The organism is Ruegeria sp. AM5 (genome assembly GCF_056540645.1).
This window is the reverse complement of sequence record NZ_JBQFXC010000012.1, coordinates 1-54,780: the sequence shown is the minus strand read 5'-3', so window position 1 is coordinate 54,780 and position 54,780 is coordinate 1. Positions and strand designations below refer to the sequence as shown.

General features: G+C 57.1%; 60 protein-coding genes and 1 tRNA gene (1 of these 61 only partly in view). 43 read left to right on the top strand and 18 right to left on the bottom strand.

Translation table 11 applies throughout. The features are described 5' to 3' along the window. The 14 genes from ACR0AH_RS18905 to rpmD form a co-directional block, all read left to right on the top strand. Nucleotides 1–45 carry the final stretch of an amino acid synthesis family protein gene (locus ACR0AH_RS18905; RefSeq protein ID WP_170733972.1) on the top strand. The gene continues 504 nt to the left of window position 1, outside the view, so the window shows 45 of its 549 coding nt (coding positions 505–549); its start codon lies beyond the left edge, outside the window; its stop codon occupies nt 43–45. A 40-nt stretch (nt 46–85) separates the two neighbouring features. Next, on the top strand, nt 86–706 hold the full coding sequence (locus ACR0AH_RS18900) for a 2OG-Fe(II) oxygenase family protein (protein ID WP_480593239.1): 621 nt from the start codon (nt 86–88) through the stop codon (nt 704–706). A 54-nt stretch (nt 707–760) separates the two neighbouring features. Next, a complete protein-coding gene (locus tag ACR0AH_RS18895; protein WP_480593237.1) occupies nt 761–1,543 on the top strand; it encodes an SDR family NAD(P)-dependent oxidoreductase in 783 nt (260 codons plus the stop codon). Between the two features lie 272 nt (nt 1,544–1,815). Next, the gene (gene rpmC, locus ACR0AH_RS18890) at nt 1,816–2,022 is read left to right on the top strand and encodes a 50S ribosomal protein L29 (RefSeq protein WP_039538276.1); all 207 of its coding nucleotides are present in this window, start codon (nt 1,816–1,818) and stop codon (nt 2,020–2,022) included. Nucleotides 2,023–2,026: 4 nt separating this feature from the next. Continuing rightward, nucleotides 2,027–2,257, top strand: a complete 231-nt coding sequence (gene rpsQ, locus ACR0AH_RS18885) for a 30S ribosomal protein S17 (RefSeq protein ID WP_008757253.1) — start codon at nt 2,027–2,029, stop codon at nt 2,255–2,257. A gap of 75 nt (nt 2,258–2,332) precedes the next feature. Beyond that, a complete protein-coding gene (rplN, locus tag ACR0AH_RS18880; protein ID WP_008757934.1) occupies nt 2,333–2,701 on the top strand; it encodes a 50S ribosomal protein L14 in 369 nt (122 codons plus the stop codon). A gap of 2 nt (nt 2,702–2,703) precedes the next feature. Continuing rightward, nucleotides 2,704–3,015 (top strand): 50S ribosomal protein L24, encoded by a 312-nt coding sequence (gene rplX, locus ACR0AH_RS18875; protein WP_010437096.1) that lies wholly within the window; start codon nt 2,704–2,706, stop codon nt 3,013–3,015. Beyond that, a complete protein-coding gene (gene rplE / locus ACR0AH_RS18870; RefSeq protein WP_170392897.1) occupies nt 3,008–3,568 on the top strand; it encodes a 50S ribosomal protein L5 in 561 nt (186 codons plus the stop codon). Before rplX ends, rplE begins: the two co-directional genes overlap by 8 nt. 19 nt (nt 3,569–3,587) lie before the next feature. Next, nucleotides 3,588–3,893, top strand: coding sequence for a 30S ribosomal protein S14 (gene rpsN / locus ACR0AH_RS18865; RefSeq protein ID WP_010437098.1), 306 nt, complete (start codon nt 3,588–3,590; stop codon nt 3,891–3,893). 13 nt (nt 3,894–3,906) lie between these two features. Beyond that, nucleotides 3,907–4,299: a 30S ribosomal protein S8 gene (rpsH, locus tag ACR0AH_RS18860; RefSeq protein WP_010437099.1), complete on the top strand. Its 393-nt coding sequence runs from the start codon at nt 3,907–3,909 to the stop codon at nt 4,297–4,299. 11 nt (nt 4,300–4,310) lie between these two features. Then, entirely contained in the window at nt 4,311–4,844 is a 534-nt protein-coding gene (rplF, locus tag ACR0AH_RS18855) for a 50S ribosomal protein L6 (protein WP_010437101.1), read from the top strand. Between the two features lie 11 nt (nt 4,845–4,855). Then, the gene (rplR, locus tag ACR0AH_RS18850) at nt 4,856–5,215 is read left to right on the top strand and encodes a 50S ribosomal protein L18 (RefSeq protein ID WP_170392895.1); all 360 of its coding nucleotides are present in this window, start codon (nt 4,856–4,858) and stop codon (nt 5,213–5,215) included. A 116-nt stretch (nt 5,216–5,331) separates the two neighbouring features. Next, the gene (gene rpsE / locus ACR0AH_RS18845) at nt 5,332–5,901 is read left to right on the top strand and encodes a 30S ribosomal protein S5 (RefSeq protein WP_155148691.1); all 570 of its coding nucleotides are present in this window, start codon (nt 5,332–5,334) and stop codon (nt 5,899–5,901) included. Between the two features lie 12 nt (nt 5,902–5,913). Then, nucleotides 5,914–6,102, top strand: a complete 189-nt coding sequence (rpmD, locus tag ACR0AH_RS18840; RefSeq protein WP_039538297.1) for a 50S ribosomal protein L30 — start codon at nt 5,914–5,916, stop codon at nt 6,100–6,102. 127 nt (nt 6,103–6,229) lie between these two features. Here rpmD and ACR0AH_RS18835 read toward each other — a convergent pair whose 3' ends face one another. Continuing rightward, nucleotides 6,230–8,131, bottom strand: a complete 1,902-nt coding sequence (locus tag ACR0AH_RS18835; RefSeq protein WP_480593235.1) for a DUF3604 domain-containing protein — start codon at nt 8,129–8,131, stop codon at nt 6,230–6,232. Between the two features lie 409 nt (nt 8,132–8,540). Between ACR0AH_RS18835 and ACR0AH_RS18830 the strand changes: the two genes are divergently transcribed. From ACR0AH_RS18830 to rplQ, 8 genes are all read left to right on the top strand, one after another. After that, nucleotides 8,541–8,756 carry a DUF1127 domain-containing protein gene (locus tag ACR0AH_RS18830; RefSeq protein WP_170567427.1) on the top strand — a complete coding sequence of 72 codons (216 nt, stop codon included), beginning with the start codon at nt 8,541–8,543 and terminating at the stop codon, nt 8,754–8,756. A 200-nt stretch (nt 8,757–8,956) separates the two neighbouring features. Further along, nucleotides 8,957–9,430: a 50S ribosomal protein L15 gene (gene rplO / locus ACR0AH_RS18825; RefSeq protein ID WP_170592313.1), complete on the top strand. Its 474-nt coding sequence runs from the start codon at nt 8,957–8,959 to the stop codon at nt 9,428–9,430. Nucleotides 9,431–9,539: 109 nt separating this feature from the next. Further along, complete coding sequence (gene secY / locus ACR0AH_RS18820) at nt 9,540–10,904, top strand: preprotein translocase subunit SecY (protein ID WP_480593233.1); 1,365 nt, start codon at nt 9,540–9,542, stop codon at nt 10,902–10,904. After that, nucleotides 10,901–11,545: an adenylate kinase gene (locus ACR0AH_RS18815; protein ID WP_480593231.1), complete on the top strand. Its 645-nt coding sequence runs from the start codon at nt 10,901–10,903 to the stop codon at nt 11,543–11,545. Before secY ends, ACR0AH_RS18815 begins: the two co-directional genes overlap by 4 nt. 200 nt (nt 11,546–11,745) lie before the next feature. Beyond that, nucleotides 11,746–12,114: a 30S ribosomal protein S13 gene (rpsM, locus tag ACR0AH_RS18810; protein WP_008757392.1), complete on the top strand. Its 369-nt coding sequence runs from the start codon at nt 11,746–11,748 to the stop codon at nt 12,112–12,114. Between the two features lie 15 nt (nt 12,115–12,129). Further along, a complete protein-coding gene (gene rpsK / locus ACR0AH_RS18805) occupies nt 12,130–12,519 on the top strand; it encodes a 30S ribosomal protein S11 (RefSeq protein WP_008757289.1) in 390 nt (129 codons plus the stop codon). A gap of 114 nt (nt 12,520–12,633) precedes the next feature. Beyond that, nucleotides 12,634–13,650, top strand: a complete 1,017-nt coding sequence (locus ACR0AH_RS18800) for a DNA-directed RNA polymerase subunit alpha (RefSeq protein ID WP_010437127.1) — start codon at nt 12,634–12,636, stop codon at nt 13,648–13,650. A 118-nt stretch (nt 13,651–13,768) separates the two neighbouring features. Next, nucleotides 13,769–14,191 carry a 50S ribosomal protein L17 gene (rplQ, locus tag ACR0AH_RS18795; protein WP_170819038.1) on the top strand — a complete coding sequence of 141 codons (423 nt, stop codon included), beginning with the start codon at nt 13,769–13,771 and terminating at the stop codon, nt 14,189–14,191. An 87-nt stretch (nt 14,192–14,278) separates the two neighbouring features. On the opposite strand, the gene budA is transcribed toward rplQ, so the two are convergent. Next, nucleotides 14,279–15,067 (bottom strand): acetolactate decarboxylase, encoded by a 789-nt coding sequence (gene budA, locus ACR0AH_RS18790; RefSeq protein ID WP_480593229.1) that lies wholly within the window; start codon nt 15,065–15,067, stop codon nt 14,279–14,281. A 228-nt stretch (nt 15,068–15,295) separates the two neighbouring features. On the opposite strand from budA, the gene ACR0AH_RS18785 reads away from it, so the two are divergent. The 9 genes from ACR0AH_RS18785 (at nt 15,296) to ACR0AH_RS18745 (ending at nt 25,306) form a co-directional block, all read left to right on the top strand. Next, nucleotides 15,296–16,681: a trypsin-like peptidase domain-containing protein gene (locus ACR0AH_RS18785; protein ID WP_480593227.1), complete on the top strand. Its 1,386-nt coding sequence runs from the start codon at nt 15,296–15,298 to the stop codon at nt 16,679–16,681. 3 nt (nt 16,682–16,684) lie between these two features. Continuing rightward, the gene (locus ACR0AH_RS18780; RefSeq protein WP_170392886.1) at nt 16,685–17,998 is read left to right on the top strand and encodes a replication-associated recombination protein A; all 1,314 of its coding nucleotides are present in this window, start codon (nt 16,685–16,687) and stop codon (nt 17,996–17,998) included. 104 nt (nt 17,999–18,102) lie between these two features. After that, nucleotides 18,103–19,146, top strand: a complete 1,044-nt coding sequence (locus tag ACR0AH_RS18775; protein WP_170515921.1) for an RluA family pseudouridine synthase — start codon at nt 18,103–18,105, stop codon at nt 19,144–19,146. Then, on the top strand, nt 19,143–19,814 hold the full coding sequence (locus ACR0AH_RS18770; protein WP_170392884.1) for an HAD-IA family hydrolase: 672 nt from the start codon (nt 19,143–19,145) through the stop codon (nt 19,812–19,814). The genes ACR0AH_RS18775 and ACR0AH_RS18770 overlap by 4 nt, the downstream gene beginning before the upstream one ends. Before the next feature lie 4 nt (nt 19,815–19,818). Further along, nucleotides 19,819–20,526 carry an ATP12 family protein gene (locus tag ACR0AH_RS18765; protein WP_170392883.1) on the top strand — a complete coding sequence of 236 codons (708 nt, stop codon included), beginning with the start codon at nt 19,819–19,821 and terminating at the stop codon, nt 20,524–20,526. A gap of 206 nt (nt 20,527–20,732) precedes the next feature. Then, a complete protein-coding gene (locus ACR0AH_RS18760; protein ID WP_170392882.1) occupies nt 20,733–21,752 on the top strand; it encodes an amino acid ABC transporter substrate-binding protein in 1,020 nt (339 codons plus the stop codon). A 124-nt stretch (nt 21,753–21,876) separates the two neighbouring features. Beyond that, on the top strand, nt 21,877–23,145 hold the full coding sequence (locus ACR0AH_RS18755) for an ABC transporter permease subunit (protein ID WP_170392881.1): 1,269 nt from the start codon (nt 21,877–21,879) through the stop codon (nt 23,143–23,145). Between the two features lies 1 nt (nt 23,146). After that, nucleotides 23,147–24,502 (top strand): amino acid ABC transporter permease, encoded by a 1,356-nt coding sequence (locus tag ACR0AH_RS18750; RefSeq protein ID WP_170392880.1) that lies wholly within the window; start codon nt 23,147–23,149, stop codon nt 24,500–24,502. 12 nt (nt 24,503–24,514) lie between these two features. Beyond that, nucleotides 24,515–25,306 carry an amino acid ABC transporter ATP-binding protein gene (locus ACR0AH_RS18745; RefSeq protein ID WP_304621965.1) on the top strand — a complete coding sequence of 264 codons (792 nt, stop codon included), beginning with the start codon at nt 24,515–24,517 and terminating at the stop codon, nt 25,304–25,306. 47 nt (nt 25,307–25,353) lie between these two features. On the opposite strand, the gene ACR0AH_RS18740 is transcribed toward ACR0AH_RS18745, so the two are convergent. The 12 genes from ACR0AH_RS18740 to rpmH all read right to left on the bottom strand — a co-directional run bounded on the left by ACR0AH_RS18740 (nt 25,354) and on the right by rpmH (nt 35,046). Beyond that, nucleotides 25,354–25,851: a SixA phosphatase family protein gene (locus tag ACR0AH_RS18740; protein WP_480593225.1), complete on the bottom strand. Its 498-nt coding sequence runs from the start codon at nt 25,849–25,851 to the stop codon at nt 25,354–25,356. Next, nucleotides 25,848–26,561: a ferredoxin gene (locus ACR0AH_RS18735; protein ID WP_480593223.1), complete on the bottom strand. Its 714-nt coding sequence runs from the start codon at nt 26,559–26,561 to the stop codon at nt 25,848–25,850. The genes ACR0AH_RS18740 and ACR0AH_RS18735 overlap by 4 nt, the downstream gene beginning before the upstream one ends. Continuing rightward, nucleotides 26,501–27,292 carry a sterol desaturase family protein gene (locus tag ACR0AH_RS18730; RefSeq protein ID WP_480593221.1) on the bottom strand — a complete coding sequence of 264 codons (792 nt, stop codon included), beginning with the start codon at nt 27,290–27,292 and terminating at the stop codon, nt 26,501–26,503. The genes ACR0AH_RS18735 and ACR0AH_RS18730 overlap by 61 nt, the downstream gene beginning before the upstream one ends. 57 nt (nt 27,293–27,349) lie before the next feature. Continuing rightward, on the bottom strand, nt 27,350–28,213 hold the full coding sequence (gene argB / locus ACR0AH_RS18725; RefSeq protein WP_170508738.1) for an acetylglutamate kinase: 864 nt from the start codon (nt 28,211–28,213) through the stop codon (nt 27,350–27,352). Between the two features lie 147 nt (nt 28,214–28,360). Continuing rightward, nucleotides 28,361–29,014, bottom strand: coding sequence for a ribosome biogenesis GTP-binding protein YihA/YsxC (yihA, locus tag ACR0AH_RS18720; protein ID WP_170392875.1), 654 nt, complete (start codon nt 29,012–29,014; stop codon nt 28,361–28,363). Further along, a complete protein-coding gene (locus ACR0AH_RS18715; RefSeq protein WP_170733981.1) occupies nt 29,011–29,748 on the bottom strand; it encodes an MOSC domain-containing protein in 738 nt (245 codons plus the stop codon). The genes yihA and ACR0AH_RS18715 overlap by 4 nt, the downstream gene beginning before the upstream one ends. Beyond that, nucleotides 29,745–31,568: a membrane protein insertase YidC gene (gene yidC / locus ACR0AH_RS18710; RefSeq protein WP_170737482.1), complete on the bottom strand. Its 1,824-nt coding sequence runs from the start codon at nt 31,566–31,568 to the stop codon at nt 29,745–29,747. The genes ACR0AH_RS18715 and yidC overlap by 4 nt, the downstream gene beginning before the upstream one ends. Nucleotides 31,569–31,694: 126 nt before the next feature. Next, nucleotides 31,695–33,236, bottom strand: coding sequence for a putative bifunctional diguanylate cyclase/phosphodiesterase (locus ACR0AH_RS18705; protein WP_480593219.1), 1,542 nt, complete (start codon nt 33,234–33,236; stop codon nt 31,695–31,697). A 70-nt stretch (nt 33,237–33,306) separates the two neighbouring features. Beyond that, on the bottom strand, nt 33,307–34,191 hold the full coding sequence (gene ttcA / locus ACR0AH_RS18700; protein ID WP_170508729.1) for a tRNA 2-thiocytidine(32) synthetase TtcA: 885 nt from the start codon (nt 34,189–34,191) through the stop codon (nt 33,307–33,309). Nucleotides 34,192–34,229: 38 nt separating this feature from the next. Next, nucleotides 34,230–34,463, bottom strand: a complete 234-nt coding sequence (gene yidD, locus ACR0AH_RS18695; RefSeq protein ID WP_170567405.1) for a membrane protein insertion efficiency factor YidD — start codon at nt 34,461–34,463, stop codon at nt 34,230–34,232. Continuing rightward, nucleotides 34,460–34,885, bottom strand: a complete 426-nt coding sequence (rnpA, locus tag ACR0AH_RS18690; RefSeq protein WP_170392869.1) for a ribonuclease P protein component — start codon at nt 34,883–34,885, stop codon at nt 34,460–34,462. The genes yidD and rnpA overlap by 4 nt, the downstream gene beginning before the upstream one ends. A gap of 26 nt (nt 34,886–34,911) precedes the next feature. Then, nucleotides 34,912–35,046, bottom strand: coding sequence for a 50S ribosomal protein L34 (gene rpmH, locus ACR0AH_RS18685; RefSeq protein ID WP_005980833.1), 135 nt, complete (start codon nt 35,044–35,046; stop codon nt 34,912–34,914). Between the two features lie 268 nt (nt 35,047–35,314). On the opposite strand from rpmH, the gene ACR0AH_RS18680 reads away from it, so the two are divergent. The 4 genes from ACR0AH_RS18680 to ACR0AH_RS18665 all read left to right on the top strand — a co-directional run bounded on the left by ACR0AH_RS18680 (nt 35,315) and on the right by ACR0AH_RS18665 (nt 39,037). After that, a complete protein-coding gene (locus tag ACR0AH_RS18680; protein WP_480459796.1) occupies nt 35,315–36,073 on the top strand; it encodes a TVP38/TMEM64 family protein in 759 nt (252 codons plus the stop codon). 3 nt (nt 36,074–36,076) lie between these two features. After that, on the top strand, nt 36,077–37,495 hold the full coding sequence (locus tag ACR0AH_RS18675) for a dihydrolipoyl dehydrogenase family protein (RefSeq protein WP_480593217.1): 1,419 nt from the start codon (nt 36,077–36,079) through the stop codon (nt 37,493–37,495). Nucleotides 37,496–37,513: 18 nt separating this feature from the next. Next, nucleotides 37,514–38,896, top strand: a complete 1,383-nt coding sequence (locus ACR0AH_RS18670; protein WP_480439421.1) for a sensor histidine kinase — start codon at nt 37,514–37,516, stop codon at nt 38,894–38,896. 64 nt (nt 38,897–38,960) lie between these two features. Beyond that, nucleotides 38,961–39,037: transfer RNA gene (locus ACR0AH_RS18665), tRNA-Arg, on the top strand. A gap of 585 nt (nt 39,038–39,622) precedes the next feature. Here ACR0AH_RS18665 and ACR0AH_RS18660 read toward each other — a convergent pair. After that, complete coding sequence (locus ACR0AH_RS18660; RefSeq protein ID WP_170624488.1) at nt 39,623–40,852, bottom strand: L-rhamnose isomerase; 1,230 nt, start codon at nt 40,850–40,852, stop codon at nt 39,623–39,625. Between the two features lie 11 nt (nt 40,853–40,863). After that, nucleotides 40,864–43,005, bottom strand: coding sequence for a bifunctional rhamnulose-1-phosphate aldolase/short-chain dehydrogenase (locus ACR0AH_RS18655; protein ID WP_170624486.1), 2,142 nt, complete (start codon nt 43,003–43,005; stop codon nt 40,864–40,866). A gap of 146 nt (nt 43,006–43,151) precedes the next feature. Between ACR0AH_RS18655 and ACR0AH_RS18650 the strand changes: the two genes are divergently transcribed. The 7 genes from ACR0AH_RS18650 (at nt 43,152) to ACR0AH_RS18620 (ending at nt 50,286) form a co-directional block, all read left to right on the top strand. Continuing rightward, nucleotides 43,152–43,955 (top strand): DeoR/GlpR family DNA-binding transcription regulator, encoded by an 804-nt coding sequence (locus tag ACR0AH_RS18650; protein WP_170624484.1) that lies wholly within the window; start codon nt 43,152–43,154, stop codon nt 43,953–43,955. Nucleotides 43,956–44,004: 49 nt separating this feature from the next. Then, complete coding sequence (gene rhaS / locus ACR0AH_RS18645; protein WP_058272419.1) at nt 44,005–45,003, top strand: rhamnose ABC transporter substrate-binding protein; 999 nt, start codon at nt 44,005–44,007, stop codon at nt 45,001–45,003. A 77-nt stretch (nt 45,004–45,080) separates the two neighbouring features. Beyond that, nucleotides 45,081–46,622 carry a sugar ABC transporter ATP-binding protein gene (locus ACR0AH_RS18640; protein ID WP_170624482.1) on the top strand — a complete coding sequence of 514 codons (1,542 nt, stop codon included), beginning with the start codon at nt 45,081–45,083 and terminating at the stop codon, nt 46,620–46,622. Next, nucleotides 46,619–47,599, top strand: a complete 981-nt coding sequence (locus ACR0AH_RS18635; RefSeq protein ID WP_170624480.1) for an ABC transporter permease — start codon at nt 46,619–46,621, stop codon at nt 47,597–47,599. The genes ACR0AH_RS18640 and ACR0AH_RS18635 overlap by 4 nt, the downstream gene beginning before the upstream one ends. Further along, nucleotides 47,596–48,579, top strand: a complete 984-nt coding sequence (locus ACR0AH_RS18630) for an ABC transporter permease (RefSeq protein ID WP_480593215.1) — start codon at nt 47,596–47,598, stop codon at nt 48,577–48,579. The genes ACR0AH_RS18635 and ACR0AH_RS18630 overlap by 4 nt, the downstream gene beginning before the upstream one ends. Nucleotide 48,580: 1 nt before the next feature. Next, nucleotides 48,581–48,895, top strand: a complete 315-nt coding sequence (rhaM, locus tag ACR0AH_RS18625; RefSeq protein WP_058272415.1) for an L-rhamnose mutarotase — start codon at nt 48,581–48,583, stop codon at nt 48,893–48,895. Further along, nucleotides 48,892–50,286: an FGGY-family carbohydrate kinase gene (locus ACR0AH_RS18620; protein WP_170624476.1), complete on the top strand. Its 1,395-nt coding sequence runs from the start codon at nt 48,892–48,894 to the stop codon at nt 50,284–50,286. Before rhaM ends, ACR0AH_RS18620 begins: the two co-directional genes overlap by 4 nt. A 120-nt stretch (nt 50,287–50,406) precedes the next feature. On the opposite strand, the gene ACR0AH_RS18615 is transcribed toward ACR0AH_RS18620, so the two are convergent. Then, nucleotides 50,407–51,267, bottom strand: a complete 861-nt coding sequence (locus ACR0AH_RS18615) for a DMT family transporter (RefSeq protein WP_480593213.1) — start codon at nt 51,265–51,267, stop codon at nt 50,407–50,409. Between the two features lie 116 nt (nt 51,268–51,383). Between ACR0AH_RS18615 and ACR0AH_RS18610 the strand changes: the two genes are divergently transcribed. Continuing rightward, nucleotides 51,384–52,778, top strand: a complete 1,395-nt coding sequence (locus ACR0AH_RS18610; protein WP_480593212.1) for an aminotransferase-like domain-containing protein — start codon at nt 51,384–51,386, stop codon at nt 52,776–52,778. A gap of 900 nt (nt 52,779–53,678) precedes the next feature. Here ACR0AH_RS18610 and ACR0AH_RS18605 read toward each other — a convergent pair. After that, nucleotides 53,679–54,314, bottom strand: a complete 636-nt coding sequence (locus ACR0AH_RS18605; RefSeq protein ID WP_480593210.1) for an MFS transporter — start codon at nt 54,312–54,314, stop codon at nt 53,679–53,681. Between the last annotated feature and the right edge of the window lie 466 nt (nt 54,315–54,780).

The window sequence follows — 54,780 nt, the reverse complement described above, 5'->3', positions numbered from 1 at the left end:
GGTCGCCCGATACCACGCTGTGGCAAAGGACCCATCAAGACCTAAGCGGCTGGTCTTGCCGAGAGGGCTGGGGTATGCCCAGCCCATGGCACAGATTGAATCACTCTTCGTCACCCGTCTCTATCGCGCAAACTTGTCCGAATTCGATCCCAGGATCGACGCGGAGGAATTGGAAAGTTCATGCCTTGTTATTGCTGAAGATGATGAGGCCGGGCAGGACTGGTGTGAAGCGAACGCATATCCCGGCTACACCAGTTATGCTTCGCTGACCGATTTGCCTTGGCGATTTCCGATATTTGCCGATCTTGTCAAAGTGCTGGATCAGCACGTCGCGGCTTTCGCCAAGGATTTGGAGTTTGATCTGGACGACCGCGCGTTGAAGCTTGAGGATCTGTGGATCAATATCCTGCACGAGGGCGGAATGCATGCCAGTCACCTGCACCCTCACAGTGTCATTTCGGGCACGACCTATGTGTCCATGCCGGAAGGGGCCAGTGCACTGAAACTGGAAGACCCGCGTTCGGGCCGTATGATGGCCGCCCCGACGAGGCTGAAAGGCGGGCGTCGGGAATTACAGCCTTTCATCTACATGAAGCCACAGGTGGGCGACGTCCTGCTGTGGGAAAGCTGGCTGCGCCACGAGGTGCCGATGAATATGGCCGAGGACGAGCGGATTTCTGTTAGCTTCAACTATAAATGGGAGTGAAGCGTCTTAAAGCGTCAAGGTGAAAGCGCTCCAGTTACTTCGTCGGAGGATACTATGACCAAAACAGCTCTCGTCACAGGCGCATCATCCGGAATTGGTCGGGAATTGGCACGTTATCATGCGTCGCGAGGCGGCAATCTGATCATCAGTGCGCGACGCGGAGATGCGTTAGATGCCCTCAGATCAGAGCTTGAGGCAGCCCACGATGTTACTGTCACAGCCATTCCGCTTGATCTGGGTGCTGTTGGAGGCGCGGAAAAACTTTATGAGGCCGTCAAGTGCAAAGACCTGACGGTCGACTACCTGATCAACAATGCTGGATTCGGAGGGCATGGGGCTTTTTTGGATCGCCGCCTTTCGGACGATCTGGATATGATCCGGCTGAACGTCGAAGCCCTTGTCTCTCTGTGTCATCTGTTCGGCACGGATATGATCAGTGGCGGTGGCGGAAAGATACTGAATGTCAGTTCGACTGCGGCGCATATGCCGGGTCCATTGCAGGCGACCTATTTTGCCACCAAGGCCTATGTTTCGAGTTTCAGTCAGGCGCTCGCGGAGGAGCTGAAAGGTAAGGGCGTCACTGTGACGGCGCTGGAGCCGGGCTATGTCGTGACCGAATTTGCTGCTGCGGCAAATATTGAGGGCACGAAGCTTGTTGCCCAAAAAGGGGCGACCGCTGAGGCCGTGGCCAAAGTCGGCTATGACGCCATGATCGATGGGAAGCTCACGGTGATCAACGATAAGTCGCTCGCGTTTGTGCTGGGTTGGGTCATGCCGTTGCTGCCGCGACGCGCGCGCCTGAAAATGGTTCGGAAAATGCAGGAGAAAGGTGCCTGAGCACTTGGCCGCGTTTGTCGGGATCCAGAAAGGTCGCAGTAGTGATCTGCTGCCCGGTTTCAGAGGGCGGCGGTAATTTGGAAACAGGTAGTTTCATCTGCCCGAACACGGTTTGAAACTTTCCCTTGCCACCCACCCCCCAAACCCTTATACGGCGGCATCCTACGGTCTCCCGGCGTTGTCGGGCGATTCGTATGTCTATCATTCATCCACCAGGTCAAAGGTGACCCTGTAAGGGGGCCTTCTGGTGTTTTGAGCAAAGGAAAAAGGCGATGAACGCCCAAGAACTGCGTGACAAGACCCCGGACCAGCTCCGCGAGGAACTGGCCAACCTGAAGAAAGAAAGCTTTAACCTGCGCTTTCAACAGGCAACCGGTCAGCTGGAAAACACAGCCGGTATCAAAGCGGCCCGCCGCAATGCTGCCCGCGTCAAAACCATTCTGAACCAAAAGGCCGCTGCTGCGGCATCCGAGGAGTAATCAGATGCCCAAGCGTATCCTGTCCGGCACCGTAACCAGCGATGCCAACGAACAGACCGTAACCGTATCCGTTGAGCGCCGCTTTACGCACCCGGTTCTGAAGAAAACCATCCGTAAGTCCAAGAAATACCGGGCTCACGATGAAAAGAACGCCTTCAAGGTCGGCGACACCGTACGCATCATCGAATGCGCGCCGAAATCGAAGACGAAACGTTGGGAGGTTCTGGAGGCGTAAGCCCCCAGGACTTTTCATTTGTCGAAACCCTGGGGGATTTAACGAGACCAGCCCCCACAGGTCGGGAGAAACCACATGATCCAGATGCAGACCAATCTGGATGTCGCTGACAACTCCGGCGCACGCCGAGTTCAGTGCATCAAGGTCCTGGGTGGTTCCAAGCGTAAATACGCCTCCGTAGGCGACATCATTGTCGTCTCGGTGAAGGAAGCCATCCCGCGCGGCCGCGTGAAGAAAGGGGACGTCCGCAAGGCCGTCGTCGTACGCACCGCCAAGGAAGTCCGTCGCGAAGACGGCACCGCGATCCGTTTTGATCGCAACGCCGCCGTCATCCTGAACAACAACAACGAGCCCGTAGGTACCCGTATCTTTGGCCCCGTTGTTCGCGAACTGCGTGGCAAGAACTTCATGAAAATCATCTCGCTGGCTCCGGAGGTGCTGTAATCATGGCTGCTAAACTCCGCAAAGGCGACAAGGTCGTCGTGCTGGCCGGCAAGGACAAGGGCAAAGAGGGAACTATCACCTCGGTTGACCCTAAAGCCGGTAAAGCTGTTGTCGATGGCATCAACATCGCCATCCGCCACACCCGTCAGTCGCAAACCTCGCAAGGTGGTCGCCTGCCTCAGGCAAACCCGATCGAGCTGTCGAACCTGGCACTGCTGGACAAAAACGGCAAAGCAACCCGCGTTGGCTTCCGCATGGAAGGCGACAAGAAGGTGCGCTTCGCCAAGACCACAGGGGACGTGATCGATGCTTGATAACGCAACCTACACCCCGCGTCTGAAAGCTCAGTACGCCGAAACCATCCGTGCCGCTCTGAAAGAAGAGTTCGGCTATAAGAACGACATGCAGCTGCCCAAGCTGGAAAAAATCGTTCTGAACATCGGTTGTGGTGCTGAGGCCGTCAAAGACTCGAAAAAAGCGAAAGCTGCTGTCGAGGATCTGACTGCGATTGCTGGCCAGAAGGCCGTTGCAACCAAGGCGAAGAAGTCGATCGCGGGTTTCCGCGTCCGTGAAGACATGCCGCTGGGTGCGAAAGTGACCCTGCGCGGTGACCGGATGTACGAATTCCTGGATCGTCTGATCACTATCGCGATGCCTCGCGTTCGTGACTTCCGCGGTGTGAAGCCGTCTTTCGATGGTCGTGGCAACTTTGCCATGGGCATGAAAGAGCACATCGTGTTCCCGGAAATCGACTTCGACAAGGTCGACGAGGTCTGGGGCCTGGATATCGTAATTGCCACCACAGCGAAAACCGACGCTGAAGCAAAGGCATTGTTGAAAGCATTCAACATGCCGTTCAACGCGTAAGCGCCGGGAGGATTGAGACATGGCTAAAAAAGCAATGATCGAACGCGAGAAGAAGCGCGAACGCCTGGTGGCCAAATATGCCGCGAAGCGTGCCGAGCTGAAAGAAATCGCGAATGACGAGAGCAAGCCGATGGAAGAGCGCTTCAAAGCGCGTCTGAAACTGGCGAAACTGCCGCGCAACAGCTCGGCTACCCGTCTGCACAACCGTTGTCAGCTGACCGGTCGTCCCCACGCTTACTACCGTAAGCTGAAGGTCAGCCGTATCGCGCTGCGCGAGCTGGGTTCTGCTGGTCAGATCCCCGGCATGGTGAAATCGAGCTGGTAAGGGAGACATAGATATGAACGATCCTATCGGCGATATGCTCACCCGTATCCGCAACGCGCAAATGCGCGGCAAGTCCACCGTTTCCACCCCGGCTTCCAAGCTGCGCGGTTGGGTTCTGGACGTGCTGGCGGACGAAGGTTACATCCGTGGCTACGAAGCGACGACCGGTGAAAACGGTCATCCGGCCATCGAAATCAGCCTGAAATACTACGAAGGCACCCCTGTTATTCGCGAACTGAAGCGGGTCTCGAAGCCCGGTCGTCGCGTATACATGGGCGTCAATGACATCCCGCAGGTCCGTCAGGGTCTGGGCGTGTCGATTGTCAGCACTCCGAAAGGTGTGATGTCGGACGCAAACGCTCGCTCCAACAATGTTGGCGGCGAAGTGCTCTGCACCGTCTTCTAAGGAGGTCTGCAATGTCTCGTATTGGTAAAAAACCGGTCGAGCTGCCCAGCGGCGTTTCCGCCTCTGTGTCGGGTCAGACCATCGAAGTGAAGGGTCCGAAAGGCACCCGTAGCTTCACCGCAACCGATGACGTAACGCTGTCGGTCGAAGACAACGTTGTGCAGATCAACCCTCGTGGGATGTCCAAGCGCGCGCGCCAGCAGTGGGGCATGAGCCGCACTATGGTTGCCAATCTTGTTGAAGGCGTGACCAACGGCTTCAAAAAAGAGCTGGAGATCCAGGGTGTTGGTTACCGGGCACAGATGCAGGGCAACACCCTGAAGCTGAACCTGGGTTACAGCCACGATGTTGATTTCACTGCTCCGGAAGGTGTCACCATCACCGCGCCGAAGCAGACCGAGATCGTTGTGGAAGGTATCGACCAGCAGCAGGTGGGCGAAGTCGCGGCCAAAATCCGCGAATGGCGCCGTCCCGAGCCGTACAAAGGCAAGGGCATCCGCTACAAGGGCGAGTTCATCTTCCGCAAAGAAGGCAAGAAGAAGTAAGGACGCAAACAATGGCAAACAGCAAAAGAACCCTGTTTCTGAAGCGCCGCCTGCGCGTTCGGAACAAACTTCGCAAGGTCAACGCGGGTCGTCCGCGTCTGTCCGTACACCGTTCGAACAAGAACATCTCTGTTCAGCTGATCGACGACGTACGTGGCGTGACCCTGGCCGCAGCCTCGACCCTGGAAAAGGATCTGGGCGTTGTGGGCAAGAACAACGTCGAAGCGGCCACGAAAGTGGGCGCGGCCATCGCCGAGCGTGCCAAGAAGGCAGGCGTCGAAGAGGCCTATTTCGATCGTGGCGGCTTCCTGTTCCACGGCAAAGTGAAGGCTCTGGCCGACGCTGCGCGTGAAGGTGGTCTGAAGATCTAAGACTTGCGGGCAGCTTCGCGGCTGCCCCGATGATCCGGGGGCCTCGGCAGCAGTCGGGGCTCACTTGGATTGAACAAACGGCGCCGAGAAGCGCCACATGAGAAAAGGGATGCCAAATGGCAGAACGTGAAAACCGTCGGGGCCGTGGCCGCGATCGTGAAGAAGCGCCGGAATTTGCAGATCGTTTGGTCGCAATCAACCGCGTGTCGAAAACCGTAAAAGGTGGTAAGCGCTTTGGCTTCGCCGCTCTGGTGGTTGTCGGCGATCAGAAAGGCCGCGTCGGCTTTGGCAAAGGTAAAGCGAAAGAAGTACCTGAGGCCATCCGTAAGGCAACTGAGCAAGCCAAGCGTCAGATGATCCGCGTGCAACTGCGTGAAGGTCGTACTCTGCACCACGACATCGAGGGCCGTCACGGCGCCGGTAAAGTGGTTATGCGCACCGCACCTGAAGGTACTGGTATCATCGCCGGTGGTCCGATGCGTGCTGTGTTCGAAATGCTGGGCGTTAAGGACGTTGTTTCCAAGTCGCTGGGCTCGCAGAACCCGTACAACATGATCCGTGCCACCATCAACGGCCTGCAAAAAGAGCAGAGCCCGCGTTCGGTTGCCGCACGTCGCGGTAAAAAGGTCGCCGACATCCTGCCCAAGCGGGACGAAGCACCGGCTGCTGCCGAAGCAGAAGCGTAAGGAGAGCGAACAATGGCAAAAACCATCGTCGTCAAGCAGATCGGTTCCCCGATCCGCCGCCCCGCCGAACAGCGCGCAACCCTGATCGGCCTGGGCCTGAACAAGATGAACCGCACCCGCGAGCTGGAGGACACTCCTTCGGTCCGCGGCATGGTCAACAAGATCCCGCATCTGGTTGAGATCATCGAAGAGCGCGGCTAAGCGCAGTCTTTTTTTGAGAATTGAAAGGCCCTCGAAAACTCGGGGGCCTTTTTTCGTGTTTGCGATTATGTTTGTCTGCTGCGAGCCCAACGCAGCTATAAAACATGAGCGCGTTTGCGGTGAAGTGTTACCCCTCCGGAGTGTACCAAATGGGCGAAGTATAAGCCCGTTCTTGTGTGGATGTAGGTACTTCTTCAGGTAGTTCGTCGCCGAACCGAATAGCTTCGTAAACCGTCCATCGCGGCGTGGGGATTTCCAGCACGCGCGCGTAGTAAAAGGCTTTTTGTCCCGGATCAAACTCGGGATCAGACCAGACGGTTATCAATTCCGGCGATCCGATTGAATTCGTGAACGTGCCGGTTTCGACGTCCACGGTATTGCCGACAGGCGGTAGCTTGCCATCGGCACCGATATCCCGATCGCCGGACCAGACGACATCAAAAACCTTTTCTTGTGTCTCACCGGCTTCTGTTAGCCAGCCCTTGACTATCTGAATACGATCCAGATTACCCGAGTACGGATCCTTGAGTGCAGCGACGAGAAAATTCGGCGCAAAGGCATCACCGGGCGCTTCCGGTAGATCTGCCCCCATCGGTACGCCTTTGCCATACCCAATCTCCGCAGGAAGCCGCGATTGAGCATCGTGTTCTTCGAAATCCCATCCCCCGAAGAAACGTACCGTGATCCGACTACCCGTTGTGCCATATACTTCCTTGCGTTCCATTGCGTCGAAAATAGATGCTCGCGTATTTTCCTTGGCCCAAACCGCCGCATAACCAGAGGCAGCCATCTGCCAGCCCAGAATTCTGGTCGCTTCAAACTCGCCGACAACATGCTGCCAGCGCCCAGGCTCAGGTTCCACGCCTGAGTGCTTACCAAAAAAGTTATCTTCCTGGGCTGTCGCCAAGGCCGTGTGACTGTCTGTGGATCCCACGACACCGAACTTGTAAGGGTTGGTCCCAAGCTGCGTCTCAAGCTTCAATCCATTTTTTAAAGCCTCGCGAGCATACTCGTACTGCAACATCCAGTCTTCTTTGGGGACAGGGCCAAGGTTTGCGACGTCCCATGTTTCGTAATCTGCAAACTCGTCATTTGGGCTCAGGAACGGGTGGGCCTCGCCGTCGCCTTTGATCTGAGTAATCTCATACAGTGGCTCCCATTTGGCGCGTCTTTCCGCGTAATCTCCTGTGAGCGGTTCGCCGGTATCGGGGTTTGTCTCGACAGGAAACATCAAACCATTGGAAACATTTCCGTTGTGCGCCAATGCAAGGACGCGCCCGCCTGTCGTTTCTTCGTATCTTTCCATCCAATCCCACAGATCTTCAGGATTGAAAGTCTCGGCAGTCGTAAACGGCAACATTTGCCGCGCCCGAATTTTGTCGTCCCTATAGATGACATTACGGTGCAAGTTGTTACCACCCTCTGTCGACGTCCATTCGTAGCCGATAAACGCTGTGAACGATCCCGGTTGATCATAGGCATCTGCAGTTTCCGTAAAGTCATCCCAAACCGACTGTACAAAACGACGGTCCGCAATAGCCTCTGGCAAAGCTTCACCGGTAATTCCGGCGAAAGTTTCGATAACCTCCATTGTCGCTCCAAGGGCCACATTGCCTCCTTGGTTCAACCTGTCGTTCCAATCGCGTAAAGTTGGGTCGCCCATCAAAGTTGCGTTCCCCGCGACGATCTCGTTCATCGCCCCCATCGCGTCTGAATGGTCTGAAACAACGAGCCAATCGAGCGGGCGAGACAACTTCGCCCGTAGGCCGTGAGAAGTAGTTACTTCTTCTCCACGTGCAAACCGAAACGCGTCTGAAGGCGAAAGAAGTACACCAAACGCACGCGCGTCAAGTGAGAGCGATGTATGCAAGTGGGTGTCGCCCCAAAGAGGTCTAGTTGGAAAGTCACGTCCCGCATAAGGCGAAAACGCATCTGATGCAGGGGCATGCATGTCGGCCTCCGAGATGGTCATTTCACCAACTTGCCCACCCTCGGCGGTTTCTTGTGCCCACGCAGAGGTAGATGACATACAAAGCCAAATAAATAAGGTCGCACTGAAAGGAATTTTCATGGCTATATTCCCTGCTAATCAGACTATAACTTATGCGACCATTCTCATATGCTTGCTGTCAATCTCGTTTTTGTTTCCGCGAGGAGCATCTGTGCTTGATTGAATTTGTGTGTAACTACCCGAATCCGTCGCCGCAGCTTAGTCTCGTATACCGCGAAATCAAACAGCGGCTTTGCCTGCTGAGCGGACACTCGGTGCATTCAGAGTAGCAGGTGGACCCTGTATTGCCATTCACAAAACGCATACCGGCTAGACCGAAACACGCGTTGTTAGCGTTATCGTCTGCGCCTATCTCACGCCTGTCCAATGAAGGAACAAATCAAGTGACATCGGGGAATGCGCCCCGACATTCGAAAGGATTATAGATATGGCACATACAGCTACACTGACACATGGCGGTTTCAACCTGAGCGCGCGTATTGCGAACTTTGTTGAGAGCGTGAAAGAAAACCGCGCACGCGCTGCACAATACAGCCGCACCTATCGCGAATTGCAAAGTCTGACCAATCGCGAGCTGGACGATATCGGCGTTCGCCGCTGCGACATCGCGGATATCGCACGCGATCACGCTTATTGCTCGTAACACCCCAACCACTCACCGTTGAAGAGGCGCCAATCCGGCGCCTCTTTTGGTTTTGCAGTTGTGATGTAACAAACCTTGCAACCGCAGCCGCAACGCTGTAGAGCGCTCCGGTGGATTTCCGTCCACGAGAATCAAAACCAAGAAATGCCGTGTTTGGCCCATCACGCTTCGGGGGTCACATCCGGCTTAGGAGAAGCGAAATGAAACTGAACGAATTGCGCGACAATCCTGGCGCCGCACCGAAACGCACTCGCGTTGGCCGTGGCCCCGGTTCCGGCAAAGGTAAAATGGGTGGCCGTGGTATCAAAGGCCAGAAATCCCGTTCGGGTGTGGCCATCAATGGCTACGAAGGCGGCCAGATGCCGCTGTATCAGCGTCTGCCTAAGCGTGGCTTCAACAAGCCGAACCGCAAGGAATTCGCCGTTATCAATCTGGGCCTGATCCAGAAATTCGTCGACGCCGGCAAGCTGGATGCCAAAGCTGCGATCACCGAGGACGCGCTGGTTGCATCCGGTCTGGTCCGTCGCAAGCTGGACGGTGTCCGCGTTCTGGCGAAAGGCGAGATCAGCGCCAAAGTGAACCTGGAAGTCACCGGTGCTTCGAAAGCTGCTGTTGAAGCGGTTGAGAAAGCGGGCGGCTCACTTACGGTCACAAAAGCTGCTGCGGCAGAGTAAGCGCTTGTGAGCGGGCGCAGACCCGCTTACATAGACCTCAGAGTTTTCCAAGACGCCGCCCGAGCCGGAAAACGGTTCCGGGCGGTGTTTGCATAAGAGAGACCGATTTATGGTATCAGCAGCAGAACAAATGGCAGCCAACACAAGCTGGGCTGCTTTGGGCAAGGCCACCGATCTGCGCAACCGCATCCTGTTCACGCTGGGTTTGTTGATCGTCTATCGTCTGGGCACCTTCATTCCGGTCCCAGGTATCGACGGGCAGGCCCTGCGCGAGTTCATGGAGCAAGCGGGGCAGGGCATCGGCGGCATGGTTTCGATGTTCACCGGCGGGGCGCTGGGGCGGATGGGTATCTTTGCCCTCGGCATCATGCCCTACATCTCGGCCTCGATCATCGTGCAGCTGCTGACATCGATGGTTCCCGCGCTTGAGCAACTCAAGAAAGAGGGCGAGCAAGGGCGCAAGAAGATCAACCAATACACCCGTTTCGGTACCGTGGCTCTGGCCACCGTTCAGGCTTATGGTCTGGCGGTTTCGTTGGAATCGGGCGATCTTGCGACCGATCCGGGCATGTTCTTCCGTATGTCGACCATGATCACTTTGGTCGGCGGCACCATGTTCCTGATGTGGCTGGGCGAGCAGATCACCGCACGCGGCATCGGTAACGGTATCTCTCTGATCATCTTCGTTGGCATTATTGCCGAGGTTCCCGCCGCTCTGGCGCAGTTCTTCGCTTCGGGCCGCAGCGGTGCAATCAGCCCCGCCGTGATCGTGGGTGTGATCATCATGGTCATCGCCGTGATCACCTTTGTGGTGTTCATGGAGCGGGCCCTGCGCAAGATCCATATCCAGTACCCGCGCCGTCAGGCGGGTATGAAAGTCTATGAAGGCGGCTCCAGCCACCTGCCGGTCAAAGTGAACCCGGCGGGCGTCATCCCTGCGATCTTTGCAAGCTCGCTGCTGCTGCTGCCGGTGACGATCTCGACCTTCTCGTCGGGCGCCACTAATGGCCCGGTCATGTCGTGGCTGCTGGCCAACTTTGGCCCCGGACAGCCGCTGTACCTGCTATTCTTCGCGTCGATGATCGTATTCTTCGCCTATTTCTATACGTTTAACGTGTCGTTCAAACCGGACGATGTGGCGGACAACCTGAAAAAGCAGAATGGTTTTGTGCCGGGTATCCGTCCAGGCAAGAAAACTTCCGAGTATCTGGAATACGTGGTCAACCGCGTGCTCGTTCTGGGCTCGGCTTATCTGGCGGCCGTCTGTCTGCTGCCTGAAATCCTGCGGGGCCAGTTTGCTATTCCGTTCTATTTCGGCGGCACCTCGGTTCTGATTATCGTCTCTGTGACCATGGACACGATTCAGCAGGTTCAGAGCCATCTGTTGGCGCATCAATACGAAGGGCTGATTGAAAAGTCCCAACTGCGCGGCAAAAGCAAGAAACGCGGCAGAAAGGGAGCTGCTCGTCGATGAACATCATACTTCTCGGTCCCCCGGGGGCAGGCAAGGGCACGCAGGCGCGTCACCTGGTTGAAACCCGCGGTATGGTGCAATTGAGCACCGGAGACATGCTGCGCGAGGCCAAAACCTCGGGCACGGAGATGGGCCAGAAGGTTGCTGCGATCATGGACGCGGGCAAGCTGGTCACAGACGAGATCGTGATCGGCTTGATCGAAGAGAAACTGACCACCGAAAAAGGTGCGGGTTTCATCTTTGACGGCTTCCCCCGCACGCTGGCACAGGCCGATGCCCTATCGGCTTTGCTGACCAAGCTGGGCCAGTCGCTGCATACAGTGATCGAGATGCGTGTGGACGATGACGCGCTGGTGGGCCGGATCACGGCGCGGTCAACCTGCGGCGGATGTGGTGAGGTCTATAACGACAATACCAAGCCGATCCCGGCAGATGGCAAATGCACCAATTGCGGCAAGGAAAATGACTTCGTTCGTCGCGCCGACGACAACGAAGACAGCCTGCGCACGCGGTTGATGGAATACTACAAGAAGACCTCACCGCTGATCGGCTATTACTACGCCAAAGGCGATCTGCGCCCGGTGAATGGGCTGGCGGATATCAAGGAAGTCACCGCGTCGATTGAGGCTGTTCTTGGCTGATATGAATATGGGCTTGACGGCGCTGCCAAAAGCCCATATCGACCCCCATCCCTAAAGGGAATCAAGACCGCATGCGGGATTCGTCCCGATTGCCCCGACCACCTCGAATAATACTGGACCCTCTGGCGTCACTGCCACGGTCAAGTGTTGTGAAAAAAGGTTCCGGAGCTACGGAACCGCAACAAAAAGGAAAGTGACACGTGGCACGTATTGCCGGCGTAAACATCCCGACTGCAAAGCGGGTACCAATCGCCCTCACATATATCACCGGTATCGGAAACACCTCGGCCAAAGCAATCTGCGAAGCCGTGGGCATTGAAGCGCACCGTCGCGTCAACGAACTGTCCGACGCCGAAGTTCTGGCCATCCGCGAGCACATCGATGCAAACTTCACCGTCGAAGGTGACCTGCGTCGTGAAGTTCAGATGAACGTCAAGCGTCTGATGGACCTGGGCTGCTATCGCGGTCTGCGTCACCGCCGCAACCTGCCGGTTCGCGGTCAGCGTACCCACACCAATGCTCGTACCCGCAAAGGCCCCGCAAAGGCCATTGCCGGTAAGAAGAAATAAGGGAGGGTCTGACCGATGGCACGTGACAAGACTCGCGTAAAGCGCAAAGAGCGCAAGAACATCGCATCGGGCGTTGCCCATGTGAACTCGACCTTCAACAACACCAAGATCCTGATCTCGGACGTACAGGGCAACGCCATCTCGTGGTCGTCTGCCGGTACCATGGGCTTCAAAGGGTCGCGGAAATCGACTCCTTATGCGGCTCAGATGGCTGCAGAAGACGCAGGCAAGAAGGCGCAGGAACATGGCGTCAAGACGCTCGAAGTCGAAGTTCAGGGCCCCGGTTCGGGTCGTGAATCGGCTCTGCGTGCGCTGGCTGCCGTGGGCTTCAACATCACGTCGATCCGCGACGTGACACCGATTGCTCACAACGGCTGCCGTCCGCCGAAGCGTCGTCGCGTCTAAGCGATTTTGAATTAGGCTGGGGCTGTGTTTTAGCACGGCCCCAGCACGTCATTTTGAACCTCGGGCGTCTGCACCTTGTTGGTCATGGGGCGCGGACAGGAATGGAGGGATTACATGATCCATAAGAATTGGGCAGAATTGATCAAGCCGACCCAGCTTGACGGCAAGCCGGGCAACGACCCTGCACGTCAGGCAACACTGGTTGCCGAGCCGCTGGAACGCGGCTTTGGCCTGACCCTGGGCAACGCGCTACGCCGCGTTCTGATGAGCAGCCTGCAAGGTGCGGCCATCACCAGTGTTCAGATCGACAACGTCCTGCACGAGTTCAGCTCGGTTGCCGGTGTGCGTGAAGACGTCACCGACATCATCCTGAACCTCAAAGGCGTTTCGTTGCGCATGGAAGTCGAAGGACCCAAGCGCCTGTCGATCAATGCCAAAGGCCCCGCAGTTGTCACCGCAGGCGACATCAGCGAAAGCGCCGGTATCGAGGTTCTGAACCGTGATCACGTCATCTGCCACCTGGACGATGGCGCTGACCTGTTCATGGAACTGACCGTCAACACCGGCAAAGGTTACGTCTCGGCTGAGAAGAACAAGCCCGAAGACGCACCCATCGGCCTGATCCCGATCGACGCGATCTATTCGCCGGTTAAAAAGGTTGCCTATGACGTTCAGCCGACCCGTGAAGGTCAGGTTCTGGACTATGACAAGCTGACCCTGAAGATCGACACCGACGGTTCGATCACGCCGGAAGACGCGCTGGCATTTGCTGCACGCATCCTGCAGGATCAGCTGTCAATCTTCGTCAACTTCGACGAGCCGGAATCGGCTGGCCGCCAGGACGAAGACGATGGTCTGGAGTTCAACCCGCTGCTGCTGAAGAAAGTGGACGAGCTGGAACTGTCGGTCCGTTCGGCAAACTGCCTGAAGAACGACAACATCGTTTACATCGGCGATCTGATTCAGAAGACCGAAGCCGAGATGCTGCGCACTCCGAACTTCGGCCGCAAGTCGCTGAACGAGATCAAGGAAGTGCTGTCCGGTATGGGTCTGCACCTCGGCATGGATGTCGAGGACTGGCCGCCCGACAACATCGAAGATCTGGCCAAGAAATTCGAAGACGCGTTCTAAGCGCGTCTTCACAAATGCCCGGGCTGCCGGGGACCATATGGGCACTTCCGCCCCAAGGAGAGCCGGTGACACGCATCGCCGGCCAGACAAAGCAAAACGCGAAATAAGGAATTGAAAAATGCGTCACGCACGTGGTTACCGCCGCCTGAACCGTACTCATGAGCACCGCAAGGCTCTGTTTGCAAACATGGCTGGTTCGCTCATCGAGCATGAGCAAATCAAAACAACTCTGCCGAAGGCAAAAGAACTACGCCCGATCATCGAAAAACTGATCACTCTGGGCAAGCGCGGCGACCTGCACGCCCGTCGTCAGGCGGCAGCACAGCTGAAAGAAGACAAAGACGTCGCAAAGCTGTTCGAGGTTCTGGGCCCCCGCTATGCAGAGCGTCAGGGTGGATACGTCCGCATCCTGAAAGCTGGCTTCCGCTATGGCGACATGGCACCGATGGCGATCATCGAATTCGTTGATCGTGACGTCGACGCCAAAGGCGCGGCCGACAAAGCCCGCGTTGCCGCCGAAGAGGCCGCAGCCGACGAATAAGCCTCGTCTATATCTGAGTTTCAGCCCCCGCGTCACAGTCGCGGGGGTTTTCTTTTGTACCTTTCGGACGTCCAAATTGGGCGCAACCTAATTGCTTTCGGCTTTCAGAATGCCATCTGCCGACGCTCCTGCGGATAGATTGGCGTCAGAGAAATCCTCTGTCTCTGGCAGTTCCAGATGCAATGAAGAGGTGTGATCAATTTCGATCTTTCCCCGGGTCAATGTGTAATCAAGAACGTGCCCACCGGTAGTCCGGTCGTCAGAGATGAAATGCAAGTGGTAACCCGGAACGCCGATCCCGACCGCGTAGTCAGGGCAGCGGAACCCAAGAATGGTTCCATCAACATCATCCAATTCGAATTCGGCCTGCGTTTTGACCACTTCCAGCAAAGGTTTGTATGGCCGTTCCTGTTTCAACACGTTTCGATACCTAATGTGTTTGATCAATCCGGTGAAACGAACCGCATAAAACAGGTTCTTTGCATCGGCCATGTCATCCAAACCCTCCTCGAAACCGGATTTGTTAATCGGAGAATCCAACGCGAGCGAAATCGTTGGTTCAAAGTCAATGACGGCTGCGTATGGTGTCAGCGCGCCGTTATCCGCAATTGTCGCTTTGCCTTCCCCATCCAGGCGATAAGCGACACCATCCAGCACCACCATTTCTCCGTCCAGGGCGTTGAAGGTACCGAGACCGAAATCTCCGTGTTCCAGCAGCTGACTGATGGAAACAGTCCCGTCATAGACTCCCTGCATGACGGCACTCAGTAGTGAGGCCTGGTAATACTCGTGGGCGTGCTCTTCCCGCACAAAGCTCTTATTTTGATGATGAGAGGCAAGGGCCGTTGCAAAGGTCAATTCCCGGTCTTTGTGCATGGTCGTTCCCTCTGATTGGATTCAGCGCCAAGTCCAACACATAGCACAATTCCCTGTGAAACTTTTGCAACGCTTTGCGAAGCCATAATGCTCAAGCAGGATATTTGTGCGAATAGCTCAAAAGAAAGCGGTAGGTCCTCAGCATTGTCGAAGGCAGCGGGTTATGTCGCTTGCAATCTTTGCATCGGCCCCGCATATCCGGTTGGCGATATTGCCGGAGGGCCGATGATGCTAAGACTATTGTGTTCCCTAGTATTGCTGATGGGCGCAATACCGGCAGCCGCGGAGACGCAGGTACCAAAAAGCCAGACCGAAATCAGCCTCGGGTTCGCCCCTGTCGTAAAGCAGGCTGCCCCGGCGGTTGTGAACATCTACGCCAAGATTGTGCGCGAAGGGCGGGCAAATCCACTGTTTTCTGACCCGTTCTTTCAGGACTTCTTTGGCCGTGGATTTGGGACGCCACGCCCCCGTGTGCAGAATTCGCTCGGCTCTGGCGTGATCCTCACTGGTGATGGGTATGTGGTGTCAAACTACCACGTTGTGGGGATGGCATCGGAAATTCAGGTCGTGACTACCGACCGTCGTGAATTCACTGCCGAAGTCGTTCTGGGTGACAAAGAAAGCGACATTGCAATCTTGCGGCTGAATGAGGCAAGCGATCTGCCGTTCCTGCAGATGCGCGATTCCGATCAGGTTGAAGTAGGAGAGCTGACGCTGGCGATTGGCAACCCCTTCGGCGTTGGCCAAACTGTTTCGTCAGGTATTATTTCAGGGCTGGCGCGCACAGGAACCGCAACCGGAAACGCAAGAGGGTACTTCATTCAAACCGATGCGGCGATCAACCCGGGCAATTCCGGTGGCGCGCTGATCGATGTGAATGGCGATCTAATTGGTATCAATACTTCAATCCTGACCCGCTCGGGCGGGTCGAACGGTATCGGCTTTGCCATTCCGGCCAATTTGGTAGCCGAATTCCTGCGGCAGGCGCAGTCTGGCAACGAAAGCTTCGTAAGTCCTTGGGCAGGAATGGCCGGTCAACACATGAGCGCGGATATAGCCGAGTCTCTGGGTATGGCCATCCCACTCGGTGTGGTGATTTCTGACTTACATGAACTGAGTCCGCTGGTAGAAGCGGGTCTGCGGGTCGGCGATGTGGTCACCCATGTCGACGGGGACGAGGTGAATTCTCCGGCCGAGATGAAATTTCGCATGGCTGTTGCCGGGGTGGGTGGAAAGTCGGTCCTGACTCGGCTGCGGGGCGAAGACCGCTCGGATATTGAAGTGGCGCTGATCAAACCGCCTGAAACGCCTGCGGCGGATGAGACTACGCTGGACGAGGATACGGTCATGCCAGGTCTGATCGTTTCGGGCGTAAATCCGGCGGTGATCGTAAAGCTTGGCTTGTCGCTGTCTCAGACCGGCGTCGTGGTGGTTGATCCGAGCCGCTATAGCGGCCGCGCAGGATTGCGTGTGGGCGATGTCGTAAAAGGTATCAACGGAACCAGAACCGAGACACCGGAGGATATCGTTCAGGCCCTGACCGATCCAGGTCGCCGGGTACAGATGGAGATTGAGCGGGGAAGCCGGTTAATCTCATTGCGGTTTCGGTTGTGATCCGTGAGTGACTTGTTCGATACCGGTTCTGCGGAACCAACCGCTTCGCCGCACAGGCCGCTTGCGGATCGCTTGCGCCCACAATCCCTGTCTGAGGTGATCGGGCAAGAGCAGGTTTTGGGACCAGATGCGCCATTGGGGGTGATGCTCGCGTCAGGTAGCCTGTCCAGCCTGATCTTCTGGGGCCCGCCGGGTGTAGGAAAGACAACCATCGCCCGGTTGCTGGCGCAGGAGACCGATCTGCATTTCGTACAGATCAGCGCGATTTTTACCGGTGTGCCGGATCTGAAGAAGGTATTTGAGGCTGCTAAAATCCGTCGTCAGAACGGGCAGGGCACCTTACTATTTGTTGACGAAATCCACCGTTTCAATAAAGCGCAACAGGACGGGTTTCTGCCGCATATGGAGGACGGCACGATCCTCCTGGTTGGCGCGACGACCGAAAACCCTTCCTTCGAGCTAAACGCGGCGGTACTCAGCCGGTCTCAGGTGTTGGTTCTGGAACGCCTTAGCCTTGCTGATCTTGAGCGTTTGACACAACGCGCCGAGAAAGAGCTTGACCGCGCCTTGCCACTAACGTCTGCCGCCCGCGAGGCGCTGCAGGAGATGGCGGATGGCGACGGTCGCGCACTACTGAACCTGATTGAACAGGTAGCTGCTTGGAAAGTGGACGCCGATCTGGACCCGGATGCATTGTCGACGCGCCTGATGCGGCGGGCCGCAAAATACGACAAATCGGGGGATGAGCATTATAATCTGATCTCAGCCCTGCACAAATCGGTGCGTGGATCGGACCCTGACGCGGCGCTGTATTGGTTTGCGCGGATGCTGACCGGCGGCGAAGACCCGCGCTATCTGGCGCGGAGGATCACGCGGATGGCGGTTGAAGATATCGGTTTGGCCGATCCTCAGGCGCAATCGATCTGCCTGCACAGTTGGGAAACCTATGAACGGCTGGGCTCGCCCGAGGGCGAGTTGGCACTGGCGCAGGCGTTGGTGTATCTGGCTCTCGCTCCGAAATCGAACGGGGCCTATGTGGGGTATAAGGCGGCGATGCGGCTGGCCAAGCAATCGGGCAGTGAACCGCCACCCAAACATATCCTGAACGCTCCGACATCGCTGATGAAGGATCAGGGATATGGTGCAGGGTATGCCTATGACCACGATGCCGAAGATGGGTTCTCGGGTCAGAACTATTTCCCGGATGATATGAAGCGCCCGGTTCTCTATCAGCCGGTAGAGCGTGGTTTTGAGCGCGAGCTGAAAAAACGGCTGGAATACTTCGCCAAGCTGAGAACGCAACGCAATCAGGGCTAGACTTGACTCTGCACCCGATGCGCGCGACAGACGCGCATGATTTCTAAGGCACTGAAACAAGCACAATCCGGGCGGATCAGCCGTGCGGAACAAGGGGCAATGGCATGAGCGGCGTACAGGTGATCACCGTAGCAGAGGGCGATGGCGACCAGAGGCTGGATCGTTGGCTGCGCCGCCTGTTTCCTCATGTCAGCCAGGGCCGGATCGAGAAGATGTGCCGCAAGGGTGAACTGCGCGTAGATGGCAGTCGGGTCAAAGCTTCGACGCGGCTAGAGGCCGGGCAGTCTGTGCGCGTGCCGCCGCTGCCAGACGCCGACCATAAGCCCGCTGTCGTAAAGCATCGTGTTTCGGACGCTGACGCAAAGATGATCCAGTCTTGCGTGATTTATAAAGACGATCACGTGCTGGCGCTGAACAAGCCGCATGGCTTGCCAGTTCAGGGTGGCAGCGGTCAAACCCGCCATGTGGACAGCCTGTCCGAAGCGTTGCGTTTTGGGTATGACGAGAACCCGCGCCTTGTGCATCGTTTGGATAAGGACACATCTGGCGTTCTGCTGATGGCCCGTACGCGCGAGGCCGCCAAAGGGCTGACAGCAGCCTTCCGGCACCGAAACACCCAAAAGATCTATTGGGCGCTGGTAGCTGGTGTTCCAACTCCGTACCTGGGCGAAATCAAGACCGGGCTGGTCAAGGCACCGGGGCATGGCAAGCATGGCGAAGGCGAGAAGATGATCGCTGTTCATCCGAGCGAAGTGAACGATACGCCCGGCGCGAAACGTGCGCATACGCTCTATGCAACGCTGTATCGCGTTGCAGGGCGGGCAGCCTGGGTCGCGATGGAGCCGGTGACGGGGCGAACTCATCAGTTGCGTGCGCATATGGCTGCGATCGGCCATCCGATAATAGGCGATGGGAAATATGGCGGTTCGGGGCAGGAAAACCTCGGCGATGGCTGGGGCGCGCAGTTGGGAGGTATCATCAGCAAAAAGCTGCATCTCCACGCCCGCAGCCTGTCCTTTGAACACCCGATGACCCGCAAACACATCTCGCTTACGGCGCCTTTACCGGATCATATGAAACACAGCTGGGATACGCTAGGCTGGACCGAAGACCTCGCTGCAGATGATCCGTTTGAGGAGTTGCGATGAACGCCCCATTGCGGCTGGTCCTGTTTGATGTGGATGGCACTCTGGTCGATAGTCAGGGTGCCATTGTTTCGGCAATGACCGCCTGTTTTCAGGCGCAGTCACTGCCGGTCCCGGATCGTGACGCCATCCTGTCCATCGTCGGTTTATCTCTGCCCCATGCAATGGCGCGTCTGGCAGCAGATCAGTCCGAACGGATACAAAGCGCATTGGTTGACGGATATAAGCAGGCCTATCACGCGCAAAGGTTGGAGCAGGGCGCCGCAAGCTCGCCGCTTTATCCCGGTGCGCGCCAAGTGATTGAGGCACTTCACGCTCAGCCCGAGGTACTATTGGGAGTGGCCACAGGCAAGTCTCAGCGCGGGCTTGATGCGCTGCTTGAAGGGCATGGGTTGCAGCAGCATTTTATTACTCGTCAGGTAGCAGATCACCATCCGTCCAAGCCGCACCCGTCGATGATAGAAACAGCTTTGGCTGAAACGGGCGTGCCGGCTGCGCAAGCCGTCATGGTGGGCGACACCAGCTTTGACATGGATATGGCCGCAGCCGCGCAAGTTGCCGGGATCGGTGTCAGCTGGGGTTATCACGATCGTCGGGTACTGACGGCTGCGACACATGTGATCGAAACATTCGAAGAATTGCCAGGCGCACTGGCCAAGATCTGGGGCTAAAGAGATGAGCGACTGGAAACCCAAACGCTTCTGGACGACAAGCACGGTCGTTGAGACCGACGTGGGCTATACGGTTGAATTGGATGGTCGACGCGTCAAAACGCCCGCCAAGGCTGCGCTGGACCTGCCCACGCGTGCCATGGCCGAGGCCGTTGCACGGGAATGGGATGCACAGGAAAAGGAAATCGATCCGACCACGATGCCATTCACCCGTTCGGCCAATGCGGCGATCGACAAGGTGCGGCACCAGCATGGTGAGGTTGCCGATATGCTGGCCGATTACGGCGACTCGGATCTGCTGTGTTATCGGGCGACCCATCCCGAAACGTTGCAGCAGCGGCAGTCCGAGGCCTGGGATCCTGCATTGGATTGGGCTGCGGACGCGCTGGGCGCGCGGTTGATCCCGCGTGCAGGGGTGGTGCATCAACCGCAAGCTGCCGAGGTGCTGCAAGGCCTGCGTGACCGGGTGCATGGACTGAATGCGTTCCAGCTGGCGGCGTTTCATGACCTCGTCAGCCTGTCGGGGTCATTGATTCTTGGTTTTGCCGCTGCGCAGAATTGGCGCAAACCGGACGAGATATGGCGCATTTCTCGGCTGGACGAGCTTTGGCAGATCGAACAATGGGGCCACGACGATGAGGCACATGCTGCCGCCGAAGTGAAACGGGCCGCCTTTCTGCACGCAAAGCAGTTCTTTGACCTCTCGTTCTGAGACGGATTCTCGTCAAATCGTGAATTTGTGTCCGATTCTGGCAGAAAAGACCTATCGTTTTCCCTGATCCAGCCCTTGACGTTTGTTGATGAATACGCCCAAACTCGGGCCACTAAAGGGGAGACACCTTTTGGGTAACCTTTCTGGCGCCTATGCGCCGGATCGAACCGTTCCATTCAGGGATGGAAAATCAGGAAGAGGTAAAAATGAAAAAATCCGTAATTTTGGGCGTGGCAACCATTGCCGGCCTGGCTGCTGGCGCAGCTGCAGCGGGTACCGTTGACGACGTGAAAGCCCGCGGCAAGCTGAACTGCGGCGTCGCAACCGGCGTACCCGGCTTTGCCAGCCCCGATGCCAATGGTGAGTGGCAGGGTTTTGACGTGGCCGTATGCCGCGCGGTAGCCGCTGCCGTTCTGGACGACCCAAGCGCCGTTGAGTTCATCCCGACCACCGGTAAAACACGTTTCACCGCGCTGGCTTCGGGCGAGATTGACATGCTGGCCCGTAACACCACGTGGACCTTCAGCCGCGACGTCGACCTGAAGTTCGAATTCGTCGGCATCAACTACTACGATGGTCAGGGCTTCATGGTTCCCAAGGCACTGGGCGTCAGCTCGGCCAAGGAACTGGACGGTGCAACCGTTTGCATCCAGACCGGCACCACAACTGAGCTTAACCTGGCGGATTTCTTCCGCATCAACAACATGAGCTACGAGCCGGTTCCGATCGAAACTAACGCCGAAGCGCAGCAGCAGTATCTGGCTGGTGCCTGTGACGTTTACACCACCGACGCATCGGGTCTGGCTGCTACGCGCGCCACCTTTGAAAACGCAGGCGACCACGTGATCCTGCCCGAAATCATCTCGAAAGAGCCGCTGGGCCCGCTGGTCCGTCATGGCGATCACGAGTGGGGCGATGTGGTCCGCTGGACCCTGAACGCACTGATCGCAGCGGAAGAACTGGGTGTAACCTCGGCGAACATCGACGAGATGTCCAGCGGTGCCACCGACAACCCAGAGGTAAACCGCCTGTTGGGTACCGAAGGTACGCTGGGTGAGATGCTGGGTCTGGACGCGAACTGGGCACAGCGCGCGATCAAAGTCGGCGGTAACTACGGCGAAGTGTTTGCCAAGAACATCGGCGAGGAAACCCCGATCGGTCTGGCACGCGGCCTGAACGCACAGTGGACCGATGGTGGCCTGCTGTACGCACCGCCTTTCCGCTAAGATCCACGGAAAAGGGCGCGGGGGAACCCGCGCCCTTTTTCCTTCCATAAGAAACACGCCCGGAACGATCTGAGCAGAGGCAAACTCTGCCAACATCCGGGATGCACGGGGATATACATAGGTCATGACGACACTCACTGACCCGCCGAAGGAGCACTTCCGGCTGTCCATGCTCCTTTATGATACGCGGTACCGATCTGCGACCATTCAGGTCATAGCGATGATCGGTTTCATGCTTCTGGCAGCCTGGATTATCAACAACACCATTCAGAACCTTGAAACGCTGGGCAGAACAGTCGGGTTCGACTTTTTTGCCGAACCGGCCAGCTATGACATCAACCAACGCCTGCTGGAATACGACTCGCGCGATACACATCTGCGCGCGGCGTTTATAGGCCTGCTAAACACTCTGGTTGTTGCAGTTCTGGGCTGTATCACAGCAACGATCATCGGTGTCATGGTCGGTGTTTTGCGCCTGTCGAATAACTGGCTGATCGCGCGGATCATGACGGTCTATGTCGAGATGTTCCGTAACGTTCCAGTGCTGCTTTGGATCGTGTTCGCCATGGCGATCCTGATTGAAAGCCTGCCAGCACCGCGCGCCTTCCGAGGTGAAAACCCAGAAGCCACGATGGATCTTTTTGGCACGGTCGCGGTCACAAATCGCGGGGTCTATATCCCCGAGTTTCTGTTCTCGCGCGGATTGGGCGATATCCACCTTTTCGGTACATCAAGCCTGCGCTTTGATGTTTCGCTTGACCTGATCGCCTTCCTGATCGTGTTTGGCGGCAGCATCTTTGCGATGCGCAAGGTTTCGGCTTGGGCCAATTCAACGCAAGAAAAGACCGGCGATCGCCCGACCATCTGGCACATCCAACTGGGCCTTTTGTTCGTGCCGTCAGCCATCCTGCTGGGCGTTCTGGGTTTTCACCTGGGCTACCCTGAGCTGAAAGGCTTCAACTTCAGCGGCGGTACCCACCTTCGTAACTCGCTGATTGCCTTGTGGCTGGCCCTGTCGCTGTACACTGCGGCATTCATCGCCGAGATCGTGCGCGCTGGTATTCTGGCTATTTCCAAAGGTCAGACCGAGGCTGCATCCGCACTGGGCCTGCGCCCGGGGCGGACCATGCGTCTGGTGATCTTGCCGCAGGCGTTGCGGGTGATCATCCCGCCAATGATCTCGAACTATCTGAACCTGACCAAGAACTCGTCGCTGGCGATCGCGGTCGGATATATGGACATCACGGGTACGCTGGGTGGCATCACCATGAACCAGACCGGTCGCGAGCTGGAATGCGTTCTGCTGCTGATGCTGGTCTACCTGTCCATCTCGCTGAGCATTTCGGCGGTGATGAACTGGTACAACAACCGTGTCAAACTGGTGGAGCGGTAATATGAGTGATGTTTCATTTGTCCGCACGGAAATGTTGCCGGAACAGGCACCACCCGCCTCCGAGGTCGGTGTACTGGGCTGGATCAAGCATAACCTGTTTTCAAGCTGGCTGAACGCCATCCTGACAATCGTCTCGCTGGTCTTCATCTACTATGTGCTCTCCAACATCCTGTCCTGGACGTTCGAATCCGTTTGGAACGCCAATTCCCTGTCGGAATGTCGTGAGATCATGATGGCTACGTGGGGCGATACGCATGGTCATGCCTGCTGGGGTGTGATCAAGGATCGTTGGCTACAGCTGCTATATGGGTTCTATCCGCCGTATCCGGCGCATCCGGATGCCACATGGTCGAACCCGCCTGAAACAGGGGCATGGCCGGCCTATTTCCGTCCGAACCTGACCTTCATCCTGTTGTTGGTTGCTATTGCGCCGGTGTTGTTCACCAAGGTGCCGCGTAAGCTGTTGATTGTAACGGCGGCTTATCCGTTCCTGCTGCCTTGGCTGATGTGGGGTGGGTCGATCTGGGGGCCGCTCATGGTCGCCGCCGGATTTGCCATCGGGTATTTCGCGTACAAGTTTGCGCTTCCGGTTGCCGGGTCTCTTGCCGCGATTATCCTTGCGATTGCGCTGCCCATACTATGGTGGCTGTTTGCTGCCGGTTCCGTGGCTGACGCAATCAATGCAATCATTCCGATCGGTATCGCGCCGGTGGAAAGCCGCGACTTTGGTGGCTTTATGCTAGCGATCCTGTTGGGTGTCGTGGCCATTGGTGTTTCGCTGCCTATCGGTATCGTGCTGGCGCTGGGTCGTCAGTCCGATCTGATGATCGTCAAATACCTGTGCGTGGGCTTTATCGAGTTCATTCGGGGCGTGCCGCTGATTACCCTGCTGTTTGTGGCATCGCTGTTGCTGAACCTGTTCCTGCCGCCGGGCACTAATTTTGACATCATCCTGCGGGTGATGATCATGATGACCCTGTTCTCGGCTGCCTATATGGCCGAGGTGATCCGGGGTGGTCTGGCTGCCCTGCCGCGTGGTCAGTACGAAGGCGCAGACAGTCTGGGCCTGAACTACTGGCAGGCGCAACGGCTGATCATCATGCCACAGGCGCTGAAAATCTCGATCCCGGGCATCGTGAGCACGTTCATCGGTATTTTCAAGGATACGACTTTGGTCTCGATCATCGGTCTGTTCGACGTGATTGGCCTGACCAACGGCATCCGCGCCGATACCGCCTGGAACGGCGTCTACTGGGAACTGTTTGCCTTTATCGGCGTTCTGTTCTTCGTGGTTTGCTTCTCCATGTCCCGTTATTCCATGTACCTGGAGCGCAAGCTTCAGACTGGCCACCGTTAAGGAGTTCAACACATGTCTGAACTTGCAATTGAACGCGAAATCGACCGCTCCAAAATGCAGGTGAGCGACGAAATCGCCATCGAAATCACCAATATGAACAAGTGGTACGGGGCCTTCCACGTGCTGCGCGATATCAATCTGACCGTCAATCAGGGCGAGCGGATCGTGATCGCGGGGCCGTCGGGGTCGGGCAAGTCCACCCTGATCCGCTGCCTGAACGCGCTGGAGGAACACCAGCAGGGCACGATCATTGTGGATGGGACCGAGCTGTCGAATGACCTGAAAAACATCGACAAGATCCGGTCCGAGGTTGGCATGGTGTTCCAGCACTTCAACCTGTTCCCGCACCTGACCATTCTGGAAAACTGCACGCTGGCCCCGATCTGGGTGCGCAAGACGCCCAAGAAAGAGGCCGAAGAGCGCGCGATGCATTTCCTGGAAAAGGTGAAGATCCCTGAGCAGGCCGACAAGTATCCCGGACAGCTATCGGGTGGCCAGCAGCAGCGTGTGGCGATAGCCCGCTCGCTGTGCATGATGCCGCGGATCATGTTGTTCGATGAGCCAACCTCGGCGCTGGACCCTGAGATGATCAAAGAGGTGCTCGACACCATGATCGAGCTGGCCGAGGAAGGCATGACCATGCTGTGTGTGACCCACGAGATGGGCTTTGCCCGCCAGGTCGCCAACCGCGTGATCTTTATGGATGCCGGTCAGATTGTGGAGCAGAACGAACCGGAAGAGTTCTTCAACAACCCGCAGAGCGAACGGACCAAGTTGTTCCTCAGCCAGATTCTGGGACACTAAATTCGGATCAGAAAACCAAGAAGGCGGGGTGTCGACCTCGCCTTTTTCTATTCCAGCAGCTCGCGTGGGATCGTGAAGCCCAGAACCTCACCCTGATGCCATTCGAGCGCATTCCAGTCGGGGATATCGAACCGGATTACAGTCGTTGCACAAGTCGGATAGTCGTAGAATCTCGAATGATCGGGCTGGTTGCGTACCAGCCGATTTGCAAATGCAGCGATGCCGGGATTATGCCCCAGCATGAGTACGGTATTGCCGGTGGCTGTGGCCAATTCGGCGAACATCTCATCGGAGCCTGTCAGATACAAGGCGGGGGTAAAGCGGATTTCCGGGGTGCTCAGCCCCAGCCTGTCCCACGTTTCCCGGGTGCGCTTGGCGCTTGAGCAGATAACGTCATCCGGCAGCCAGCCATTGCTTTGCAGCCACGCCCCAATCGCGGGGGCCGATTTGCGTCCTCGATTGTTCAACGGGCGGTCGTGATCTTCGGCAAAGGGATCGCCCCAACTGGACTTGGCATGGCGCATTAGGATCAGTGTGCGGGTCATGATCGGTGAAATGCTTTCATGTGATGCGCAGATTGCTCTGGCTGGCGCTCTGCGCCGGCGCTGAGAGGGCAGGCGAGCCGGGCAAGGCAGCCTTTATTCATGCAGCTGTGTCCCGTCTTGGTATCGAGATGATCATGACAGGCTGCCACGTCATAGAAGCTGTGGGTGTTCAATGCCCCAACCGGACAGGTTGTTGCACAAGGCGCGGGGCATTCTGTGCAAGGTGACGATTGAGACACGGATGGAATTGAAAGCTCATCCGCAAAATGCAACGCACCACGGAATGATATCATCATCCCTACCGTATCGTGCACCAGAGCCCCGACCGGACTGCTGAAGGTGCGACCGGACTTAAGTGCCCAGTCAATGAAGGGTGCGTATGGTGGGCCGCCGAACGGATAGTAGGCGGTGCCCCTCATGTCCTGCGCAAGCTGGCCGATCACCCGTCTGGACCAGCGATCAACCGGGTCGGGTTGGCCATCCTGCCACTCAGCCGAGGCCTTCAGAGCAGGCCAGAATGCCCCCGCAGCCCCCAGAAGGATCAGGGTTCCGTCATTAAGTTGCTTTGCTTCACTGGGCCTTGGATGAAGTGCACCCATAACTATCAGCCCAACCTGAGCGGCTGCTCGTTCGACATTGGCGTAGGTCGTCAACGGCGGAAGGGCAGAGCCAGGCTCCAGCCCAGTTTTGTTGGTCGATCGTCCTGCCATTCCAATCCCACGCTCATTTGTTCGTGCCCGTCCCGAGGTTGTGCGATGTAAGTCCCCAGCATTCGGTCCCAGATAGACAGTGCAAAGCCATAATTGCTGTCATGCTCTGTTCGGAATACCGAATGATGTACGCGATGCATATCGGGTGTCACAAGAATCCTACGTACCACAGCGTCAAGGGCAAGGGGGAGCTTCAAGTTTGAATGATTGAACAACGCTGTGCCATTGAGAAGGATCTCGAACAGGATCACAGCCAGGGCGCTGGCGCCGAGCAGATAGATTAGCCCGATTTTCAGGATCATGGACAACGCGATTTCAACAGTGTGAAAGCGGACTGCAGTAGTGACGTCCATGTCTCGGTCGGCGTGATGCACACGATGTAGCCGCCAAAGGATTGGCACCTTGTGGGTAATCAGATGCTGTAGCCAGATTGCAAAGTCCAGAATCAGCACACACAGAATAAGCTCAACCCACCCTGGCCAGGCGAGCCAATTAAAAACGCCCAATCCATTTTTCCCGGCATCAATGGCAGCGCCAACTGCCAATAAGGGCAACCCAATCGCCATAGTCCTGAGCATCAGTGTGTTCAAAACAGTGATTGATAGATTGGTTAGCCACCGATTTTTTCGCGGACAGGTTCGTAAGCGTTTTGGCGCAATTGTCTCTGCCGCCGCAAACAAAACAAACAGGATCAAAAACACGCTTAGGCGAAATAGGGGCTCGTTCTCCATACATTCACAATCGGGCATGTTAATGCCCGGTGCAAGATGTTGAAGATCACTATGGCGTTAATCAGGACGGATCAAGGATCCAGCACCGTGTTCCGTAAACAGTTCGAGCAACACCGCATTTGGCGCGCGCCCGTCCAGAATAACGACCGCCCGAACGCCATTATGCAGCGCGTCCAGCGCAGTTTCGGTTTTTGGAATCATCCCACCCGCAATAGTGCCTTCACGCGTCATCTCACGAATTTGGCCAGCCTTGAGCTCGGTCACGACATCGCCTGCTGCGTTCTTGACGCCCGCTACATCGGTCAGCAGCAGCAGGCGGTCTGCCTTAAGAGCTGAGGCGATCGCCCCGGCTGCAGTGTCGCCATTCACATTGAAGGTTTCGCCATTCCGACCTGCGCCCAGCGGCGCGATCACAGGGATAACATCATGCGCAAACAGGTCATGCAGGACTTTGGGGTTCATCTCGGACGGTGTGCCGACAAACCCGAGCGAGGCGTCGGTCTGTTCGCACATCATCAAATGGGCATCCTTGCCCGACAGACCCACAGCCATGCCACCCTGCGCATTGATCGCCTGCACGATCCGCTTGTTCACAAGGCCCGACAGGACCATTTCGACCACTTCGACTGTGGCTTTGTCCGTCACGCGTTTACCACCCACAAACTCGGACTGGATGTCCAGTTTGTCGAGCATCGCATTGATCATTGGGCCACCGCCGTGCACGACGACCGGGTTTACGCCAACCTGACGCATAAGCACCACATCGCGCGCAAAGCTTTCCATGGCTTCGTCGCTGCCCATGGCGTGGCCACCTAGCTTGATGACGACAATCGCACCGTCGTATCGCTGCAGATAGGGCAGGGCGCTGTTCAATGTGGCGGCGGTGGCGATCCAATCCCGGTTCATATCTCGTGTCTTCATGGCTGATTGTCCCTCTGGGACCCTGTGTTAGGGCGTTTGGAGGATGGTGCCAAGACCGGATCGCGGAAACAGCCAATCTGAACGGGCCGTACCCGATGGGCGCGACCCGGCTTCCTTAGCTCATGACTTGTATATTGCTGAACAGCGTCACTCCAGATGCGCAATGATCGAACGCAGGGTCGGAATGCCGTCGCCCTTCTCGGATGAGGTCAACACGATCTCCGGGAATGCCGCAGGATGTTTTGAAAGCGCGGCGCGTACCTGGTCCAGCACCTTTTCCCGGTCTTTTGCTTTGACCTTGTCGGCCTTTGTCAGAACGCATTGAAAGGTCACTGCGCTGGTATCCAGCAGCTTCATGATCTCGGCGTCCACAGGTTTCACCCCGTGGCGCGAGTCGATCAGGACGAAGGCACGGCGCAGGGTCTGACGTCCACTCAGATACTGTTTCAGCAGACGTTGCCATTTTTCCACGACCTTCACCGGCGCGTTCGCATAGCCGTACCCTGGCAGGTCGACCAAATAGAGTTCAGGCCCTTGCGTGAAAAAGTTGATCTCTTGTGTACGCCCCGGCGTGTTCGAGGCACGTGCTAACCCCTTGGTGCCCGTTAGCGCGTTGATCAAGCTGGATTTACCGACATTCGAACGCCCGGCGAAACATACCTCCAGCCGATCGGGGGCAGGCAGGCCATCCATGGCAACGACGCCTTTGACGAATTCGGATGGCCCGGCAAACAGCTTTCGACCGGTTTCCGTTGCGAATTCATCTGGAGTTTCAGCTAGTGGAAAGGGAAGTGTGGTCATAGAACCTGAACCTCGTCACCGGTGTGAATGGTGGCGCCTTCCAGAACTTCGGCATAAACGCCAAAATCCTGATGATCCCAGCTGCTCAGCGCACCCAGTGTGTCGGCATCCCGCTCACCCGTTTCAGGGTTGGCGGTTGTCGCCAAACACCGCGTGATGCGTTCGCGCACATGAAAAACGGCCTCGCCGATCCGGATGTCGCGGCCAATCCAGTCGAACTCATTCCACAGCGGCAGGCCATCGAACCAGATATTTCCGCGCCAGCGAGCGATAGAAAGATCCCTGCCTAGCTTCTGTTCGACCGCCCGATGCGACGACATGTTGCACAAACTGATCGAAGGAAAATCGCTGTCCGTCATGCCGCGATTAGCGGCGCGGACAATGCGGGCAGACGCAGCGCGATCTGCAGGCATCAGCGGTTTGACCCAGTCCAGAAAGGTATCCTGTTGCACGTCGGGCTCAAAGCTTAGATCGGGGCGATTGGGATGGCTCAGCGTGACCGAGTCGCCTTGCAGCTGCGCCGAGATTGCCATCAACTGAGGGGCCTTCGCGCCTCGGCTGAAATTGGCGCAGGGTGCCCATTCCGATCCATCCGCTTTCGACGCCTCATGTGCAACCGCCCAAACACGATCCCCGGGCATGGTATGCCCGGGGATCATGGTAATGCGATCAAGGCGTTCACGCCCGTGACTTTTGATCGGGTGCCGCCAAATGCTGGTGACCGAACCGCTCATTTGTCGTCCGTCTTTGGCGTTCGTTTGAAGCCTGATTTGATGTTGCCGAATACATCGGGCGTATAGCCCTGACTCCGCATGATCAGGTATTGCTGGGTAAATGTGATCGTGTTGTTCGCGATCCAGTAGACCACCAAACCGCTGGCAAATCCGCCCAGCATGAACATGAACACCCATGGCATCCAGGCAAAGATCATCGCCTGTGTTGCATCGGTCGGTGCCGGGTTCAGTTTCTGCTGCAGCCACATCGAGATACCCAGCAGCAGTGGCAGGATACCGATAAAGATCAGCGCCATGAAGCTTTCAGGCTGCGGTGCCGCCCAAGGCAGCCAGCCAAAGAAGTTGAAGATTGAGGTCGGATCCGGAGCGCTGAGGTCCTGGAACGGGCCAAACCATGGGGCTTGACGCAGTTCGATGGTGACAAAAATCACCTTGTACAGCGAGAAGAAGATGGGGATCTGCATCAGGATCGGCAAACAGCCTGCGGCCGGGTTAACCTTTTCCTTCTTGTACAGCTCCATCATGCCTTGCTGCATCTTCTGGCGGTCATCCCCTGCGGCCTCTTTCAAGGCCTCCATCTGGGGCTGCAGTTCCTTCATCTTGGCCATCGAAACGTAGGATTTGAACGCCAGCGGGAACAGGATCGCCTTGATGATCAGGGTCAGGCCGATGATCGACCAGCCCATGTTGCCGATCAGCAGATTGATGTTGTGCAGCAGCCAGAAGATCGGCTTGGTCAGGAAGAAGAACCAGCCCCAGTCGATGCTGTCGATGAATTTCTGTACGCCTTCTGCCTGGTATTCCCGAATGGCTTCCCATTCCTTGGCACCAGCGAACAGGCGTGTGGTCACTTCAGCAGTCTCACCCGGCGCTACGGTCAGCGTCGGCAGCACCGTTTCGGTTTGATAGATTTTGCGGCGCGAGTCATATTTTGCGGCTGCTTTGAAGGTCGAGCCCGGCTCTGGGATCAGCGTGGTCATCCAGTAGTGATCCGTGAAGCCGATCCAGCCGTCTTCCTTGACCTGATAGACCTCGGCCTGCGCCCGTTCGTTCGGGTCGATGTCAAAATCGCGGACATCACCATAGTCAACTTCTGACAGCGTGCCGTCCGCCATGCCGATCACACCCTCATGCAGGATGAAGAAGTTTTTCAGGCCCGGAAGGTCGCCATCTTCACCAATACCGTGGCGTGCAAGAATGCCATAGGGGGCCATGCCCACCTCGGATTGGGTCGCGTTTTCAACCGATTGGGTAACTGTGAACATGTAGTCCTGGTCGACCGCGATGGTGCGGCGGAAAGTCAGGCCATTGCCATTGTCCCAGGCCAGCGTGATGGGGTTGTCTACGCCAAGCGTCTCACCCTCTTCCAATGTCCAGAGCGTGTTGGGGCCCGGGACATCCGCACCTGCAACCCCTGTACCCGGTGCCCAGCCGTAAAGGGCATAATAAGCCGATTCCGAACCAACCGGAGACAGCAGCTCAACAATAGGCGCGCCTTCTTCGATCGAGACTTTGTAATCTTTCAGAAACAGCTCATCGATCCGCCCGCCGGACAGGGACAGGCTGCCTTTCAGACGGGGGGTGTCGATGTTGACGCGAGGGGCCTGTTCCTCTGGCAGTGTTTCCTCGGCGGTCGCTGTGGCTTCACCCACGGTGCTGGTCGCGCTGGGTGTTTGCACCTCGTCGCCTTCCAGAGCTGCAATTTCTGCAGCGTCCTGCGTCGTGGTTGATTCCGGCGGTGGGAACAGCACGAACCAGACAAGGATCACCAGAAAGCTGAGCGCGGTTGCAAGGATGAGATTTTTGTTCTGATCGTCCATCGGGGACAGCCACCTTGAGCAGTGAAACACACCCGGTGGGTTCAACAGAGTGCAGCCCCAAAGGTCAAGCGGAATCGCCCATCAAATCGCTCCGGCGCTGGATTTGGCGCACCGTAATTGCAGATTTCATCCCATTTTGCGACCGATCTTGGATGCACCCCTGATCTTGGCACGATGCGCCGCGATCCAATCCAGGGTCTGCTCAAATGGCATTGGCTTTGCAATTCCGAACCCCTGAACGTGGTTACTGCCCAATTGCGCCATCAACGCGTGTTCGCCGGGCGTTTCCACACCTTCAGCGAGCGTTTCGAGATTCAGGCGTTCAGCCATGGTCAGAATGGCGCTGACCAGTTGCTGCTGGCTGGGATCCTGATCCGATTTGGTGACAAACGTCCGATCAATCTTGATCCTCGAGACGTCAAACCGCTTAATAGAGGCGATTGAAGCATGTCCGGTGCCAAAGTCATCCAGGTCGATACAACATCCAAGCGCAGCCATGCCGGTTACATTCCGGGTGATCACGTCATCCGGCCTGCGAGAGAACACGGTTTCCAGAATCTCAACCGCCAGCCGATCCGGTGTCAAATCAAACTGATCCAACTCCCATTTCAGGCGGTCGATCAAGCCGGGATTGCGCAACTCATCGGATGAGAAATTGATACCGATCCGGGGCACAACGCATGCTGCACGATCCCAAGCTTGCATCGCTTCAAAAACATGGTGACGCATGATTTGACCTAGCCGCTCCATCAGTTCGGCTTGCTCCGCGAAGGGCAGGAATACCTGCGGGCCGAGAACACCTTTTATTGGATGCTCCCACCTTGCCAAAGCCTCGAACCCTGTGATGTTCCCATTATCCGTTGAAACCTGAGGCTGAAACCAGGGCCGAATCTCTCCATTGTCCAATGCCGCCTCGAACTCTTTTCTCAAATTGGCTCGGACCAGGGATCGCCGACGGGTCGCGGTTGAATAGGCGCGTATGGTGGAGGGACCGCTTCTTTGCGCCTCGGACAGTGCAGCGGTGGCGGCGCCAATCCACTCATCAGCCTCGGCCTGTCGCAGGTCTGAATGCAGGCAGAACCCGATTGAGCAGGATTGGTAAACTCCTGTGCCATTCAACAAAAGTGGCTCTTCGACTGCGCTTTGGATGCGGCCAGACATTTGAATGCAGGCTTCCAGATCAAGATGTGGGGAGGGATGCAGGCCAATGAGAAACCGGTTCTGATCGATCTGCGAAAAGATGTCCTGATTTCGGATGATCGACAGGATGCGATCACTGAATTGCTGCTTTACATGAGTGGCGGCAGCCTGACCGTGCAGATCCTGAAGGTCGGCATAGCCGTCCAAAGCAATTGCGATACAGGCGGCATTCTCACCTGATTTGCTGACCGATTCACTCAACGCCTCCAACTCTGATTGGAATACGTCATATGGAACCAGGCCGCTGGGGCGCATACCTGAATTGTGGGCTGTATAAGAACGGCTTCCCCAATTTCCGATGACGGCAAAAGCAAGAGGCAACCCCAACGCTGTGGTAACAAGCGCCCGTTCACCGCCCAACCAGAAGGCGGCTAAACACGCCGCAGGAATAAAGGCCAGAACCTGCGGTCCGGTGAGAAGTATCCGCAGTGTTTCGGAACAACGGTCGACAAAGAGGAATTTCCGCATAGATTTTACGGCCTTCAGCTTGGGCTAGGATCGCGCAAGCCAACCGTAGGAAATCAATCTGAGTCAGGCGTTAACGTAACTGGGGAATTTCGTCTGAATTTTCGTCTTTTTGAATCGGATCGATCGAAAGGTTTGCAAAATCAAACAGTTTCGGGTCCAGAAGATGCGAAGGCCGGGCATTGGTCAATGCCCGAAACATCACTTGCCGCCGACCGGGGCTGTTCTTTTCCCATTGATCGAGGATTTGCTTGACCTGTTGGCGCTGCAGCCCGTCCTGACTGCCGCACAGATCGCAGGGTATGATGGGATAGTTCATCGCCTTGGCGAATTTCTCGCAATCCGCCTCGGCCACATGGGCCAGCGGGCGATAGACGAACAGATCACCTTCTTCATTCACCAGTTTTGGTGGCATGGTTGCAAGACGACCGCCATGGAACAGGTTCATGAAAAAGGTTTCAAGGATGTCATCGCGGTGATGGCCAAGCACAACTGCGGAACAGCCTTCCTCGCGCGCGATACGATAGAGGTTGCCCCGACGCAGGCGTGAACACAGCGCACAATAGGTGCGGCCCTGCGGAACTTTGTCCATCACAACGGAATAGGTGTCCTGATACTCAATCCGATGTGGCACCCCCATACGGTCTAGGAATTCTGGCAGGACTGTTGCCGGGAACCCCGGTTGCCCCTGATCCAGATTGCAGGCCAGAAGATCCACGGGCAGCAGACCGCGCCATTTCAGTTCGTAGAGCACCGCCAGAAGGGTATAGCTGTCCTTACCGCCGGATAGGCAGACCAACCAGCGGGGTGTTTTACCTTCGGCGGTGCGGTCCACCATGCCGTACTGCTCAATGGCCTCGCGCGTCTGGCGCACGATGCGCTTGCGCAGCTTCTTGAACTCGGTGGTTGAAGGCGCACCGGCAAAAAGCGGATGGATATCGTCGGCTTCATCAAACATGGGCGGGGCCTATCGCAGTTGGGTGAACCGGGCAAGGGTCAGGATCGTTCGTCGTCGGGCACAGGGTCATAGCCATCGCCACCCCACGGATGGCAGCGCCCGATCCGGCGCGCCGCCAGCCATGCGCCCTTGATGGCGCCGTGTTTATCAAGCGCTTCCAGTGCATAGGCGGAACAAGTCGGCTGATAGCGGCAGTTAAATCCAACCCAGGGGCTGAAGATCAACCGGTAGGCCCGGACGGGCAGGGCGAGGAGATGGGCAAAGAGGGTCATTTGCCACCCCCGTGTATTTTGCGCAGCGCATAGCGCAAATCGTCTTTCAGCGCATCAAAGGGCCGTGCAGCGGTAACCTCGGCGCGGCCGATCAACACGTAGTCCCAGCCCGCATGCCCATGAATAGGTAATACGGCCCGCGCGGCTTCACGCAGGCGGCGTTTGGCGCGGTTGCGGGCGACGGCATTGCCGACCTTCTTTGAGCAGGTGAACCCGATGCGAATGCCCGCAGCCTCATCAGCGCCACGTTTACGCGCCTGCACCATCATCGATGCAGTGCCTTGCCGTTTGGCCCGCGCGGCTTTCAGAAAGTCCGAGCGATTCTGCAGTACGGTCAATGATTCAGATGCGCAAACGGACGCCGCCGGGGGCATCACCCTCGGCTGGTTGTTACCATCCTCAGGGGCCTCCGGCGGCGTCATGTTCATAACCTGAAAGGTCGAGCGGTTTATGCGCTCAGCGACTTACGGCCGCGTGCGCGACGTGCGTTCAGGATTTTGCGGCCGGCTTTGGTGGCCATGCGCGCGCGGAAACCGTGGCGGCGTTTGCGAACCAGGTTCGAAGGCTGATAGGTGCGTTTCATCGCTCCGTCTCCAATCTATAGCGGTGGGTGCGGCGCGGATTCGCCTAGCCCTAGTGTTCGAAGCCCGTCCTCTACTGGGTAGCGGGGGGTAAGTCAAACCCCTAGGTGGGGGTTTTGGTGCGTTTTGCAACAAATCTGTAATCTGCCCGGGCAAAAGATTTCAAAAACCGGGTTCAGAGCGCGTATCCCTCACATTAAGTGCCATAAACATCAAGGCCCCGTGAGGCCTCTGTTGCAGCGCGCGCGGGCGGCGCATGTTGTGGGCAAGATGAATGAACAAGAACCTGCTACCCAGATGAACGAAACCACCAAGATCCCGCGCAACGGGCTGGCACGTCATATCCCTTTGGCGGTGATTCTCGCCGTTGCCGCCGTGGGGTTCTTTGCGCTGGGCGACTATCTGACCTTTGAAACCCTGCGCGACAATCGCGAGGCTTTGCTGGCCTGGCGCGATTCAAACTACTGGGCGATGGCTGCGGCTTTCGTGGGGATTTACATCATTATTGTTGCCTTCTCGCTGCCTGGCGCTGCGGTTGCTTCGATGACCGGTGGGTTCCTGTTCGGGTTGCTTGCAGGAACGGTTTTTAATGTTTTTGCCGCAACCATAGGCGCTTCGACGATCTTTCTAGCCGCACGCTGGGGTTTGGGTGAATCTCTGACCGCCAAGCTTGAAGCCTCGGAAGGGACGGTCAAGAAACTGAAGGACGGGCTACGTGAGAATGAAATCTCGGTTTTGTTCCTGCTGCGTCTTGTACCTGTGGTGCCCTTCTTCGTTGCCAATCTGGTGCCCGCATTGGTTGGGGTAAAGTTCCGAAACTTCCTGATTACGACGGCGCTGGGCATCATCCCTGGTGGGATTGTCTATACCTGGATCGGTGTTGGGCTGGGTGGTGTCTTTGATCGCGGCGAAACCCCGGATGTCTCGCTGTTATGGGAACCCTTCGTGATCGGGCCAATTATTGGCTTGTGCGCGCTGGCAGCGCTGCCGATTGTCATCAAATCCCTCCGTGGTCGAAAGGGCTCCTGATCCATGCAAGAGTTGAAAACCGATATCCTGGTGATCGGGGCCGGGTCAGGCGGGTTGTCTGTAGCCGCCGGGGCCAGCCAGATGGGTGCGGATGTCATCCTGCTGGAAGGCCACAAGATGGGTGGGGATTGCCTGAACTTCGGCTGTGTCCCATCCAAAGCTCTGATCGCCAGCGGCAAGGCTGCACATGCTCAGGCCCACGCGTCGGCTTTTGGTGTCGCGGATGTGACGCCACGGGTGGATTATGCAGCCGCCAAAGAACACGTGCAAAACGTCATCGCTCAAATCGAACCCATGGACAGTCAGGAGCGTTTTGAGGGCTTTGGCGTCAAGGTAATCCGGGAGTACGGTCGTTTCATCTCACCCACGCAGGTACAGGCCGGAGATCATCTGATCACCGCCCGACGCGTCGTGGTGGCCACCGGTTCATCGCCCTTGGTACCGCCACTGCCCGGGTTGGATCAGGTGCCGTATTACACCAACGAGACAATATTCGACCTGCGCGACAAGCCCGAACACCTTTTGATCATCGGCGGAGGTCCTATCGGCATGGAAATGGCGCAGGCGCATATCCGGCTGGGCTGCAAAGTGACCGTGATCGAGGGCCTTAGTGCGCTGGGCAAAGACGACCCTGAAGCTGCAGCCGTCGTGCAGTACAGCCTTCGGACTGAAGGTGTCGAAATCCATGAAAACGCCATGGTGTCCCAGATCCGAGAAAATGCAGGCACCATTGAGGTGGTCACTGAGAATGATGAGGTCTACGCGGGCTCTCATCTGTTGCTGGCCGTCGGACGCAAGGCCAATATCGACCGTCTGAACCTCGACGCTGCCGGGATCGACAGCACGCGGGCAGGCATCAAGGTGGACGACTCTTTACGCACGAGCAATCGCAAGGTCTATGCCATTGGTGATGTTGCAGGTGGGCTGCAATTTACCCATGTCGCCGGATATCATGCGGGGATCATAATCCGCTCTGCCTTATTTGGGCTTCCGTCGAAAGCGAAGACCGCTCATATCCCATGGGCCACCTATACAGATCCCGAACTGGCACAGGTCGGCCTGACCGAGGCACAAGTCCGTGAACAGCATGGCGACGCGGTGGAGGTTGCCCGGTTCGACTATCACCACAATGACCGCGCAGTTTCCGAGCGCAAGACCAAGGGGTTCATCAAGGTGATGGTCGTAAAGGGCCGACCAGTGGGCGCGACAATCGTCGGATATCAGGCCGGAGAATTGATCAACTTGTGGTCGCTGGCGCTGGCCAATAATCTCAAGATGGGTCAGATCGCAGCGATGGTTTCGCCTTACCCAACGGTCGGAGAGCTTAACAAACGTGTGGCAGGGGCCTATTTCTCTCCAAGGCTGTTTGAGAATCAAATGGTTAAAAGAGTGGTCAGGTTCGTCCAGCGCTGGATTCCCTGACCCAAGGAGGAGCGCAAAGTGAACTCGCTGTCGGGCCGATTTCTGATCCTGACGACGGTCTTCGTCATGTTGGCCGAAGTACTGATCTTTGTGCCCTCGATCGCGCGCTTCCGAGAAGATTTTCTGCTGAACCGGCTGGAACGCGCCCAGATCGCCTCGCTTGCTTTGTTGGCCGACGATATGCTGGCTGATGAGCTTGAAGCGGAATTGCTGTCAAATGCGGGGGTCTATAACGTCGTATTGCGCCGCGACGAGGTGCGTCAGCTCATGCTGTCTTCACCGATCCCGACCCAGATCACCAAAACCTTTGATTTGCGTAATGCCAGCGCTTGGGTGCTGATCCGTGATGCGGTCTCGAGGCTGTTTACCCCCGAAAACGAGGTCATTCGTGTGATTGGCGCGCCGGTCAAAGACGCAGGATTGTTGATCGAGGTGACAATGGACAGTGAGCCCTTGCGCATGGCCATGACGGATTATGGGCTCCGCATCCTTGGGCTGTCCTTTGTGATCTCAATCATAACGGCCTCGTTCCTGTTTCTGGCTGTGCGCGTGGTACTGGTGCGTCCGATCAAAAGCGTTGTTGGCTACATGCAGCGCTATGCCAGCGCACCTGAGGATGCGCGCGGCATCATCTCCCCCAATTCAAAGGTGACCGAACTGCGCGAGGCCGAAGAGGCCCTGCAGATGCTTCAAACCGATCTGACCCAGGCCCTGAAACAACGTGAACGTCTGGCCCAGTTGGGCGGGGCGGTGGCCAAGGTCAGCCACGATCTGCGCAACATTCTGACGTCTGCTCAGCTGTTTACCGATCGAATTGAAGCAAGCAATGACCCCCTGGTGGCGCGAATGGCACCCAAACTTGTCAATTCGATCACGCGGGCGGTTTCTTTGTGCGAAAGCACCTTGGCGTTCGGACGCGCCGAAGAACCAGCCCCAACCCTGACCATGGTGCGCTTGCGGGACGTTACCGCAGATGTTGTCGCCAGCGAACAACTCGCCATTGCCGATGCCTGCGTTGAGATTGTGAACGACGTACCCGAAGATCTTGTTATCCGTGCCGACCCGGAACAGATTTTCAGGGTTGTCATGAATCTTGTGCGCAATGCCCGGCAAGCACTTCTGGTCTCGGGTAAGGCGGGGCGCGTAACGGTGTCTGCATCTGAGCTTGAAACCGACTGGTGCATCGAAATCAGCGATACGGGTCCAGGCCTGCCCCCTAAGGCCCGAGAGAATCTGTTTACACCATTTCAGGGTGGTGTTCGCAAAGGCGGCTCGGGACTTGGGCTTGCGATTTCGCAAGAATTGGTGCGGGGTCACGGCGGAGACCTGTTTCTGAAAGACACAGGGCCTGATGGAACCACCTTTGAAATAAGGCTTCCACGCGGCGATATGACTTTTTGAAGTTTTTTTGAAGAATCGACTTGCGCGCCCTCGGCCTCAGGTCTAAACACCGCCTCACCAACGCGGACCGATAGCTCAGCTGGATAGAGTACTTGACTACGAATCAAGGGGTCGGGGGTTCGAATCCTCCTCGGTCCGCCACTTAAACCCTTGTCAGGCGACAAATAGTTCTGCCACCAGCGACAGAACCTTTCCATTTTCGCCTCACATCCTTCCATCCAGCACCTAGACCGGTTTCAATGATCCTGACTTCTCCATTGGGAAAATCAGGGCCGATTTGCAGATCAGTCGCCGAAGGCGCCTGTTCCTGCTGATCTGCCACGTGGCGAACGCGGATGGGGGCGAGGCAATGCTATTCGACAATAGTGGTGCGGCTCGCAGGCGTAGCCGAGGACACGGTGTTGTCTAATAGGGTTGCCCGAGGGGGAAGGCAGCGCCTTGCCCCTGATGGCCAGGGGCGTTTGGCTTGTCCAAATCCCGCTGCCCCAAAACAGGTGCAGCGGAGCAGGCTGCGCGAGTACTGTTTGCGCAAGAACGCGTTGTTATTCTAATGAAACGGGCGGAAAGCAGGCATTCGCTGCGCTTTGCGCCAATGACCGCATTGCGGACTAATGCGGCCGCTCAATGGTCACCGGCGCGACGACCGCTTTCTTTCGAATGCAATCTTGGCGTTCTTTCCAACATAGATTGTCCAGACGGAGACTTTCCACAAAATTGGGCCGTGCCTCAGCGACCCGCTACAGTGGCCTGATAAGCGTCAAGCTCAGTGATCAGCTCAGTACCTATAGGCGCGTCGTTTCTGGCGCAAAATTCAGACCACACCGCTCCGTAGGGTAGGTCCTTCAGTTCCTCTGTCACAACAAATCGGCTTGTGAAATCCAGCGCGTCCTCCGCTGCTCGCAAGCGATCCCAGGGCTTCAGAAGCGCCTGCAGAAGCGCCTTTTGCATGTTGCGCGTGCCGATAACCCAAGCGGCCGTGCGGCTGATCGTGGCGTCGAAGAAATCAAGCCCGATATGGGTCTTGCCCAACAGGTCGCCGCTGACCAGTTCATGTGCCATCGCCAGGATGTCATCGTTCAGCATGATCACATGGTCGCTGTCCCAACGCATAGGGCGCGACACGTGCAGCAAAAGCTCATCCAGAGACAGGGCCACGGCGCTCAGTTTGTCGGCGATATTCTCGGTCGGGTGGAAGTGCCCCATGTCGAGGCACAGCAGTGTCTTGTTGCGGATCGCATAGCCCATGTAGAACTCATGGCTGCCCACCGTGCAGGCCTCGACCCCGATGCCGAAAAGCTTGGATTCGACCGCATCCAGCATATCCGATTTCGCCTGGGCCAGCATGGTGTCGAGCGAGGCCTCAAGCCGGGCCCTTGCCGCCATACGGTCGATAGGAAGGTCCTTGAACCCATCCGGAACCCAAATGTTGTTGATGCAGGGTGAACCAAGCGCGGCTCCCATCTGCGCCGCGATGTCCCGCGTGCGTTTTCCATGTTCGATCCAAAAGTCCCTGATGCCCTTGTCGGGGTGTGCCAACGTCAGGTTGTCATCGGCCTTTTGATGGGCAAAGAAAGTCGGGTTGAAATCCAGCCCGATGCCGATGCCCTTGGCCCAGTCGACCCATGGCGCGAAATGGCGATACTCGATCTCATCACGGTCCGGGGTATCGTCTGTGTCCATGTACATCGCGTGCAGATTCAACCGATGTGACCCGGGGATATTTGCATAGGCAAACTCAAGATCCGCCCGCAGTTCGTCGGGGTTGCGGGCCCGGCCGGGATGGTTTCCGGTTGCCTGAATGCCCCCGCCCGAGGTGGCGGTCTGGTTTTCGAACCCCACCACGTCATCGCCTTGCCAACAGTGAACGGAAATCGGGATGCCCTTCAGAGCCTTGATTGCAGCATCAGTGTCGACGCCCCAGTCAGCGAATTGCGCTTTGGCGCTTTCATAGCTCATGGACCGTCTCCCTATCGCGTGAAGGCCTGAACGTTGCCCGCATCAACGTTCAGAATGTTACCCGTGGATTTGGCCGACGTCTCGGCGGCGAAGAAATAACAGGCCTCGGCAATATCTTCCGGCAGGACTGAGCGTTTCAGCATGGATCGGTTGCGGTACATCTCTTCCAGCCCCTCCTTATCCGTGCCGTAGGTCGAAGCCCGCTGATCCAGCCAATCGCCTTCCCAGATCTTGGAACCCCGCAACACCGCATCCGGGTTCACAACGTTGACCCTGATCCCGGCCTCAGCACCTTCAAGCGCAAGGCAACGGGCCAAGTGGATTTCCGAGGCCTTCGCCGTGCAATAGGCCGAGGCATTGGGCGAGGCGGCAAGCCCGTTTTTCGAAGCCACGAAAACGATAGATCCGCCCATGTCCTGCACCCGCATGATCTTGAAAGTTTCCCGGCTGACGAGGAAATACCCCGTGGACAAGATGTCCATGTTCTTGTTCCAAAGGTCGAGGGACGTTTCCTCAACCGGGGCAGAGGATGCGATCCCGGCGTTCGAGACAAGGATGTCGATGCCGCCAAATTCGACGGATGTTTCAGCCAACGCCTGGGCCACGGCATTTTCATCCGTGACGTCCATCAGGACGGTGCAAACGACGTCCTTGCCGAACTGCTGGGTCAGGACCCCTTCCGTCGCGGTGAGGCTTTCAGGATTGATGTCGGCCAGCACGACACAGGCGCCCTCGGACAGATAACGTTCTGCCGTTGCCGACCCTATGCCGCCGGCGCCGCCGGTGACCAGCGCGACGCGACCAGCCAGCGATTTTGGTTTCGGCATGCGCTGCAACTTGGCTTCTTCCAACAGCCAGTATTCAATGTCAAAAGCTTCCTGCTCTGGCAGGCCGCAGTATTCGCTGACGGCACTTGCCCCGCGCATAACATTGATCGCGTTGACGTAGAATTCGCCGGAAATGCGGGCCGTGCCCTTGTCTTTGGCAAATGTGATCATGCCAACCCCGGGGATCAGGTAGACAACCGCGTTGGGGTCTCTAAGCGCAGGCGAGTTATCGTGTTTGCAACGGTTGTAGTAAGCCGTGTAGTCCTCACGATAGGCCGCGACTTGCGCGGGCAGGCCTTCAAGCACTGCGTCGATGTTGTTGTGGGCCGGGTCGAAGCCGACGACCAAAGGACGGATCTTAGTGCGCAGGAAATGGTCGGGGCAGGACGTACCAAGGGCCGCCAGCGCCTCCATGTCCTTAGAATTCACGAACTCAAGCACCGAGTCGCTGTCGTTGAAATGCCCGACCATGAGCTGGTTGCCACTGACAAAGCCACGGATCGCGGGCATCAGCCTGGCGGCAACGGCCCGCCTACCTTCCCGGGCGAGGCTCTGGTGGACCGCTCCGCCAAAGGCCGGAACATCGGCGGTCTTCTCGGCCAACCACTTGGTCGCGACGTTGATCACGTCGATGGTGCAGTAATAGCAGTCTTTCGCCGTGTCAGCCCATGTGAACAATCCGTGACTTTCAAGGACAACGCCATCGGCATCCGGGTTTTCCAGGCAGAACTTTTCAAGCCACAGGCCCAGTTCATACCCCGGCCGTTTCCACGGCAGCCAACCGATCCGGTCACCGAAAATTTCCTGGGTCAGCTCCTTCGAATTCTTCGACGCTGCGATCGCAATAATCGCGTCGGCGTGGACGTGATCGACATGTTTGCGCGGCACATAGGCGTGCAAGGGCGTGTCAATTGAAGCCGCGCGCGGGTTCAGTTTGAAGGTGCAGTGGGGCAGATAGCCGACCATTTCATCTTCAAACTCGACCCCGCGATAAAGCCCCTTCAGCGCGTTCAGCTTGTCCATGTATAGCGTGGAGAAGCCGTCAAGTTTCATGGACCCGATGTCACCGCCGGAACCCTTGACCCAGAGCACCTCGACCTCTTTGCCGGACAGTGGGTCGGTTTCCATGACCTTCGCAGAGGTATTGCCACCGCCATAGTTTGTGACGCGCTTATCCGATCCCAGCGTGTTGGAGCGATAGAGAAGCAGTTCCGATTCGGACATACCACCTGCCACAGCGTCATCCCAGCGGTTCTCAAGAAGCTGATTTTCGATGGATTTCAACGTTCTGCCCTCCTCACGATGCAGCGGTCGGTACTGCACCATCGCATTTAGGCTTAGTAGTGTGCATCGTTATGTCAATCAAAAACAATCACAATCAGTCATTCTGCAATGCAGAATGATTGAAAGTGATCGAAAATGATTGACAGCTGCGGCGAATCTGCGCAGCGTGGAGTGAATGGGAGGTGGCTTTGCACGAAAAAGAACGCCATAGGATCATCATTTCTGCGGTGCAGGATCGCCCCGTCGTGACGGTTGGGGACCTGTGCACCTTGACCGGCGTGTCCGAAGCCACCATCCGGCGCGACATTTCAACACTTCACATGAAACAGAAGGTACGCCGTGTCAGAGGCGGCGCTGAGGCGATAACGCCACCTCAGTTCGCCGGGCTGGCGGGCCGTCCGTTCGTCGTCAACGAAACCATGAATATCGCAGCGAAGCAGGCGATTGCGCGCGCGGCGGTTGAGATGTGTAGCGAAGGTGACAGCATCATCATCAACGGGGGCACAACGACCTTTCAGATGGTGCATCCGCTGGCCAACCGCAGGATGCAGGTCTTTACCAATTCGTTCCCGATTGCTGAGCACCTTCTGAAGCATTCGAAGAACACGATCATGTTGTCAGGCGGCGCGATCTACCGGGAACAGAACATAATCCTGTCGCCCTTTGACAACGACGTGACCCGCAACTTCTATGCAAAGCGCATGTTCATGGGGGCGCAGGGGCTGGGCCCCATCGGCCTGATGGAGGCCGATCCGCTTTTGATCCAGGCAGAACAGAAACTGATCGGACAGGCGGATGAGCTTATCGTTCTGGTCGACAGTTCGAAATTCGCGCAGCGCTCCAGCCTGGTGCTTTGCCAGTTGGACCGGATCACGACCGTGATCACCGACGAAGGAATTCCTGACAAGGCGGCGGCCATGCTTGAGGCTGCCGATGTGAATCTGATCGTTGCCCAGTCGGGCAGCGGTCAAGAAAACGAGGTGGCCTCTTGACCGCCTCCGAAACCCGAGACCCAAACATGACTTTCTGGGAGGAACTATCATGAAGCGTCGTACTTTCACATCACTTGTCGCAGGGATGAGCCTTGCTGCCGGTATGTTTGGCACCACGGCGATGGCGCAGGACAACATGCGCATCGCTCTGGTCGTAAAAGCGCTTGGGATCGGCTTCTTTGAAGCGGCCGCCGAAGGCGCTGAAGAGGCTGCCGGAGAGCTTGGCAATGTCGAGATCATCTACACCGGCCCGACCGACACCACTGCGGAAGGTCAGATCGAGGTCATCAACTCCCTGATCGCGCAGGGTGTCGACGCCATCGCGATTTCGGCAAACGACCCCGATGCACTTGTGCCAGCGCTGAAACGCGCGATGGACCGCGGTATCACCGTGATTTCCTGGGACTCGGGTGTGGCTGAAGGCGGACGCCAAATGCACCTGAACCCATCCTCGACCCCGCTGATCGGCAATACGATCATCAAGCTTGCCGCGGATCACATGCCGGATGGTGGTGAAGTCGCGATACTGTCGGCGTCGGCCACGGCAACCAACCAGAACGCCTGGATCGAGGCCGCGAAAGAGGTTCTTCCGAACTATGACGGCGTAGATCTGGTGGCCACCGTCTATGGCGACGACCTCAGCGACAAATCCTACCGAGAAGCACAGGGCCTCATGGCATCCTACCCTAACCTGAAGGCGATCATCGCGCCAACGACCGTTGGCATCCTGGCGTCCTGCCAGGCGGTGACCGACGCGGGCAAGATCGGTGAGATCAACGTGACCGGTCTGGGCCTCCCGTCCGAGATGGCAGGCTGTGTTGATAGCGGTGCAACCAAGAGCTTCGCAATCTGGAACCCGATTGACCTTGGCTACTCGGCCACCATGCTTGCGCACGCAATCGCCAACGGTGCTGAAACCGGTGCCGGTGCCGAAATCCCGATGGGCCGCATGGGCTCGGTGACGCTGGATGACACCGGCTCGGCAGCCATGGCTGATCCGTTCACCTACGACAGCTCGAACATCGAACAGTTCAAGTCGATCTTCTAATCTGAACGACGTGTCTGGGCGTGTGCGATGACCCACGCCCCGACACCCCATTCTTCCCACATCCAGAAACACCGTCCATGCAGTTGGAATTGAGACCAGACGTGTCGAACGCCGCCGCCCCTACACCGCTTCTGAGCCTGTCCGGCGTGACCAAGACATTTCCCGGCGTGCGGGCCCTTTCAGATGTTTCGCTAAACCTCTACCCGGGCAAGGTCACGGCATTGGTGGGCGAAAACGGTGCTGGCAAGTCTACCGTGGTGAAGGTTCTGACGGGCATTTATCAACCCGACGAGGGTGACATCCGGATCGATGGCGAGGCTCTCAGTTTCCCGACACCGCAATCCGCCGAAACTGCTGGCGTGACCGCCATCCATCAGGAAACCGTCCTTTTCGACGAACTGACGGTGGCGGAAAACATATTTCTCGGCCATGCGCCAAAGGGGCGATTTGGCCTGATCGACAAAACTGCCATGGCGACCCGTGCGCGCGAGATTCTGGATGGAATCGGGGCCAAGATTGATCCGGGCGCGACGCTCAAGGACCTTGGAACCGCGAACAAGCACCTGGTTGCCATTTCCCGGGCGCTGTCCATCGACGCGCGCGTTGTGATCATGGACGAACCGACCGCAGCCCTCAGTCAGAAAGAAATCGAAGAGCTTTACGAACTCGTTGAAAGCCTGAAGGCGCAAGGCAAGGCGATCCTCTTCATTAGCCACAAGTTTGACGAGATCTTCCGCATCGCCGATTTCTACACCGTCTATCGCGACGGCCAGATGGTCGGCGAAGGGGCGATTGTAGATGTCAGCGAGCCGGAACTGGTCAAGCTCATGGTAGGCCGCGACGTCAGCCAGATTTTCCCCGAACGCGACCACAACGTCGGCCACGATATCCTCGAAGTCGCAGGGTACGACCACCCGACCGAATTCGCGGATATCGGTTTCACGCTCAGGCGCGGCGAAATACTCGGGTTTTACGGGCTGGTCGGCGCAGGTCGGTCCGAATTCATGCAGGCCCTTTTCGGGATCACCCGCCTCTCGGGCGGAAGCTTGAGGATCGACGGGGCACCGGTTTCGATTGCATCGCCCGCCGACGCGGTCGCAAGTGGCATCGTCTATGTCCCGGAGGACCGGGGCAAGCAAGGCACAATCAGCGCGCTGCCGATTTTTCAGAACGTGACGCTGCCGTCACTCGCTCGCACCTCGCGCAAGGGGTTCATCAGGCTGGCCGAGGAATTCAAGCTGGCGCGGGAATATACCGAACGTCTCGACCTGCGCGCCGCTTCGCTGGACACCGATGTCGGCAACCTGTCGGGCGGCAACCAGCAGAAGGTCGTGATCGCCAAATGGCTCGCCACCCAGCCCAAGGTCATCATCCTGGACGAACCCACCAAGGGCATCGACATCGGGTCCAAGGCCGCCGTGCATGAATTCATGGCGGAGCTTGCCGCGCAAGGGCTCGCCGTCATCATGGTCAGTTCCGAAATCCCCGAGATCGTGGGCATGTCGGACCGTGTGATCGTCATGCGCGAGGGGCGCATAGTGGCGGAACTGGCCCGCGACCAGATCACGCCCGAAACGCTTGTCAGCCACGCCGCAGGGATCAGGGAAGCCGCGCAATGAAACGTATCCTCGCCTCCCGCGAACTTTTGCTGCTGGTCGCCATCGCATTGGTGCTTGGCATCATCTCAAGCCGCTTCCCGGCGTTCATCACGCTGTCGAACCTGGCTACCGTCTTCAACGACACCTCGCCGCTGATCCTGCTGGCTATCGGCCAGATGATCGTGATCTTGACGAAGTGCATCGACCTCTCGGTCGCCGCCAACCTCGCGCTGACCGGCATGGTCGTGTCCCTGATCAATATCTCGGCACCAGGTCTGCCGATTATCGTAACGCTGGCCGTGGCCACTGGGTTCGGGGCGTGCCTTGGAATGTTCAACGGTATCCTTGTGTGGAAACTGGACATCCCGCCTATCGTGGTGACGCTTGGCACCATGACCATCTTCCGGGGAACCATCTTCCTTCTGACCGAGGGCAAATGGGTCAACAGCCACGAGATGAGCGACACTTTCAAGGCATTCCCGCGCACCGAGCTTCTTGGCCTTCCGGTGCTAAGCTGGTTTGCCATCGCGGCGGTGATCCTTTTCACCATTGTCATGACCCGCACCACCCTGGGCCGCGCCTTCTACGCTGCCGGGGGCAACCCCCATGCGGCGACCTATGCCGGGATCAACGTGGGCCGGACCCAGTTCTGGGCCTTCACGATCTCTGGCGCGCTGGCCGGTCTGACCGGCTACCTCTGGGTCTCTCGCTTCGCGGTTGCTTATGTCGATGTTGCTGGGGGGTTTGAATTGACCGTCGTGGCGGCCTGCGTCATTGGCGGCGTGTCGATCATGGGTGGCATCGGTTCGGTCCCCGGCGCGCTGCTGGGCGCGCTGTTCCTCGGCATCATTGCCAATGCCCTGCCGGTCGTGAACATCTCTCCCTTCTGGCAGATGGCCATCTCGGGCGGTGCGATCATCATCGCGGTTGTTCTAAACGCCCAGGCCAACCGGACGAAGGGCCGCGTCATCCTAAAACGCGCGGAGCACGCGACATGACCACGACGGCACGCTCGATCCCCGATCGCCTGCGCTCGCCGCTGGAGCGGAACCTAAAAAGCTGGGAAAGCCTGCTGATGCTGGTCGCAATCGGCATCTTCATCGCCAACAGTTTCGCCTCACCCTATTTCCTGAATGCCTGGAACCTCTCCGACGCGACCTTCAACTTCACCGAAAAGGCGATGATCGCCTTTGCCATGGCCCTGCTTATAATCTCTGGCGAAATCGACCTCAGCGTCGCCGCAATCATCGCACTGGCTTCGACCGCCATGGGCGCCGCCGTGCAGGCGGGTGTCGGGACAGAGGGGCTGGTCCTCATCGGTCTGGCCGTCGGTCTGGCCTGTGGCGCGGTAAACGGTTTCCTCGTCACCGGCCTTGGCTTGCCATCCATCGTCGTCACCATCGGCACGATGAGCCTTTTCCGCGGGATCAGTTTCATCGTGTTGGGCGATCAGGTCTACAAGGGCTATCCAGCCGATTTCGCCTTTTTCGGGCAGGGCTATGTCTGGTGGGTGATTTCCTTCGAATTCGTCCTCTTCGCCATCATTGCGGTGATCTACGCGGTCGTCCTGCACATGACCAATTTCGGCCGCGCGGTCTATGCCATCGGAAACAATGCCACGGGGGCGCTGTTTTCGGGCATTCGGGTGGGCCGGGTGAAGTTCACCCTGTTCCTGCTGACGGGCCTGATGTCCGGGGTCGCCGCCGTCTGCCTGACATCCCGCCTCGGCTCGACCCGACCCTCCATTGCCTTCGGGTGGGAGCTTGAGATCGTGACCATGGTCGTCCTTGGCGGGGTCAACATCCTCGGCGGCTCCGGCTCCATCCCCGGCGTTGTGATCGCGGCCTTTGTCATGGGGCTTGTGACTTTCGGACTTGGCTTGCTGAACGTGCCCGGTATCGTGATGTCGATTGTTATCGGGGCGTTGCTGATCACGGTCATCGCGCTGCCCCGGCTCTGGACGATGTGGAGGGGCTGACATGGAAAAATACGCCTTCAAGATGAAGCTCAACCCGGGCTGCAGGGATGAATACGAAAAGCGCCACGATGAGATTTGGCCAGAGCTTGCCACGCTGCTGAAAGACGCGGGCGTGTCTGACTATTCGATCCATCTGGACGAAGAAACGAACATTCTTTTTGGCGTCCTTTGGCGCACCGACGACCACAAAATGGATGCCTTGCCCCGCAACGAGATCATGCAGCGATGGTGGGCGCATATGGCGGACATAATGGAAACCAAGCCCGACAACGAACCCGTGGCGGTGCCGCTGACGCCCGTCTTCCACATGCCATGACCCCCCGGCACGTCGCCGTCATCGACATCGGCAAGACCAACGCCAAGCTTGCGCTGGTCGATGCGACTGACATGTCCGAAGTGGAGGTACTGACCCGGCCTAACATGGTTCTCGTCGCTCCACCCTATCCGCACTTTGATGTTGAGGCGATCTGGCGCTTCCTTCTGGACGGGTTGGAGCAGTTTCAGAAGGCGCACGGCGTAGATGCCATTTCCATCACGACCCACGGGGCGTCTTGTGCCCTGATCGCGCCAGACGGCGCCCTTGCTGCCCCGATCCTCGACTATGAGCACACAGGCCCTGATGATCTGGCCGCGGCGTACGACGCCATCCGCCCGCCCTTTGAGGAAACCGGATCGCAAAGGTTGCCGATGGGTCTGAACCTGGGTGCGCAGTTGCATTGGCAATTTGAGCAGGACCCCGCGCTTCGCGAACGCACCGCCGCCATTGTTACCTATCCGCAGTACTGGGGGCATCGCCTGACAGGAGTGCCGGCCAGCGACGTGTCGTCCCTTGGTTGTCACACGGATCTGTGGAAACCGTCCAAGGCGCACTATTCTTCGTTGGTCGAACGGTTGGGTATATCTGAAAAAATGGCGCCCGCGCGCAAATCTGCGGAGGTTCTCGGACCCGTGTTGCCGCAGGTCGCATCGCAAACCGGCCTGCGCTTTGACACGCCGGTGTACTGCGGTATCCACGATTCAAACGCATCGCTTTTGCCTCATATACTGACCCGAACCGGGCCGTTTTCCGTCGTTTCGACCGGGACATGGGTCATTGCCATGACCATCGGCGGCGAAGAAGTAACTCTGGAACCTTCGCGTGACACGCTTCTTAACGTCAACGCACTGGGTGCCCCGGTACCCTCCGCCCGTTTCATGGGGGGACGCGAGTTCGAGTTGGCGATGAACGGTCAAACCACTCAATGTGCAGAGCAATTCCTTGACCTGGTCGCGAAAGACGGCCCCATGCTCTTGCCCGCAATGGTCCCGGACAGCGGACCGTTTCAGGGGCAAAAACACAGCTGGATGGGGTCAGAGCCTTTGCCCGGAACCCAGGAACGCGCGGCGGCGGTGAGTTTTTACCTCGGATTGATGACCGCGGAATGCCTGTCGCTGACCGGACACAAGGGCCCCATTATCGTCGAAGGTCCATTTGCCAGGAACAAAGGCTTCGCCAGTATGCTCGCCGCGGCGACAAACTGCAGGGTCGACGCGACCGTCACCGCAACAGGGACGAGCCAGGGAGCCGCCCTCTTGGCGACAGGCGCACTCCCCGAGCGCGCGGCCTTCGACGTCGAAACCTATTTTCACAAGACCGACGTGAGCTACCAACGTTACGCGAACAGTTGGCACAGAGCCGCAAAAGCAGGCCTGGAACCACGCCCATAGGATACCCTAAAAACCTGCACGGAACTCCGATTTCAGACATTGGGGACCAGCGTGAAACTGAACGGAATGGGCTCGAACCAGACCTTCGATGCGGCTGACGCAAATGGCCGCTTTGGGCCGTTACGCGAAGTGCTTCGCACCGGCCACGCAAATCACGACGAAAACCGTTACCCCGATCATCGAAGGCGCGACCGGTTCCGCTAGTAAGGCCGCTGCAAGGATCAAGCCAAAAAACGGCTGAAGCAGTTGTAGCTGCCCAACACCTGCTGTGCCTCCGCGAGCCAGGCCGCGATACCAAAACACAAATCCAACCAGCATCGAAAAAATGGAGACGTATCCCAAACTGAGCCAGACAGGCATGCTCAAATCGGCAAATGTGTCAGGCCATGTGAAGATTGCGAGAATGGCCATGAACGGTGATGACAAGACAAGCGCCCAGGAAATCACCTGCCAGCCGCCCAATCTACGCGAGAGCAGCGCCCCTTCGGCGTAGCCCAATCCACAGGCGAGGATTGCCGCCAGCATCAACAGGTCTCCGATCAGGGACACTTCCGCACATTGCGTGAGGGCAAAACCAACGACGGCCGCACCCCCCAAGACGGAAAACATCCAGAACATTCCGGCCGGACGTTCGCCGCCGCGCAACGCGCCAGATGCAGCGGTGCTCAAGGGCAAAAGCCCGATGAAGACGATTGAATGCGCAGCCGTGATGTGCTGAAGGGCCAAGGCTGTCAGCAGAGGAAAGCCGATCACGACGCCCAAGGCCACTGTTATGAGGGATCCCAGATCCGCCAGCGACGGTTTAAGCTCTTTGAATAAGACCAGCAAACACAGTGCCAGAGCTGTCGCCAGCACGGCACGAGCCGAAGTCAGAAAAAGAGGGTCAAATCCACTTATGGCCACTCGTGTCGCGGGCAAGGACCCACTGAAGATCAGCACACCGATCAATCCACTGCCCCAACCCGAAAATGAAGACGTCATCGCCACACAATCCTTTTTGGATCTTGTAGTGGAAGCGCTGTAGTAAATGCAGATACAGAACAGTACAGTTCACTCGAACTGTAACGATAGATGAACCCAAACAGATTGATTGTACCATGGCCAAAGCGACCCGTCGCACACTTGTGATGGACCATATCACACGCAGGATACGGTCTCGTACATATAGCACAGGAACCAAGCTGCCGTCTGTCCGGGTGCTCGCACGTAGATTGGGCGTCTCACCCTCGACCGTAGTTGAGGCCTACGACGTCTTGGCCGCTGAGGGCGTTATCTTTGCCCGACGCGGTTCTGGTTTCTTTGTTTCCGACCGCGTTCAGCCCTTTGTCGTGTCGCAAACCGGGCCACAGCTTGAGCGAGAGATTGATCCGCTTTGGGTCGCTCGGCAATCCATTGATGCAGAAGACAGCATGGAGAAGCCCGGATGCGGGTGGATGCCGTCAGACTGGATGCCTCTGGAGTCACTGCGTCGGGCCATGCGTAATGTGGCACGGGGCAACAGCAATGTGTTGACCGATTACAGCAATGCAAAGGGGCATGCGGGCCTGCGCCAACACGTGGCACGCATGTTGGGCGATCAAAATATAGACGTCGACCCAAACACCGTTTTGCTTACAAATTCTGGGTCACAAGCGCTGGATTTGATCTGCAGATTGCTGCTCAAGCCGGGTGATACAGTTCTGGTGGACGATCCGTGCTATTTCAATTTTCAAGCCCTCTTGCGTGCGCATCAGGTCGCACTTGTTAGTGTGCCCTACACGCCCAATGGTCCCGATCTCACGATATTCGAAAGCGTTCTACGCAAAGAGCGTCCCCGGCTCTATCTGACCAACTCGGCATTGCACAATCCAACTGGCGCTACGCTCTCGGCAGCGACCGCGCATCGCGTGTTATCTCTGGCCGAGACCCATGATCTGCTTATCGTGGAAGACGCTATCTTTGCTGAGTTCGAGCCGGACCTGTCTCCGCGTCTAGCCGCGTTGGATGGGCTGGACCGTGTTCTTACGATTGGCAGCTTCTCCAAGACGCTTTCGGCGTCGCTACGATGCGGATACATAGCTGCCAGGCCTAGCTGGATTGCCGCCCTGACCGACCTTCAGGTCGCAATCAGCTTTGGTGGGCCGAGCCCGATGGTATCAGAATTGCTGCACGCAGCCCTCACCGATGGGAGCTACCGCAAACATATGGACACGCTGAGGGCCAAACTGGATCGCGCCCGCGCGCGTTCTATCGAGGAGTTGGGCACCCTAAACATCAAGCCCTTCGTGTATCCCAAGGGCGGATTTTACCTATGGTGTGAGCTGCCAGACGGAAGGGATTCGGCCATGCTGGCACGGGAAGCTCTCAAACAAGGCGTTGTGCTTGCCCCGGGAAATGTCTTCAGTCCGACCCGGTCCAAGAACTCGTTTATGCGCTTCAACGTGAGCCAGATGACGGGAGTGACGCATAAAAGGCTGCTTCGTGAGCTGATGAGTGCGGCCGAGCCACAATGACCGCTTTGCGGAAGCCGCATTGCAGCGTTGTTTGATGAAGCAAATGTCGGCATTGGGCCGAACCAAGAGTTTTCTAGGTCTGCTAGTATGCCCCTGAGGCGTATATGAAGAGCCTAAGGCGGCCGTGATGATTTTGAGAGTTTTCTCGGTCGACCTTTGTAACCCACGATCAGCTTTTCATCCTCGAGCAGACGTAGCGCCGTTTCCCAGTGGATTTTGAGTTTTCGTGCCACCCTGTTGATTACTTGGGTCTCTGTCCAGATGCGGCGCAGTTTATGTTTTGGCACTTTGGGTCTGCGAACCCCACGCTGTACCTCAAAGCCTCGTTCCCTAAAGAGTTTGGACAGTGTTGCAGGCTTCATCCCGTTTGCGTTGGCAATATCTGAGCAGGTTTTTCCCTTTTTATATTGCCTATAGAGGCGTTGAACATAATCGACGCCAATCAAGTCCAAGAGCCGTCGCACAACCAACGGGCTAGTTCCGAGTCGCGTGGCAAATTCCTTATGGGTTTTACTTTGTCTAAGCAAAGCGAGGAGTTTGCGGCGCAGGTATGGCTGCCACGCATTTGGCGTCTCTCGCAGGAAAATAGTCGGAACTCTGCCGCATTTTATTTCGACTATTGTGCTCAAGCCTAATCCAGTTTCTTCAACGTCAGATACCTCTATTTGCGTCTCTAGGCGCAAAGCCGTCGGCGTTACAGCAACTTAGCTGATTGTCTTCCGACATTGCATTGAAATTTTGAGGCGCAAATACGTAAACGTCAGAAATTAAACAATAAAAATGACACCCGTAAAGTCATTTGTTAGGTTTCGTTAACTGGAATCAGTCGGAACATTTGACATGACCGGGAATTTGATTGTCGATCTCGCGAAACATGAACAGATCAAGTGTGACCTTCGGCTAGGGCACTATACTCAGGACCGATATTTGCACGAACCCTACCGCGAATGCACCGGTCATAGCCGTTGGTGCCTCCTTTAAAAGGGGTAACACTCTAACGTTTGCGCTCGACTTGATCTCTGGCGGGGTTGTGCGCGTTGCGGCGATCACAACGATTGCGAAGCAGTACAGCAAGGTGACCAGAACAAACGCCCTATCCAAATCGTCGGGTGCCAGAACAATGACGATTTGACTGGTGACTGACATGATCCCCATTACAACAGCATAGATTGCCAGCAATCGGCCACGTGACGCCTTATCCGCAGCCTCATTTATCCATGAATCTCCAATCGCAAATAGTCCGGCTGTCGCCACGCCGGTCATAAGGCGAACGAAGAACAAGGCAGGCTCGAACTCGGTGAGCGAAAACACAAGCGCGGACCCGGCAGATATCGCAGCCCCTGCCGAGAAGGATCGGATATACCCGATTTTGGAGATAGGCCCGGCAGCAAAGAAGCAGCCAAGCAGGAAGCCTAGAGAGTATGAAGCGGATGCGATGGCAGCGCTTGCTTGTGAAGCTCCTGTTTCGGCAAAATAAAGAGCCACTAGCGTACCGGAAGCCGCCGTCACCAACTGTATGGCCGCCATCGCCAGCATGACAGATCGTAGTGTTATGAGTTGTGCCTGCACCACCACTCTTCCGTTATTCAGCTTCGTCTCTATGCCGGCCAAGGGAACACAGCCATAGCACTATTCGCAATTGAAAATGCGTTCGAGTAGATCGCCGGCACGACCATGATCTACCGGTCAATCTGTAGGCTACGTCGCAACTACACTTACTCGGGATTGAATTTTCGTACTCGTGTACGCCGACTAGGTGTCCGTCGTCAGACAGTTTTGAGAGCTTCTGGGTCGTCGAAGGTCAGCTTTACTTTGTCTGAACGCTTTTTTGCCTTCTGTTTCGGGCTGAGAGCAGACATTAATCAGATAGTGTCTAATGACAGCAAAATCCGCAGAGGCAGCCTTTCGTACTGAGCAGCCTCATCTGACTGGTCCAATTTGATTGTTAGTGCATCATCGGCCTGTGATCCATCGGGATGATGGTTTCCGGCGCTGGCGGGCG

Bases quoted from the DNA above. Each gene is read 5' to 3' on its own strand.
- ACR0AH_RS18900 (WP_480593239.1), top strand. From the start codon at position 86: ATGGCACAGATTGAATCACTCTTCGTCACCCGTCTCTATCGCGCAAAC.
- ACR0AH_RS18895 (WP_480593237.1), top strand. From the start codon at position 761: ATGACCAAAACAGCTCTCGTCACAGGCGCATCATCCGGAATTGGTCGG.
- rpmC (WP_039538276.1), top strand. From the start codon at position 1,816: ATGAACGCCCAAGAACTGCGTGACAAGACCCCGGACCAGCTCCGCGAG.
- rpsQ (WP_008757253.1), top strand. From the start codon at position 2,027: ATGCCCAAGCGTATCCTGTCCGGCACCGTAACCAGCGATGCCAACGAA.
- rplN (WP_008757934.1), top strand. From the start codon at position 2,333: ATGATCCAGATGCAGACCAATCTGGATGTCGCTGACAACTCCGGCGCA.
- rplX (WP_010437096.1), top strand. From the start codon at position 2,704: ATGGCTGCTAAACTCCGCAAAGGCGACAAGGTCGTCGTGCTGGCCGGC.
- rplE (WP_170392897.1), top strand. From the start codon at position 3,008: ATGCTTGATAACGCAACCTACACCCCGCGTCTGAAAGCTCAGTACGCC.
- rpsN (WP_010437098.1), top strand. From the start codon at position 3,588: ATGGCTAAAAAAGCAATGATCGAACGCGAGAAGAAGCGCGAACGCCTG.
- rpsH (WP_010437099.1), top strand. From the start codon at position 3,907: ATGAACGATCCTATCGGCGATATGCTCACCCGTATCCGCAACGCGCAA.
- rplF (WP_010437101.1), top strand. From the start codon at position 4,311: ATGTCTCGTATTGGTAAAAAACCGGTCGAGCTGCCCAGCGGCGTTTCC.
- rplR (WP_170392895.1), top strand. From the start codon at position 4,856: ATGGCAAACAGCAAAAGAACCCTGTTTCTGAAGCGCCGCCTGCGCGTT.
- rpsE (WP_155148691.1), top strand. From the start codon at position 5,332: ATGGCAGAACGTGAAAACCGTCGGGGCCGTGGCCGCGATCGTGAAGAA.
- rpmD (WP_039538297.1), top strand. From the start codon at position 5,914: ATGGCAAAAACCATCGTCGTCAAGCAGATCGGTTCCCCGATCCGCCGC.
- ACR0AH_RS18835 (WP_480593235.1), bottom strand. From the start codon at position 8,131: ATGTCATCTACCTCTGCGTGGGCACAAGAAACCGCCGAGGGTGGGCAA.
- ACR0AH_RS18830 (WP_170567427.1), top strand. From the start codon at position 8,541: ATGGCACATACAGCTACACTGACACATGGCGGTTTCAACCTGAGCGCG.
- rplO (WP_170592313.1), top strand. From the start codon at position 8,957: ATGAAACTGAACGAATTGCGCGACAATCCTGGCGCCGCACCGAAACGC.
- secY (WP_480593233.1), top strand. From the start codon at position 9,540: ATGGTATCAGCAGCAGAACAAATGGCAGCCAACACAAGCTGGGCTGCT.
- ACR0AH_RS18815 (WP_480593231.1), top strand. From the start codon at position 10,901: ATGAACATCATACTTCTCGGTCCCCCGGGGGCAGGCAAGGGCACGCAG.
- rpsK (WP_008757289.1), top strand. From the start codon at position 12,130: ATGGCACGTGACAAGACTCGCGTAAAGCGCAAAGAGCGCAAGAACATC.
- ACR0AH_RS18800 (WP_010437127.1), top strand. From the start codon at position 12,634: ATGATCCATAAGAATTGGGCAGAATTGATCAAGCCGACCCAGCTTGAC.
- rplQ (WP_170819038.1), top strand. From the start codon at position 13,769: ATGCGTCACGCACGTGGTTACCGCCGCCTGAACCGTACTCATGAGCAC.
- budA (WP_480593229.1), bottom strand. From the start codon at position 15,067: ATGCACAAAGACCGGGAATTGACCTTTGCAACGGCCCTTGCCTCTCAT.
- ACR0AH_RS18785 (WP_480593227.1), top strand. From the start codon at position 15,296: ATGCTAAGACTATTGTGTTCCCTAGTATTGCTGATGGGCGCAATACCG.
- ACR0AH_RS18775 (WP_170515921.1), top strand. From the start codon at position 18,103: ATGAGCGGCGTACAGGTGATCACCGTAGCAGAGGGCGATGGCGACCAG.
- ACR0AH_RS18770 (WP_170392884.1), top strand. From the start codon at position 19,143: ATGAACGCCCCATTGCGGCTGGTCCTGTTTGATGTGGATGGCACTCTG.
- ACR0AH_RS18765 (WP_170392883.1), top strand. From the start codon at position 19,819: ATGAGCGACTGGAAACCCAAACGCTTCTGGACGACAAGCACGGTCGTT.
- ACR0AH_RS18760 (WP_170392882.1), top strand. From the start codon at position 20,733: ATGAAAAAATCCGTAATTTTGGGCGTGGCAACCATTGCCGGCCTGGCT.
- ACR0AH_RS18755 (WP_170392881.1), top strand. From the start codon at position 21,877: ATGACGACACTCACTGACCCGCCGAAGGAGCACTTCCGGCTGTCCATG.
- ACR0AH_RS18750 (WP_170392880.1), top strand. From the start codon at position 23,147: ATGAGTGATGTTTCATTTGTCCGCACGGAAATGTTGCCGGAACAGGCA.
- ACR0AH_RS18745 (WP_304621965.1), top strand. From the start codon at position 24,515: ATGTCTGAACTTGCAATTGAACGCGAAATCGACCGCTCCAAAATGCAG.
- ACR0AH_RS18740 (WP_480593225.1), bottom strand. From the start codon at position 25,851: ATGACCCGCACACTGATCCTAATGCGCCATGCCAAGTCCAGTTGGGGC.
- ACR0AH_RS18735 (WP_480593223.1), bottom strand. From the start codon at position 26,561: ATGGCAGGACGATCGACCAACAAAACTGGGCTGGAGCCTGGCTCTGCC.
- ACR0AH_RS18730 (WP_480593221.1), bottom strand. From the start codon at position 27,292: ATGGAGAACGAGCCCCTATTTCGCCTAAGCGTGTTTTTGATCCTGTTT.
- argB (WP_170508738.1), bottom strand. From the start codon at position 28,213: ATGAAGACACGAGATATGAACCGGGATTGGATCGCCACCGCCGCCACA.
- yihA (WP_170392875.1), bottom strand. From the start codon at position 29,014: ATGACCACACTTCCCTTTCCACTAGCTGAAACTCCAGATGAATTCGCA.
- ACR0AH_RS18715 (WP_170733981.1), bottom strand. From the start codon at position 29,748: ATGAGCGGTTCGGTCACCAGCATTTGGCGGCACCCGATCAAAAGTCAC.
- yidC (WP_170737482.1), bottom strand. From the start codon at position 31,568: ATGGACGATCAGAACAAAAATCTCATCCTTGCAACCGCGCTCAGCTTT.
- ACR0AH_RS18705 (WP_480593219.1), bottom strand. From the start codon at position 33,236: ATGCGGAAATTCCTCTTTGTCGACCGTTGTTCCGAAACACTGCGGATA.
- ttcA (WP_170508729.1), bottom strand. From the start codon at position 34,191: ATGTTTGATGAAGCCGACGATATCCATCCGCTTTTTGCCGGTGCGCCT.
- yidD (WP_170567405.1), bottom strand. From the start codon at position 34,463: ATGACCCTCTTTGCCCATCTCCTCGCCCTGCCCGTCCGGGCCTACCGG.
- rnpA (WP_170392869.1), bottom strand. From the start codon at position 34,885: ATGACGCCGCCGGAGGCCCCTGAGGATGGTAACAACCAGCCGAGGGTG.
- rpmH (WP_005980833.1), bottom strand. From the start codon at position 35,046: ATGAAACGCACCTATCAGCCTTCGAACCTGGTTCGCAAACGCCGCCAC.
- ACR0AH_RS18680 (WP_480459796.1), top strand. From the start codon at position 35,315: ATGAATGAACAAGAACCTGCTACCCAGATGAACGAAACCACCAAGATC.
- ACR0AH_RS18675 (WP_480593217.1), top strand. From the start codon at position 36,077: ATGCAAGAGTTGAAAACCGATATCCTGGTGATCGGGGCCGGGTCAGGC.
- ACR0AH_RS18660 (WP_170624488.1), bottom strand. From the start codon at position 40,852: ATGAGCTATGAAAGCGCCAAAGCGCAATTCGCTGACTGGGGCGTCGAC.
- ACR0AH_RS18655 (WP_170624486.1), bottom strand. From the start codon at position 43,005: ATGGTGCAGTACCGACCGCTGCATCGTGAGGAGGGCAGAACGTTGAAA.
- rhaS (WP_058272419.1), top strand. From the start codon at position 44,005: ATGAAGCGTCGTACTTTCACATCACTTGTCGCAGGGATGAGCCTTGCT.
- ACR0AH_RS18640 (WP_170624482.1), top strand. From the start codon at position 45,081: ATGCAGTTGGAATTGAGACCAGACGTGTCGAACGCCGCCGCCCCTACA.
- ACR0AH_RS18635 (WP_170624480.1), top strand. From the start codon at position 46,619: ATGAAACGTATCCTCGCCTCCCGCGAACTTTTGCTGCTGGTCGCCATC.
- ACR0AH_RS18630 (WP_480593215.1), top strand. From the start codon at position 47,596: ATGACCACGACGGCACGCTCGATCCCCGATCGCCTGCGCTCGCCGCTG.
- rhaM (WP_058272415.1), top strand. From the start codon at position 48,581: ATGGAAAAATACGCCTTCAAGATGAAGCTCAACCCGGGCTGCAGGGAT.
- ACR0AH_RS18620 (WP_170624476.1), top strand. From the start codon at position 48,892: ATGACCCCCCGGCACGTCGCCGTCATCGACATCGGCAAGACCAACGCC.
- ACR0AH_RS18615 (WP_480593213.1), bottom strand. From the start codon at position 51,267: ATGACGTCTTCATTTTCGGGTTGGGGCAGTGGATTGATCGGTGTGCTG.
- ACR0AH_RS18610 (WP_480593212.1), top strand. From the start codon at position 51,384: ATGGCCAAAGCGACCCGTCGCACACTTGTGATGGACCATATCACACGC.
- ACR0AH_RS18605 (WP_480593210.1), bottom strand. From the start codon at position 54,314: ATGCTGGCGATGGCGGCCATACAGTTGGTGACGGCGGCTTCCGGTACG.